This window comes from Niallia sp. Sow4_A1 (genome assembly GCF_052116745.1).
GTDB lineage: Bacteria > Bacillota > Bacilli > Bacillales > Cytobacillaceae > Niallia > Niallia hominis.
On the sequence record NZ_JBQKKM010000008.1, the window covers coordinates 1 to 57,671 of the forward strand.

Sequence of the window (57,671 nt, forward strand, 5' to 3'; positions counted from 1 at the left end):
TAACTTTAAAAGCAAGCTTTTAAAGTCCGCTCGACTTGCATGTATTAGGCACGCCGCCAGCGTTCGTCCTGAGCCAGGATCAAACTCTCCAATAAAGAGTTGATTAGCTCATTGCTAAACTCTAGCTTTTTATTACTTGTTGTCATTCTATAACATTCGTTATAAAACGATTATTGTTGACGTTTGTTTGTTCAGTTTTCAAAGAGCAATAAAAAAATTTGGAGCGGGTGATGGGAATCGAACCCACGACATCAGCTTGGAAGGCTGAGGTTTTACCATTAAACTACACCCGCATTATAAGGTTGATATTTATTTTCAAGCTTGATATCAATGGTCGGGAAGACAGGATTCGAACCTGCGACCCCTTGGTCCCAAACCAAGTGCTCTACCAAGCTGAGCTACTTCCCGAATATGGCGCGCCCGAAAGGAGTCGAACCCATAACCTTCTGATCCGTAGTCAGACGCTCTATCCAATTGAGCTACGGGCGCATATTTCCGAAAGCGACTTTATAATCATACAACATATTTTATCGGCTGTCAACACTTTTTTTGATGCGGCCGAGAGGACTTGAACCTCCACGGGGTTGCCCCCACTAGGCCCTCAACCTAGCGCGTCTGCCATTCCGCCACGACCGCACTACAAGAGATAATTTATTGTACATTCATAAATCTTTTTCGTTTATTAGATGGTGCGGGTGAAGGGAGTCGAACCCCCACGCCTTGCGGCGCTAGATCCTAAGTCTAGTGCGTCTGCCAATTCCGCCACACCCGCTTATTCTAATATATATAATGGTGAGCCATGGAGGATTCGAACCTCCGACCCTCTGATTAAAAGTCAGATGCTCTACCGACTGAGCTAATGGCTCGTGGCTGGGCTAGCTGGATTCGAACCAACGAGTGACGGAGTCAAAGTCCGTTGCCTTACCGCTTGGCTATAGCCCAATAATAAAAATTTAAATGGCGGTCCGGACGGGACTCGAACCCGCGACCTCCTGCGTGACAGGCAGGCATTCTAACCAACTGAACTACCGGACCAAACTTTCAAAATTACAAATAACAAATGACCCGTACGGGATTCGAACCCGTGTTACCGCCGTGAAAGGGCGGTGTCTTAACCGCTTGACCAACGGGCCATAACTTTAAATTGCTTTCTGGCGGAGAAGGAGGGATTTGAACCCTCGCGCCGCTTACGCGACCTACACCCTTAGCAGGGGCGCCTCTTCAGCCTCTTGAGTACTTCCCCAAAATGGCTCCGCAGGTAGGACTCGAACCTACGACCGTTCGGTTAACAGCCGAATGCTCTACCACTGAGCTACTGCGGAATAATATCCATCGACTTGTCCAACTATCTAACGAGACAGTTGCCAGCAGTTGCATTAACAAGTTGCTCTCTTGTCGACTCTTTACATTATAAGGACATATAAATAATAAGTCAAGCACCTTTCAAAACTTTTTTCGAAAATAAAATTCCTCATTGAAAATCACTTATCAACACTAATTATTTCTTCTAATTTTAATCTTCCTCTACATTTTCCACAAACATACTTTCTTATGTCCATTCTTTTTTTCCTAGTATATTTTTGTTGACATGAAACACAAGAATAAATAAGAACTCTCTTCGATTACCCTTTCTTCCTTTCAGCTGGTAGAGAAGAACAAAACCTAGGACCACCTACTCTTTTAAGAAGCGTCTTAAAATCAGCATCCTTATGTTGATATCCTCTGTTTAATAAATGAAGATGATAATGACATAATTCATGCTTAATAATACCTATTAACTCCTCTAATCCCAATACCTCATAATACGTTTTATTAATTTCAATATTATGAGTGTTTAATAAATACCTTCCCCCAGTAGTTCTTAATCTAAGATTAAAAGATGCTTCATGTTCAAACTTTCTTTCAAAATACTTCCAAGAAATATCCTCAACTAATCTTTGTAATTCTTCATTTGTCATTGATCCGTTTATCCCTCCTCAACAAGACAAACTATTATAGCATACAATAAACTTATACCTTACTAAATCTTATCGAATGATATAACACCGTCCAAATCAAAACATTTTCTTATCCATTATATTATAGAGAGAAGTGCGCTATTGATGGATATTTCAAGAAAGTGGAAGGAACGATTTTTCGTTCTTAACCGAGTTTAATGATTACAACAAGGAGTGAATATAATGCCTAATTGGTTACAAAACCAAATTAAAAAAGCCTTCTTTGAAAAAAACAGCTATCAAGTAAAGCTATTAAATCAATGCTGGTATTACTATTGCCGTAAAAATACTCCAAGTTAGCTATCCTTTAGTGCTCGATTATGTGTAAAAATCCTTTACTCCTAAAAATTAGGATCACCTGTATTTCCACGCTTAAAAAACAGGCGATCCTTCTTTATTATTTCTCGTCTTTTGGACTTAACATAGTAAGCGCAACTCTTCCTTTATTTTGATCTACACTGTCTACCCAAACAGTAACTACATCCCCTACACTTACTATATCAAGTGGATGCTTAACAAACTTATTGCTCAACTTAGAAATATGAACTAAACCATCTTGTTTAACTCCAATATCTACAAATGCACCAAAATCGACTACATTTCGAACCGTACCTTGTAATTCCATTCCCGTTTGTAAATCTTCTAGTTTTAATACATCTTTTCGCAATAATGGTGCAGGAAGGTCTTCCCGTGGATCTCGAGATGGACGAACCAATGCATCAATAATATCTTTTAATGTAAGTTCTCCAATATTAAGTTCTTGTGCAATATCCTTCATTTCAACTTTTGTTAGTACTTCCTTTAATTCAGGAGTGCCGATATCTTGTGACTTAAATCCTAATTTAGATAGAAGTTTCATTACTTCACCGTAATGTTCAGGGTGGATGCCAGTTCGATCTAAAGGCTCTTCCCCATCTAATACGCGCAAAAAGCCGATAGCTTGCTCATATGTTTTAGCCCCTAAACGTGGTATCTTCTTTAATTGTTTGCGATTGCTGAATTTACCTTCTTCTTCTCGTTTTTTTACGATATTATTAGCAACAGCCTTGGAAAGGCCAGCAACATATTGCAGTAAAGAAGACGATGCAGTATTTACATTAACTCCAACTTGGTTAACTGCTGTTTCTACAACAAAATGTAATGATTCCGCTAATTTTTTTTGTGATACATCATGTTGATATTGACCAACACCTACAGATTTTGGATCGATTTTCACTAATTCTGCTAATGGATCTTGTAATCTCCTCGCAATAGACACTGCGCTTCTTTCTTCCACTTGAAAATCCGGGAATTCTTCTCTTGCAATTTCGGAAGCTGAATAAACACTAGCTCCAGCTTCATTTACGATTAAATAATAAATCTCTTTATTCTGCTTATTTAGCATCTCAGCAACAAATTGTTCTGTTTCTCTCGAAGCAGTACCATTCCCCACTGCAACCATTTCAATATGATAGCGATCAAGAATGCTTTGAAACTTTGCAGCTGCATCTGCTCTTTTGGACACTGGTGGATGGGGATAAATTACTCCTATTTCTAATACTTTCCCCGTTTCATCGACTACAGCTAATTTACAGCCTGTCCGATAAGCTGGGTCCACTCCGAGAACCATTTTCCCTTTAAGGGGTGGCTGTAATAATAGATTTCTAAGATTTTCCGAGAAAATATGTATTGCCTGCTCCTCAGCCTTTTCTGTTAACTCATTTCTTATTTCCCTCTCAATAGACGGCTGAATAAGACGTTTATAACCATCTTCTATTGCTTCTTTCATAATTACTGTTGCAGGAGAATACTCATTTTTTATCCACTTTTTCTCTAAGTATTCTATTATTACATCTGTTGGTGCACTGATAGCTACTTTTAAGATATCTTCTTTTTCTCCTCGATTTACAGCTAGTGTACGATGAGGAACAATTTTATTTACTGGCTCTTCATATTCATAATACATTTCATAAATATTTTTTTCGTCCTTCTCTAACTTTTTAGAGCTAGTTTGAACTTTCCCAGTAAGCATCGTCTTGTTTCTAATCCACTTTCTACTCTCTGCATCATCTGATATGCGCTCTGCTAAAATATCTTTCGCACCATTGATCACATCTTCAATTGTTAATACTTCTTTTTCTTCGGATATATATTTACAGGCTTCCTCATCCAACGATTTTTCCTTTGTCAGACTTAATAACCAGTCCGCAAAAGGTTCTAATCCTTTTTCTTTCGCAATAGTAGCTTTCGTACGGCGTTTTTGTTTATATGGACGATATAAATCTTCTACTTCCTGGAGCTTGATTGCCTTCATAATATTATTTTGCAATTCTTCTGTCAGCTTGCCTTGCTCTTCGATTAAACGTATAACTTCTTCTTTTCTTTGAGCTAGGTTTTGAATATATGTATAGCGATCGATAATATCCTTAATCTGCACTTCATCTAGTGCTCCTGTTTGTTCTTTTCTGTATCGAGCAATAAAAGGAACTGTATTCCCATCTTCTATTAGCGCAATAACACTTTTCACCTGTTTAATCGATACATTCTGTTCTTTTGCAATAATAGCTAAATAATCCTGCCCTTTTTCCTGTTCCAAAACTTTCTCCACACAACTCACGATCCTTTCTAATCCATCGAGCAATCACTAAAAAAATATTATATCCATTCTCTTTCCACACTAAAAGTTAGTCCTTCAATTTTTACCTAATTCTATTTTATCAAAAGGTCCTATGAAAGCCTATTATCAATAGAAAGGAATTTGCCTTCTTCCTTTGGCAATTCTTAATAGCTATCAAGCAAGTATCTATTTCATAAATAAAGAGAGCTACTTTCATAAAGCTTGTTGATAAAAACGACAAAAAAAAATAAATAAAGAGAGCTACTTTCAAAAGCTTGTTGATATAACCGACAGAAAAAAATATAATAAAACAGCAAAAAAAGCTTACTTTAAAGCAAGCTTCCCAATATAAAAGTAGAATCATCATCTGAATTATTATATTTTCCAACAATACTATCTGCTATGGAGCTAATAGGCAAATATCCTTTTAGCAAATTTTTTATTCCTTGAATATTAAATCCATCGGAAAAAACAAGGAATTTCGCATGATTTTCAAAGGTAAAACGTTGCGTATGATAATGTTGAGGTCTTCCTGATAAGTAACCCGTTACTGGGAGTGGATAAGTCAATTTGCCTGAAGGAGAATAAAGAAAGAATCGAATATTACCTACACAGCTATAAACAACTGTCTTGGTAGCATAGTTAATTTTGAAAACACAGACTGCCGCTCCTCTTTTCTTTATAAGAACATTGTTAGATAGTTCCATTAATTCCTCAACAGATTTCGCATGATTTTCTTTAATCATCTCGGTAACTGCAACGGATGCTTCATTTGCGTATTCGCCACTTCCAAGACCATCTGCTAATACACAAACAAAGTATTCATCCGTTGATGTATAAAAAAAACTATCTCCACAAAGGGTTTTCCCTTTCTTGCTAGTCTGATAGGCAAGTACATGGACATTATTATCTTTCAATTCATTCATAAGATAAACTCCGAATTATTGGACTCTGCCTGTATTGCTTCTTGGAGCTTTTTTATCGCTCTTCTTTGAAGCCTAGAAACATGCATTTGAGATATCCCGAGCTTTTCTCCAGCTTCCTTCTGACTAAGATTATCCAAATATGTATATTGAATAATACTTTTTTCTCGCTCCGTTAATACATGCAACACTTTTTCTAGCACTAGTTTTTGATTTACTTTTTCAAATCCTTGATCTACATCCCCCACAATATCTAAGAGAGTAACGGTTCCCCCTTCTGAATCTGCCTCAATCGAATGGTCAACAGATAAAGCCTGATAGCTTCTGCCCATCTCCATCGCTTCTAGCACTTCTTCCTCGGATACCTCTAGATAATCAGCAATTTCATTTACCTTTGGAGAACGCTGTAAATCGGTAGTAAGCTGTTCTACCGTTTTCTTTATTTTAGGTCCAAGCTCTTTAATACGCCTTGGTACATGAACACTCCACGTTTTATCTCTTAAAAACCGTTTAATTTCGCCAATTATAGTTGGTACAGCAAAGGCCTCAAAACTCTTGCCGAAGCTTTCATCATAACGTTGAATGGCTCCTATTAATCCAATAATCCCTACTTGTGCGATATCTTCGTGAAACATTTTCCCTTTAGAATATTTCCTTGCCAGCATTTCTACTAAATCACGATAATTTAAGACAAGTGCTTCCTGGGCTTTCTCATTTTGCGTCAGTTGAAATTCTTTAATTAATTCATTTACTTCTTCCTTTGATAAATGGCGATTAGGTTGAGATTGTTTCTGCATCCCTCTCCACCTGCTCTCCTTCGAGGTATTTAGTCATGAAAACAGTTACCCCGTTATTATGGTGAATCTTTACTTCATCCATTAATGTTTCGATTAAGTATAGGCCAAGTCCCCCTTCACGAAGAAATTCTACTGACTCATCCTGTTCATACGGACCTAAATCTTTGGTCGTAGAATGAAAGTCAAAACTCTTTCCATTATCGGCGACAATAACCTCTAGTCGATCATTATATAATCGAAACCCAATCAAAACATCTCCTGCGTCCTTATTCTTATACGCATGTTGCACAGCATTTGTACATGCTTCACTAGTAGCTATCTTTAAATCTTCAATTTCGTCATAGCTAAAGCCCATTCTGCTTGCAATCCCAGATAGTGTTAAGCGAATAATGCCAACATACTCTGGTTTAGAAGGGATTTTCATTTCGATGTACTCAAAATGACTCATTTGATTCCACCTTCTATCTTACTATTTATGTCTATAATATCTGCCAATCCAGTTATTTCAAATAGCCTGATTAAACGACTAGATAGACCAATCAACTTGAATTCACCATTGTTTGCTCGGACATTCTTAAATATCCCCACAAACACGCCTAAACCAGTACTGTCCATATAGTTAACATCTGATAAATCTATTACCATTTTTATTCCTTCTTTTTCAGAAAAGGAATAAATACGCTCTCTTAATTTCGGAGCTGTATACGCATCTATTTCACCAGAAACTTTAACTTCTACATCCAATTCTTTTTCCTTTACATCTATTATGATATTCATCCCGACCCACCTTTACATGATTACGATATTGTCTTTTACCCCATCGTTTACGGAGTTAAACTTTTCTTTTTAAAATAATTAAAGTAAAATCATCACGCAAATGAAATTCTTGAATTTTTTCTAATTCCATATAAACATTTTTGACAATATCTTGTGCATCTAAATGCATATGCTTTCTTATGTATCCTAGAAGAATTTCTTTATCAATAAAGCCTTCTTTCGTTCTGCTTTCTGTTACTCCATCTGACATTAAAACAATCATATCACCTGGATAAATTTCCTTTTCAAATTGTTGATATTTTGTCTTTTTATCTACACCTAGTAATAAGCCCTTTGTTTTAAGCTCACTAAACTGTTTTGTTTTCGCTTGATAATAAAGACCTGGTTCATGACCAGCCGATGCATAGTGAAATACATGCGACAATGTATCATATGCTCCGTAAAACATCGTAATGAACATACTAGGATCTACATTCTGCTCTACTACCCTATTTAAATTTTCTAATACATTGCTTGGTTTATTCCTATTTTCTGGGAGACTGTCCATTGCATACTTAATCATCGACATGCACATAGCAGCAGGAATTCCTTTTCCAATTACATCCGCGATGGCAATATTAATGATTTGATCATCATCATGAACGAAGTGATAATAATCTCCATTCATCATTTTTGCCGGAACACTGATTGCGCCAATATCCAACCCTTCTGCTTTTGGAATATCTGTACTTAATAATGTTTGTTGGACATTTGCAGCGATTTCCATCTCACTTCTTAATTCTTGCTGAACATGGCGAAGACTTTGATGTTCTCTATAAGCAAATCCATAGCCTATCATAACCTCTAAAAGAATATCAAAAGATTTCGTTACATATTCAGGCATATCCGGATATAAATCCACTAAAATAGATTTATGTAAACTGATTATATCTTCTGGTGATATTTTTTGTTCAATCGATTTCCTACTAAACTTTTGCCCTTGATAAAGCGCTTGTTCAGATTCATCTTTAATATAGTTCACAAGAAGATCTCGATACTTAGATTCCATCATTTCTCGGAAATCCATTATCTCTCTCCCCCTTATCTTAGCCACTTCACTGCCTGAATTTCTGTCCCCTCGCCTATAGAGGTTTTGATATCAAACGCATCCATCAACCGTTTTACTCCTGGTAATCCAGCACCTAACCCACCCGAGGTAGAAAAACCATCTTGCATTACTTGTCTTATATCTTTTATTCCAGGACCACTGTCTTTAGCAATTAGCTTCAAGCCCGCTTTCCCATTATCAAAAAGCTTCTCTATACAAATTTGCCCTTGTCCAGCATATAAATAGATATTTCTTGCAAGTTCACTAATCGCAGTAGTAATACGAGCTTGATCTACAATACCGAAGCCAAGCTCTCTTGCAATATTTCTACCTAATTGCCGAGCTGCAACGATGTCCCATTCATTTACGATTTTTACACAGGATTGGTCTCCCATAGGTCAATCCTCCAATTCCTGTTGTAATTTCTCCAAACCTTTTTCTAGATCTAAGGCAGTTAAAACATCGTTCAAACTGATACCTAGCTCTACTAAGGTGATGGCAACAGCAGGCTGAATCCCTGTCAGTACCACCTTAGCCCCCATTAGCTTCGACATACCGATAACATCACCTAATACTTTGGCAATAAATGAGTCTATAAAATCAATGGATGTTAAGTCAATCACTACTCCACTTGCACTCGTTTCATGGATTTTATTTAATAAATCCTCTTGAAACTGAAGGGCTGTTTGGTCATCTAATTCCCACTGAATGGATACTAGCAAATAGTCATACAGTTTTAATATTGGTATTCTCACTCTATTCACCCAAAACCAACCAACTTTCATTTAATATATTTTTACGTACTTCCTTTTCTTTTTTAGTTCAACTAAATGGACGAAAACCAATCCAAAACAAGCATTTCTTTTATACAATTTTGCCAAACAAAATAAAACTATCTTTCATCGAAAGATAAATATCCTGTATGCTCATTTCCATTGATTTGATTGCTCGATGTTTTTAAAACAGCTTTCCTCCATTTTATCACATAAAGAGATACTTTCTATTTTCAAAAACTTATATATTGAAAAAACAAGCGGTATTTTTGAGGGCACTGAAAAGTCTAGTTCTCCAAATAAAATGAGGTTTTATTTATTTGAAAGCGAATAATAAGTTGGTTTGGAGAGGCGTCCGCTCGACTCCTACGGGAGATGCGAGAAAGTCCGAGACCCTGCAGGAGCGTAGCGACGAAGCGGCTCGGCGCTCGCCCCGTGGAAAGCGAGCGGTAAGCCTCGGAAAACAAAAACCTACACTAAGTTAGAAAGGTTTGGTAACTACCGATTCACCAGGTAATTCACTTTTTCAGTGGCCTCGTATTTTTGGGCATTATTTTTCGCTTGATAATTAACTAATCCTATATGTATATAGGTTTTGACTTTTCTATATTCCCTATCTGATTATATTTAAAACCTTTAATTAAGAAATATTTTATCCTTTTAGAGAATTACGCTTCCTTTCCAATAAAAAAATAACCTCCTACAATACGAAGGGGGTTACATTCTTATACATAACAGAACAAAAAACGCTATAAAAAAAAGCGCTCCAAACGAGCGCATTCTATCATTAAAATTCAATGAGACCTAAACTAATCTGTAGAGCTTCATCGACTTTTTCCATCATTTCCTCATCGAGATGAGTAATTTTGTCCGTTAGCCTCTGTTTATCTATCGTACGAATTTGTTCTAAAAGAATTACTGAATCTCTTTCAAAACCATATCGCTTCGCATCAATTTCCACATGAGTCGGCAATTTAGCCTTTTGAATTTGAGCTGTAATTGCTGCAATAATGACTGTGGGACTGAACCGATTCCCGATGTCGTTTTGAATGACAAGTACAGGACGGACGCCGCCTTGCTCTGAACCAACAACTGGGGATAGGTCTGCAAAATAAACGTCACCACGTTTGACAATCAAAGGATTACCCTCCGCTTACAAGACGTTCTACTGTATGCTCTGCCTCGTATTCTGCGAGAAAGCTTTCTGATGCAATGGATAAATTTAATTTAGCCATCTCCATATATCCTCGTCTCATCGATTCGCGGATATGTCTCTTTTTACGTTCGCGAAGATACATTTTCGTTGCTTGATAAATAAATTCACTACGATTTACATTTTCCTGCTTAACGAAGCCGTCCAATTCAGTTAACAAATGCTTTGGTAATTTTATCATGATCTCTGTCGTTGCGCTGGATTCAGACACAAAGATACACCTCCACCATCACTACACACCATTTTTAGCTCTGCTTTTTTTAATCATACCACTAATAACTGTTTCTGCAAAGTCCATTCAGCAATTCTACTGTATTATCCACCAAAAATTATCCCTTTTATGCATCAAAGAATGGAAAAAGCGAAAAATATTCTCAAAACAAAGAGGGGATTTACCATATTTTTCATCTATTATTATTTCTAGCTGGTATATGTGACCATAATTAATGTATTCATTTCTTTGATCATCCATTACTTTTATTTTCAGCCCAATGTTGAATTATTCTTTTACAATTCTCGCCAAAAATAAATCCTGCTATACTTTTCAGTTATAATCCGTTACTCCATCTCACTAATTAAGGGATTTACCGTTTCTTCAAAAACACCATTTTTTTTATATATACGGGGGACTCTTGCGGAAATCATACATGTGACCTCATAATTGATTGTGTCTAATTTAGTAGCAATTTCATTAACAGAGATTTCTTCATCCTTTTGCTTCCCAATTAACGTTATTTGCGTACCTGGTTCTAAATAGTACGGAAGCCTTACCATACATTGATCCATACAAATTCTCCCGACAATCGGCACTCTCTTTCCTTCTACGAGAACCTCTTGACCTTGCAATTTCCGCAACCACCCGTCTGCATAGCCAATCGGCAAAGTACCAATCCATTCCTCTTTTTCTGCCTCATATGTGGCACCATAGCTTACCCTATCGCCCTTGTTTAATTTTTTCACTTGGACCAATTTTGTGCGCAAGGAAAAAGCTTCTTTTAAGGAATAAGGCAAATCAGACTCAATCTCAAGAGATGGCGTCAATCCATACATGGAAATCCCCATACGAATAGCATTGTATTGTAAATCAGGATACAAAAGACTCGCGGCACTATTACTACAATGAACGATTGCTGGCAGCTTTGAAAATGCAGCAAGTAGTTCCTTAAAACGCTGGATTTGTTTCTCAAAGTAAATAGAATTTTTTTCATCTGCTGTTGCGAAATGAGTGAAAACTCCTTCCACCACAATATTCGGATGATTTGCCAGCAACTCTTCCACCTGCTGAATCTCTTGTTCCTTTCTCAGCCCAATTCTACCCATGCCTGTATCTAATTTTAAATGAATCGCCACGTGCGCATCTTTATTTAAAAATTGGATAGCATCTTCCAACCAATCGATATGATAAACCGTTAAAGTCACCTTATATTTTATAGCTATCGCTACATCGCGCGGTCTGCTTGCTCCAAGAACAAGTATGGGTGCAGTAATACCATTTTTTCTTAAATGAATCGCTTCATCTAAAAAGGCAACAGCTAAACAGTCTGCACCTGACAGCAATGCTTCTTTGGAAATTTGCAGAGCCCCATGACCATATCCATTTGCTTTCACTACTGCTATTATTTTATTATCAGCATGTACTCTTTTTCTTAATTCCCTAACATTATATGCAATCGCATCAAGATCAATTTCCACCCATGTATCTCGATAAAAGGTATCTTCTTGAATCAAAATCCTCACACGTCCTTCATGAAATAACAAACTTGTATCCTAAATTATTCTACTGTTTTTATCGCTTGTCAATTCCAATCCTTATATGTTTGTATGTATTGTTTCATTTATACATCAAAAAAACAGCTTCTATTATAGAAGCTGCTCAAAATTGTTTATTTAATCGCTTCTCCTTGAACGGAGCGCGCAACGGTAACTAATTCATCTCGAGTTAGGTCACTTGATGCAATTGTATAATCAACGCCTTCAAACGTCCATGATACTTTTGAATCCGTAACTTCCCCAATAGTAAAGCCTAAATCCACTGGATCTCCCTTACTAACAATTGGTCCTGCTGTAGCTGGTGCTACCTCTGCTTTTTCCTGAATAATGGTATAGGACACTACCCCATCGTAGGTTAAAATAACACGATTTCCGTTTTCCGTAGCCATTTTCTTTTCTTCTACCAAGCTAACTCCTTCTAACGGCTCTTCAGGATATTTCACAGCAAATTCTTTATCTTCTATTTCTCCCATTACCGGGATTACCATCTTAGCTGCTGTCATACTTTTTTGTAAATCAAAATCCTTTTTATCAAAGGAAACGTCAAACTTTACATTCGAGAACTTAACCGTAACAAGCGCTACTCCCTCTACATCCTTAACCTTCACACTCACAGGAGAAAGATCTTTTTTACTAAAAGCAATTTCCTGTGTTGGAAGCATTTTGTTATTCTGATAGCGTGTTTTCGTTTCAAATACATAATACTTATCTGTAGCAGAAAATTTCACATCTTTATCTTCTTCAATATCTTTTACTAAAGACTCATAGAGATATGCCTGACTACTATTTTCTGGCCACTCGCTTTGAAACTTAAAGCTTTTGTTTAAAGCCGGAGTTAAAACATACACACCTTCTTCATTTTTTAAGATCATTTGACTCTGATTCTTTGCCGAATTCTTTAGATTTACTCGATAAAAATCTGGGTCCTTATGCCAGACTTCCACTTCGTATGTTTGCGGCTCTGTCCCCATTTTGAGAGTCATTTCGGCGTCTGCTTTATACCCCTTTGTCTCGACCTTTTCTTTTAAATCAGTCAGAACATCTTCTTTCGATTTTGTTCCACAGGCAGTTAACAAAAGCATGACCGTTAGCCCTACAAATAGCAACCAAATCTTCTTGTTCATTTTTTCAACTCCCCTATTTTCATTTCACGTAGAAAGAGAGAAAAATAAGCAAACAGCATTTCTATTAAAAAATTCCATACCCTTATCCTTGTGAATTTTCTATTAGAAACCGAAAACCCATACTTGTCTCTCCTATTTCTCTATGAATATATGAGACAACCTTCGGGAATATGCTACTTGGAATAATATCTCTTTTCATTGTCATTTCGTTTATGGAAATGACAATCTAGTGGGAATCAATAAACTTTTCATAAAAAAAAGGAAAAAGGCGAAACACCTCTTTTCCTTATTCTTCAATAATTACTTGTGCGAAGGCATATTGTTTACTATGGGTAATAGATAAATGAACACCTTGAGAAAATGGCTTTAAAATGCATGGCTTTCCATGGGGATCATAGCTAATCTCCACATCTAAAAAACTTAGGCTTCCTCCTATCCCTGTTCCTAATGCTTTTGAAAAAGCTTCTTTCGCTGCGAATCTCCCTGCTAGAAACTCACTTCTACGATGACCTGACAGCAGCTCATATCTTTCCATTTCCATATCGGTAAGTATCCGCTTTGCAAAATTCGGCTTTCTTTGCATCAAAGTTTCTATTCTTTCTATTTCCGTAATATCTATTCCTGTCCCTTTTATCATAAGACAACTCCTTCTATTCCATTATTTATACGCATAATATATTGTATCTTTTCCTATTGTTTGGCTATTATTGTAGAAAGAAGCTTTATTAGGAGGTATCAAATACGGTTGTTTACCAGAAGAGAAAACTTTAGAGAGTATATTTCGTATTATCCAGTCGTATCTGCAATCCTGCTCATTCACCTAGTCCTATTTTTGTTAACAAATTTGCCCATCTTCCCAAACAAACATCTGTTAGATTTAATGATAGGTGTCAATCTATATATTGTAGAAGGGGAATGGTGGCGATTAATTACTCCTATATTTATTCACGGAGGATTTGCTCATCTTTTATTTAACAGTTTTAGTATTTTTTTATTTGGTCCTGCATTAGAAAGAATCCTTGGCAAATTTAAATTTCTCTTTATTTACTTAATTACCGGTATTGCAGCAAATATTATAACACTCCTGATTGAACCTCTTACTTATGTACATTTAGGTTCTAGTGGGGCAATTTTCGGCTTATTTGGCTATTATATTAGTCTAGTCGTTTTTCGAAAAGATATCATTTCTCAAAGTAATGCACAAATTATTACTACCATCGCTGTTCTTAGTTTAATCATGACATTTTTACAGCCAAACATAAATATTGTTGCCCATATTTTTGGCTTTCTAACTGGTCTAATCATTGGAAGCTTGTCTGAATCAAAGGGAAAGAAGATTATTTCCAGCTATAAAGAGGAATGGTACTATTTAAAACAGCAGCTTCGGCACACAAAAAAACCTGAAGGAAAATCCATTATTATTTGGATCATTATCTTCGGCCTTGCCATTATTGGCTTGCTTAGTCAATAAACGATAACATCACTAGCTTATTACAAAAGAAGGCTGCCTTTATAGCAACCTTCTTTTCTTATCTATAGGAATACCACTCATAAACCTTCTTCACATCACCTTTTGAAAGGTCTGTAACCACACCCGTTGCCCCCCCGGCACCAGAAAGAACTACTCCTTCAATCGAGGCAAGCTCTCCCTTTCTTTGCCACCATCCCTCTGTATAATAGAGAGCTTGAATACGATTACGCTTCATAATAAATGTCGTCTTGTGGAATTGACGGAAGGATAAGGTTAGTTGTTTACCTAAGATAGCATAGCCTGCTGAGCGATAATTCCAATATCCCCACATTGGTAAAATCAATAATAGCAATAACGATAGCATTCCCCATCCATGAAAAAAATAAATGAGTGTGCTAATAATAGGTAGTGCAATCCAGCTGTTTTTAACAATATATCGCCAAACAGACCGTTTTGGTGGTGGTATTAGCTGCTCACTCCATTCATATTCAGGAACCACTTCCTTTAGTAATTGCGGTAAATCCTTTTTCTTTAACAAGGGAACTGCCAATACATTTGCAGCTTCTATATCATTAAAAGATCCTCCTGCACTAATTAAGGATACGCCTACTAAATGAAATGGTTGGCGAAGCATAGCCTCCGTTACTTTAACTGCCTGAATGCGTTTTAACGGAATCGTAATTTGCTTTTTCTCAATTAACCCCCGTGTAATAATCAAATCATCATTCGTCTTTGATAAAGTAAAATTCGCATATTTGAGCAATGTAATAAACAAAGATAAAATCCATAATAATACACATAAAATAAATACAACGATAGAAATTAAGGCCAATCCACTTGTAATGAACTGATGAACTTGCTCATAAATTCTTTTGATTGGAATTAATTCTTCAAACTGGGAAACGAAGGCGAAAATCGCGGAAATAATCACTCCCACTCCACCAGATGTGGTGGCCAAAATAGCTAACTGTTTATTCGTGATACGATAGATTTCTTGTTGAACAGGTTCTATCTCTTCTATCTCTTCTTCCAATACTATTTCTTCGTTTTTCTTTTTTATGATATATCTTTTTAGCTCTTCGGCAAGCTTTTTTGATATAGCTGTAAGCTCACCTTCTGCTTCTACGCCCCCTGCTGTTTCTATCTTAACTTTCACCAGACGGAACGGACGATGAAAAATCCCTTCAGTAAAATCAATACTTTGAATTCGTTCAAAGGGTATATACCTCTTTTTCTTAACAAATACCCCATACTCGATACGCAATTCATTTCCTACAACGTAATAAGTAAAATAATTCCAGTGCAAAAAACCACTAATTAAAATCACAACAAGGAGCAGGATTGCTCCTAAAATCGTATATAATCCCCAGTCTGAAGGCTTTCCTCCAAGTACAATAATTCCTATAAAAGGGAAAATCAATTCTTTTAGACGCTTTAAAATTATATAAAGAACCGAAATAGGATGAAGTCTTCTTTTTTCAAACATCCTCTTCCGCCACCTTCGTTTTGCTAGAAATATAATGTCTTATTTCCTCTGCCTCCTCTACTTCAAGCACAGGAATTTCATGGATAGTAGCAGCAGTAGAAATAGAAACTGTCGCAAGCTCATACTTCCTTAACAATGGTCCCTGCTTCATGTCTACATGTTGAACTCTAATCATCGGAATTAGAGTTCGCTTAATTACAATGACACCTTGCTGAATTTCAATTTCATCTCCTCTGACTTCGTATCTCCACCTCTTCCATTTTAAAGGTGGTAGAATACCAATGGTCAGCACTGTATGAACAAGAAGATAAATAATTATCCCTATACTTATCAGAATATGCCAGTCAAAAAGAATAGCCAGTGTGATTACACCACCGCCAATAGCCATCATGATAAGAGAGGATATTACTCCTGTTATTCGCCAAACAATTATTCCCTTTTTCGATAATCTATTTTGAGGTATCGCTATCAATTACTTTCCCCCTTTTTCTACATTTTGTCTGTTTATACTAACTATATACGAAAATAGGAGAAAGTAGTTTCAGATTTTTTCTATCAAATATAAGAAAAGCCTCAATGAAGTAATTTTTTCATTGAGGCTTTTCATGCTAAGCTTAACGGTAAGACTTAGATTTATTGTATCCACCACTTGATTGTCCTTGGCGTTTGTTACTGCTATAACCTTGTCGTTGACGGGAATTATAATTTTTACGAGCACCACGATCATTATTTTTATCATATGGTCTACGATCACGTTTAACCGGTAGTGGTTTCTCTTCTGTTAACTTAACAGGTGTTGTATCCGGTTCTTTTGTCAGCATTTTTAGAACTGCTGCAACGATTGTAGAAGCATCTTTTTGCTCTAATAATTCGTCTGCTACATTTCGGTATGAATCTAAATTGTTTTCATCCATAATTTGCGAAATTTTTTCAATCACAGCTTTTTGCTGACCTTCAATTGCTTGATCCACTGTTGGCGGAATCATTTTTTCCATTTTTCTCTTTGTTGTTTTTTCCACAACTTGAAGATAAGATCTTTCTCTATACGTAATGAATGTAATAGCGACACCTTCTTTGCCAGCACGGCCAGTTCGGCCAATACGGTGAACATAGCTTTCTGGATCTTGAGGAATATCGAAATTATATACATGCGTTACACCAGAAATATCCAGTCCGCGTGCTGCTACATCTGTTGCGACAAGTACATCAATGGTTCCTTCTTTAAATTTACGAAGTACAGACATACGTTTTGCCTGACTTAAATCTCCATGAATACCTTCTGCTGTATAACCACGCAGATTTAATGCCTCAGAAAGTTCATCAACACGACGTTTTGTGCGACCAAAAATAATTGCCAACTCAGGCGATTGAATATCCAATAGTCTTGTTAGAATATCAAATTTCGTTTTCTCCTGTGTTTCAATATAATACTGTTCGATTAATGGTACTGTCATTTCCTTCGCTTTCACTTTTACTACTTCTGGATCTTTCATGAAGCGCTCAGCCATTTTTCTAATTGGTGCTGGCATAGTAGCTGAGAATAATAATGTTTGTCTTTCTGTTGGGATTTTTGAAAGAATTGATTCAATATCATCAATGAATCCCATATTCAGCATTTCATCTGCTTCATCCAATATAACCGTTTTGACACTATCCAAACGAAGTGTTTTACGATTAATATGATCTAATATACGTCCAGGTGTACCGACAATAATATGGGGATTTTTCTTTAAAGCACGGATTTGGCGATTTATATCCTGTCCGCCAAAAATAGATAAAACTCTTGTACGTTTTCCGTAGCCGATTTTATATAATTCTTCTGATACTTGAATAGCAAGCTCTCTTGTCGGTGCAATAATAATCCCTTGGATTACTTCCTTTGCAACATCAATCTTATCCACCAATGGCACTCCAAAAGCTGCTGTTTTCCCAGTTCCTGTTTGCGCTTGACCAATTAAGTCTTTATTTTGAAGACTTAATGGAATAGTTTCTGCCTGAATAGGTGTAGCTTCTTCAAAGCCCATTCTTTTTAATGCCTTCATTGTAGCAGGACTAATACCTAAATCTTGAAACTTTACCAATATATCCAATCTCCTTCTAGTCATTAAAAATATCCATAAACAGATGGATGTACTCCATCATGTCAACCATTCGTATGTACCTCACTTTCTAAATGAAAACATATTAAAATGGCATATCGTATTCATCACATTATGCCTTTCCCCATACAATTAAAAAGAAACGATAGTCGTTATTATATAAATGATGAAAGTTATTGTTGGTTTCAATAGCCTTACAACCTTTATCAGGAGAATGATGAGGTATATGCTACTATTTAAGTCTTATTAGTTATGAGATACTATTTAACCAAGTTCTAAATAGGAGGAAATTTCAAATGACTTCTATTTATTATTTTATTAATAGCTCTGTTACCAATTTGTGATAATGTCTATTCTCTCATAGAGAATCTTCAAAATTCACGTTCGAAAACAACATGATCTTTTCACGGAGCTTTAAACAAATTAGCTAATCTGAGAAAAGTTAGCCAAATACAAAGAAATAACACATACTTACCTTTAAAAAGAAAACAACTCATTCATAACAAAGCATTTCTTATCAAGGGAACCTTTCGTCAGTGGTGTTTACCCTTCTCTCCCACCGATTGTCAGTTGAACCATTCGGACCTTTAAGGACAGTTGATTTCCAAGCTATCCCTCAAATTCCCATAAGCAGGAAGTGACAGTCATAATGAAGTTTATAAGTGGGACTTTAGATCATTTCTCTCTATTTGACTAATTTATCGTTTAAAATAGAATGTTTATACTTTACTAACATTATGCCCCAAATGTTATGTTTCTTCACGTTACTTTTTAAAATAATCTTATCACTAAGAAATACGCTTTGCAATAAATTGGGTATTCGAAAATCTACGTTTTATACATGTTTTCCCCATTTTCGCATTGTAAACGTTTTACACAAAAGAGAGTTTGCAGCGTTCGTTTATCATTTCCTATAGAAATAGTATCTTTTTCCTATTGTTCTCTCTAACAATGCTTAATTGGAGAGTATAGAAGGGCAAAGCTTGCCTATCCTACTCTTTCCATTCAAGCAAACTTCTATACATCAGAATTTTTATGTTGTCACTTCTAATTTATGAGGGCTCCTTGAGGAATGTTATTATTTCTTGAAATAATAATTCTTTTCTCTCACAATGACAAATTAAATGCTTGGAATCTTCTACATAGATGATTTTCTTGTTTTCAGCGCGAATGGTATTGTATAAATAGTTTGCACTTTTCAATGGCACAATGCCATCTTTCTCTCCTTGGGCAATCAAAGTTGGTACGTGGATGTTAGACAACAATGGTCTCACATATTGGACAAGCTTTCGGAACTGGATAGTAGCAGCTAATGGGGTACTTTTTATTTTGTTTATATAGCGAGTAAATAACTCATTTTCTCTCATTCGCCCTCGAAAAAAATCCGCACAGATTATTCTTATGTCCTTTTGAAGCTGGACAAAATTCACATAATAAGCTGCTGCACTCAATAGGATTAATTTCTTAATAGGATATTTTGTTGCTAAATAGCTTGCTATTAATCCTCCCATCGAAAATCCGACAACATATACGGTATCATGTCTTTTTAATAAATCTCTTAACGTATCTTCTGCATGCAAAAGCCATTCATTATACATAATGCCCTTTAATCTCAATTCATTTCCATGGCCAGGTAGTGTGGGGATGATACATTCCCAATTGGAATGTTGTTGAATATATGTAGCCAGTGGTTCCACTTCCATCGGGGAACCTGTAAATCCATGTATAAACATACAAGCTGTCATATTATAGCCACTCCTTTTAGAGTTATTTTACACTATAAAGGTAATTTTTCCAACACTTGAACTTTCCCTTTATAATGACGCCTGTTGTTGTCAAAAGACAAATTAGCTAAATTAAAAAAGCCAAACCTACAAGAAAACGATTTTCCGCTTATCTATCGGCTGGCCTCTTTCAACTATTGAATAGCCTTAACGATTTCCTCCAGCTTCATTCCTCTAGAGGCTTTAACTAAAACTACTGTTTCTTTATTTACATAATGGGTTAATGTTTGTATTAACGGTACTTTGTCCTGGAAGGTAAATATACGATCTTCTGGGAGAGCCGTTTTCGCACCTCTTGCAATAAAACTTCCCAGATTTCCATATGTCAAAACATAATCAATTCCCTCTAGTTTTTCGCCTATTTCATAGTGAAATGTCTCTTCATTATCCCCAAGCTCTAACATATCACCGAGAACAGCGATTTTCTGTTTATAGCCTGGCAGCTTTTTTAGAACATCAATTGCAGCAAGCATCGAAGTTGGACTGGCATTGTAAGCATCATTAATAATTTTAACACCTGATTTTCCTTCCACTAATTCCATACGCATATTAGTAAGCTTTAATGATTGTAGTCCTTTATTCATTACTTCAAAAGGAATGTTAAAATACTCTGCCACAAGCATTGCCGCTAATGCATTTAAAATATTGTGATTTCCGAGAACCGGTAGTTCAAATGGATCAGAAATCTTATTAATATGAAAAACACTGCCATTGTTTTGTGTCTGGATATGAAGAGGATATAAATCATTAGAAGGATTCATCCCGAAGGTTTTCTTATCAAGAGTACTATTTTTCATACGACTTGAAAGAAGTGGCTCGTCACCAAAATAAATGAATCTGCCGTTGTCTTTTAATCCATTTAATATTTCTAACTTCGCCTCTGCGATTCCTTCTCTTGAGCCTAAATCCTGCATATGGGATTCGCCGATATTGGTAATAACAGCAATGTCGGGTTCAGCTAGTCTGCTCAAAAAGTCAATTTCTCCCCTTCCACTCATTCCCATTTCTAAGACAGCAATATCCGTATCCTCTTCTAAACCAAGAACAGTTAAAGGAAGACCAAGATGATTATTATAATTCCCTTCTGTTTTTTGCACCTTATATTTTAAAGAAAGGAGACTAGTTGTCATATCCTTTGTAGAAGTTTTCCCATTGCTTCCTGTAATTCCTACTACTTTAACACTCAACTGCTGAAGATAGCTTTTAGCAAGAGCTTGAATAGCTGTTAAAGAATCCTCAACAAAGATAAGCGGCAGATTCTTTGGTGGATTCGGAACATCCTTTTGCCAAAAAGCTGCAGCTGCTCCTCGTTTTATCGCATCTTCGACGTATTGGTGCCCATCCGTTCTTTCTCCTTTAAATGGAATAAATAATTGCCCTACTTCAATTTTTCTAGAATCAATGGTTACCCCATTAATTTGAACATCCGCAAATTGCGTGAAAGAATCCACATTGCCGGCCATTTTTGCTATTTCTGCATATGTACGTTTAATCACGAAAAAACCTCCTTTTTCCAATAGTTTATTAAAAAAATATTTATTATTTTCCGCTGAAACCTGATATTTGATGGAACAAAAGAAGAGGTATTATTCTCACCTCTCCTTTTGACCGTTGTTATACAAATATACATGTTCTAAAGTCTATTTACTATGGAGCAATCTGAATCGGTTAACAAGCATCCAATTAACAAATGCCTTCCCATTTCTTCTCTATTAAATCGTATATTTGATATTTTGTTTTTCTGTATGTCTTTCCACTGCAAGATCTACTAATTTATTGATTAAAGCATCATATTCTAAACCTGTGTGCTTCCATAATAATGGGAACATGCTGAACGGTGTAAATCCAGGCATTGTATTTACTTCATTAATATAAACTTCCCCCTCTTTTGTAAGGAAGAAATCTGCACGTACAAGGCCAGAACAATCAAGTGCTTTAAATGCTTTAATCGCATCTGTTTTAATAGCAGCATATTCAGATTCTGTAACTTCTGCTGGAATAATTAAAGCTGTATCTCCATCCTCATACTTTGCTTTATAATCGTAAAAATCTTTTTTCGGAACAATTTCTCCTGCTACAGAAACTTCTGGGTGATCATTTCCTAGTACCCCTACTTCAATTTCTCTAGCTATTAAGCCTTCTTCGACAATAATTTTGCGGTCAAATTGGAATGCTTCGATAAAGGCAGTTTCTAATTCTTCTCTAGTCGTACATTTACTAATTCCTACACTTGATCCAAGATTAGCAGGCTTGACAAAACAAGGAAAACCTAATTCCTTTTCCACACGATCATACGCTGCCGCTTTATTACTTTGCCAGTCACTGCGGATAAAAGAATTATATTTTACTTGGTTTAGTCCAGCTACTTCAAATATATTCTTCATAATTACTTTATCCATTCCCGCTGATGATGCTAAAACACCATTTCCAACATAAGGAAGATTCAGAAGTTCCAGCAATCCTTGTACGGTTCCATCTTCGCCGTTTGGTCCATGAAGTAATGGAAAAATAACATCTAAGGAAGCCTCATCATTTGCTTGGAAGAGAGTAGTAGAAAGCGCATTTGATCCGATTTGCTCCTGTGAGTTAAACGCAAGCTCTTTTACATTTTCAACAGGTCCCATTAATTGTGGTCCGCGCACCCATTCACCACTCTCCGATATGTAAATTGGATGAATATCATATTTATCTGTATCTAATGCTTTAATTACTGCCATTGCTGTTTGCATACTAACTTTATGTTCAGCAGATTTTCCGCCATATAATAATCCAAGTTTCTTTTTCATTATGAGTTACCTCCATTTAATCAATGCACTTGTTTATTCTACCACTAGAACCAGACCTTTAAAAAGAAAACATGTAAGTCAAATAACAATTTAATCAGACCCTAATAATCCTTTTCCATTTTAACTCTTATTACCATATGAAAAAAGGGCTAAATTGGAGCTTATTTATTTAAAATTTCTCCCTAAGAAAGAAAAATTATCCTTGCTCCTTTATCTTATCTCAAAGAAACAAGTACTTCATGAAAATAGCCACCTGCCAACCTTTTTATTTCTGATTCCATTTCTTTTTCATACTCGACAATAAAGCATGTAGCTGGACCAGAAGATTTTAAAAGATCAACAGAGCATGTCACTTCTTCTTCTTGAAAAAGCTTCCCCTTTAACTGTCCTAATTCATAAAGAATTCCCTTAGAGCCAACTGGCTGTAATCGACATTTTACTTCCTTTGCAAAATGAGAAAACAAAAATAAGGGAACAACTTTATCTTCCTGTAACATTACTTCTTCCCCAACAAGGGGACTTCCAATAACCGCAATTCTTCCATTTACAATGGATGTCTCCTTGAAATCAGCTTGTCTTTTTCCAAGAATCGTAAGCCCAACAGCTGATTGACAGAAGGAAAAATTGCTCTCTGTACTGCCTGTTATTCCAAGCTCACCATCTAACCCAAGCTCCTGCACTCCTTTATGTATACCTGTTACAAGGGGAATCCAAGCATCATTTCCACAAAAATTCTGCAAAATTACCGAAAACGGGATTCCTCCTGCTGCCAAACATTCCATAACTGCTACGCGAAAAGAAAAATAAGAAACTATATCATAGGGAACGGAAACTTGATCCTCTTCTTTCTGCCCAATCCCTCCACTATTATCTGCACTAATAACCATTACTTCTTCTTGATTCCAGGGAACAATTTGTACATCTCTCATTGCTTCGCCTCTCCCCACCCTTTAAGGAAAGATTCTAGCCTCGGCATTAACAGCTGAGCAATAATGCCGTTTAATACAGCACCGATCAACAATACTGGAACCATAGAAATATAAAAACCTTTTCCCATTAGGAATAAGAAAGGAAGGGGCAGTAGAACTCCATTTCCTAACACAAACCATAAATAGGAGATAATTCTAATTCCATTCTGATAGATTTTAGTAAAAATAAAAACAAGCAAACACATTTCTATCGCAATAAATAAATGAAAAATTCCGAGTGGGAGTCCTCCAATCAAAGCAGACACCAGATGACCGAAAGCAGCTACTATTCCTCCAGCAATCCCACCTAAAAATACACCCGCAATAAGACTCGGAAAACTATCGAGTGCAACACTTCCAATGAAGCTTGGAATTTTTATAAAAGCACCAATAACCGAAATTGCAATAAAAATAGCAAGGATATTAATCTTCTTTACGTTCATTTCTCTCTCCCTTTTTAGTTGTTCGAAATACCTTTGCACTACGTACATACTCGACATCTGCCACATCGCTTCTATAATTAATCACCCTTGCAAGCGCAAAAAAGTAATCAGAAAGTCTATTTAAATATTTTAATGGCAATTCCGGTATATCTTCATTCGTTTTCACCAATGTCACCACTAAGCGTTCCGCTCTTCTTGTCACTGTTCGTGCTAGATGCACAGTCGCTGCTGCTTCTGTCCCTCCCGGCAAAATAAATCGCTCCAAATCCGGCGTCTCTTCCATAAAAGCATCAATTCGTTCCTCTAAATAGGCAATAGCCTCTTCTGTTAACTTCCATTCTCTTCTTTTTGAGATACTCGCTAAATCTCCCCCACAATCAAATAATTCATGCTGAATTTTCTCTAAGTCTTCTTTAATATCAGCAAATTGTTCTCCCGCTAATTGCGCAACTGCCAATCCAACAAAAGAATTTAATTCATCTACTGTACCGTATGCTTCTACACGAATGTCATCCTTTGATACTCTTCCCCCAATTATACTAGTTTCCCCTTTATCACCTGTTTTTGTATAAATTCGCATATTCTATCCCTCTTTCTGTTTATTTGTTTAGTGTTTTTGCGATTAGTGCTTTTTACGTTAAATGTAATTTTTTTCTTGTAGTTGCTTTGTTGCTTTAGAACTTGTCTTGCTTTTTGAAAACCACTTTTCTCTTGCCCGCTTCGGATTTCAGCGTTCATCCCGCTTTTAAAAACCACTTTCACTAATCCCATAGCCTCCCTACCAGTCACCCACAAACCAAATTCACCAACTACTTTAATCGCTCATTCAACCCATACCAAATAACATCCACTCTATCTGCCTCTGCTGCAATTCGTTGAAAAATCAGTCCTGTAGCATCTCGCCAAAAGCGATCTTCCTTTTCAATCGGTACGATGCCTTTCGTAATATCGCTACCAATAATAAACACACAGCGCTTTTTCTCTTCTCTTTCCCATTGAAGTAAAGTCTCTACTTGTTTTTCTAGATAATGGATCGTTTGCTCCAACGTTTCTTCTTTCAGACGATTTTTAATCATCCACTCCAACCCTTCTAACATATAAAAGGAATCCTTCTCATCCGTTGTAATCTTTATTTCCTTTTCATCAAACAAACGGAGGACCTTTCCTACTGTAAATCCTTGCTCCTTCGTAAAGGAGACTGCCCAGCTTTTTTTCCCGTGAAAGCTACCTCCTGTAATAAAGTGCATCTTTCCTTCCTCCTAAACCTTTCTTTATTGGACCATATTAGTTCGATGCCCTCTCCTGGCGAAATGCTGTAATCCCAAAACTCCTTTTCTGTTACACCATATTTACTAAGTAAATAACGAATAACCCCACCATGTGTGACAACTGCCATTCGATCGCTTTTCTTACTCTGCTCAATTAAAAGATCCCAGCCTGTATCTACTCGCATAACAAACTCTTTAAAGGATTCTCCATTTGTTGCTGAAACTGTAAACGGAGCATTTAGCCATTTGCAATAGTCAGGGAGCTCTTTTAGTTGGTCATATGTTTTTCCTTCCCACTCTCCAAAATTTATTTCTCGAAAATTAGGAGTACTGTGTATGCTCTGTTCAGGAAACCAATAAGTTGCTGTCTCTTTCGCTCGCAATAAATCGCTTGTACTTATCCATTCATATTTAGACACTGGGCTTCCTTTTTCATAAAGGTCCGCTTTCCCGTTTTCACTTAAAGGAGCATCCAGCCAGCCAATGTATGCTTTTCGTTCATTTTCGGCAGTTAACCCATGACGAAATAATGCAATAACCATAGTGTCGCCCATAATGCCAGTTCCGTCCCTTCTACACTTGCCCCTAATAAATCACCTGTTAATCCCCCAAAAGCTCGCTTCATAAATCGACTTAATAAAATATAGCTGCAGATGCTAATAAAGAGAAACAGAAAGAACAGTGGCAGCCATTGTGTATTCAATAAGATGATAAATAGAAGAACAAGTGCAAAATAGCGACTATAAAAAAATGCTCGCTGCCCTTCAACAGACCTTTTAAAGTATGCGCCAAGCCCGTCATTCTTTGCCTCTTGAACAAATAGCAAGATCCATCCCATTACAGCTTTAGAAAATAACGGCAGGAGCATGACAAAAAGATAGGTAAAGTCTTGCATACGTGTCACGATTTCATAGATAAAAAGAAACTTCGCACTCAATAACAGAATGACGGATAAAAGACCAAAGGCGCCAACATGTGGATCCTTCATAATCTCTAATCTTTTCTTCCTATCCTGATAAGAAAAATAAGCATCACTTGCATCCATCCAGCCATCTAAATGAAGCCCTCCAGTTAACAAAATCGTACTGGCCCAGACAAAAAAAGCTACTGCAAGTGCTGTAAACGGCGTATATTCTTTTAGCAAAAAGAAGAAGCTCATATAAATAAAGCCTTGAAAAAGTCCTAGCAAAGGGAATGTCTTTATACTTTTCTGAAGAAATTCCCCTTCCATTGGAAGTTCCTTTCTCACTGGTATCGCCGTAAAGAACTGTATATTTAAGAGAAAACCAATAAACCATTTCTTCATTATCAATCACCAGCCTGAAGGATATTCCATAGTTTTTCCCAATTCAAATGTTTTTTCATTTCATGAGCAAGTGCATCAAAGCGTTTATCCTTCTGTTCTTGTATAAACAGCCTTTTCCTTTTCATCATTCCTTTTTGCACTCGAATTTGATTTAACCACGTATGGCGAAATGCATCATTATAAAATAGATGATGCATATAAGTACCTATCAATCTTCCATCTTCTCGATAATAGCCTTCTTCCCTGCTGTTATGAAGCAATAAAAACGGGCATCTATCGTCTATAGAAGCATATTCTGTTTTTCCTAAATGAATCTCATAACCCTCTATTCTTTCTGATGCTAACTTCGTAGAAGGATGATAACTGCCTTCCACTCGAATCGTCTCTTTTTTCTTTTCAAAGGTCGTGCTTGCGGGGATAAGTCCTAGTCCCTCTATTTCTTCGCCTCTGCTTCCAGTATCAGCACCCTGTGGATCCTTCAAAGTAGTACAAAGCATTTGATAGCCTCCACATAATCCGATTACTCTGCCACCTTGCTTATAATAGCTTTTAAGCTGGGATGCTAATCCTTTCCTCTTCATTTCTTTCCAATCATCTATTGTACTTTTCGTACCTGGTATAATAACCGCATCTGGATTCCCTAAATCTTCGCCTTTATTAATCAGGCGGATACTAACGTCTTCTTCTAGAAAAAATGGTTCTATATCTGTGAAATTGGACATATAACGATTGTTTACTACTGCCAAATCAATCACAGCTTTAGTAGTTGTAAATCTTTTCTCTCGGATAGATAATGAGTCCTCTCCTTCAATCATATGGTTATGAATAAAAGGAAGGACTCCAAGGACAGGAATGCCTGTCTTTTCCTTCAGCCATTGAACCCCATCTTCAAAGAGAGTTGGATCGCCGCGAAACTTATTTATTATAATTCCCTTTACCCTGCTCCTTTCCTCTTCTGAAAATAGGGCAAGGGTTCCAATGATACTCGCAAACACGCCGCCGCGATCAATATCCGCAACGAGAATGACAGGAACATCAGCCATTTCTGCTACCTTCATGTTTACAAGCTCTCTGTCTTTCAAATTTATTTCAACTGGACTTCCCGCACCTTCCATAATAGTCATCTCATAATGGCTTTGCAGGTAATCCAGGCTTTTTTGTATAACACAAATTCCTTCCTCATAAAACTGTTCACGATACCCTCTTCCAGATAGAGTCGTACTAGCTTCCCCAAGCAGGACAACCTCTGACTGTAAATCAGATCTTGGCTTTAAGAGTATCGGGTTCATCCAAACAGTTGCCACCGTCCTTGCTGCTTCTGCCTGAATTCCTTGTGCTCTGCCAATCTCTTTTCCATCTACCGTGACATAAGAATTATTAGACATATTCTGTGACTTAAATGGAGCCACCTTTATCCCCTCATTTGCCACCATTCTGCATATAGCAGTAGCAATCAGACTTTTCCCAACATCAGATGAAGTTCCTTGTATCATTACCCCCTTCATTATTTTCCTCCCTTCTTGCTTTTCGCGATTCCGAATTCTACCAAATAAGCTTCCTTTGCATGCTGCACGAGGAAATAGTGGAGTTGATTTAAAAGCCTGCAGTAGTTCTGTACAAATGGATCTGATGACATCTCATATGTCACTTCATTACTCACAAGAATAAGATATCTGCAGCTTCGGCTTAACTCTATTAGCTCCCTTTTCAGCTTTAGCTCTAGCATTTCTTGCCGTTGATCTTTATAAAAAAGTTCATTATTGACTAATACAGTTAAGCAATCGAGTAGTATAACATCCTTTTTTGAAAAAACTCCAGCCAATTCACCAATATTTACTGCTTGTTCATGGCTATTCCATTTTACCTTTTGTTTTTTTCTTCGTTGCTGATGCCTTGCAATTCTTTCTTGCATCTCTGTGTCTGAATGAACAGCTGTGGCTATATAATGTAAATCTGCTTTTTCATTCTCTGCATATTCTATTGCCAATCTCTCAGCAAAAGAAGATTTTCCGCTTCTCACGCCTCCAGTTACAAAGATGATGGATGACTTTGTTTCCATTTAGCTAACACTCCTTGCAATTGCTGATTCTCTAACTTACTTTTAATCGCAAACCGTAGCCATCTTCCATCTAAACCCGGATAATTATATGTATGTCTTGCTATGATGCCATTGTTTAATAAGAAAATCAGGAGCTCTTTTTGGTCTGTAAAACTAGTATCTCTTAACAGGTAATAATTAGCAGCAGAAGTGGAATAAGCGAATTGCTGTTTATTAAAAAAGGAAAATAACCTTTTCTTTTCCTCTTCCATATAACTTTGCGTTTTATTTAAAAACATCTCTTGTCCCATTAATAATTCACCAACCCTTAAAGCAATTCCATTAATACTCCATTGAGATTGAAACTGTTGTAATTTTGCAATCACTTCCTCTGATGCGAATGCATAACCAAGGCGAATCCCTGGAATACTGTACATCTTTGTCAAGGAACGGATAATAATAAGATTGGAGAATTTTTTTAAGAGAGGAAGCATATCCTCATATCCAATTACAAAATCATAGAAAGCTTCATCTAGGATGACATAGCAATCATTTTTTTTACAAATAACTAACAATTCTTCTACTACTTGTTTCGGATAAAATATCCCTGTTGGATTATTAGGATTACATAAAAATAGAGCATCTACATGGCGGATATCCTTTTCCAAATTAGATGGATTTAGTTCCCATCCTGTTTCCGCTGTTAAATAATGATGATAGATGTCACAATGATTAATTTTGCATACTTCTTCATATTCAGAAAAAGCTGGCTGGAGCAATAATACCTTTTTCCTCGCCAAAATTCTTCCCAACAAAGAAATAATTTCCGCAGCTCCATTACCAATTAAAAGCTGCTTTGGACAAAGCCCATACTGATCTGAAATTTTCTCTTTTAGACTGCTTGCATAAGGATCTGGATAAAGATGGACTGTCTGAAATAAGTCATCCCAGTTGTCCGATAAAATAGTCGGAGGTCCTAATGGGTTGATATTAGCACTAAAATCAATCGTATTTACCGGCATTTCTACATTTGTCTTTTCATAAATATACTGAGGATTAGCTCCATGCATTGGCCAATTCAAATCCAATTCCTCCTATACATAAAAAGAGATAAAAGCAAACAACAGCTTTATCAGCAATTTTAGTCGACTCGATAATATGTCTAGTTCCTAAAGGCTGCAGTGCTCTTCCCATACGTGCACGATCTGACTTCTTTCCTTTGTAAAAGTTAATCCCACCAAGCTGTATACCAAGGATAATCGCAGTCACTGCTTCACCCCAGCCGCTGTTTGGAGAGGGATGCTTCATTGCATCATGAAATAACAACTTCCAGGCTTCCTTTTTACGATAGAAAGGACTACGACTAACTAACAGCACGAGAATGGCTGTTATTCGACTAGGCAAATAGTTGACGATATCATCACATTTCGCAGCACAATACCCAAAATCTCCATATTTATCATTCTTATAACCAACCATACTATCACATGTATTAATCGCTCTATATACAAGACTCAAGGGAGCTCCGCCAATAAATGCCCAAAACAGTGGAGCAGTAATACCATCACTAGTATTTTCTGCAACTGTCTCTACCGTCGCACGGACAATTTCTTCTCCCTCTAATTGCTCTGTATCTCTGCCTACAATATAAGACAGCTTTTTTCTTGCCATCTCTAAATCATTAGCCTGCAATGGATCATAAACCTCTATCGCAGCATCCTTTAGACTCTTTTGGGCAATCGTTGTGGCGATAAGAAGAGCTTCCACGATTACCCCGACCCACCAATGAAGCTGATAGCTAATATAAACGAGGACGTAGCTAATCAAAAAGGTAAATATTAATACCGTGCTGAGCATCCATAACCCTTTTATTCTCCGACTCTTTCCGTTATTTAATCTTTGATCTAGAAAGGAAATCAATCTCCCCATCCCTTTTACCGGATGTGGCCAGCTTGGAGGATCACCAATAAGCTTATCTAAAACAATCGCAAGTGTAATGCTAATCAAATGGCCGATCATTTAGGTGCTATCCTCCTATTCCTTTTATCTAACGACTTTGCTAAACACTGATAGACTCCTTGTGCTACACATTTTCCAAGCGCTGTTATCGTACCTCCAAATTCGAGGTAGGCTCCTTCTTGGGTAGCAGCCACCAATATACTATCTGTTGACGTACCTGTTGCAATGGTTCCTGTTTCCAAATCTTTTATCTTCCGATCTCGCAAGACCGCTGCTTTTGCTTCTGTGGCCGTAATGACACTTTGCACGAAGGCTTGCTCTGATAATGTCCCGTTAACAAAAATCCAAATATTAATGGTTCCAGGATTTAAGAAGGAAGAATGCTCGTTAGTCTTTGCGGCATCAACAGCATTTCCTACTCCGCCTGTTACGACAATCATCACAGAAAAATCCCGCTGCTCGATAAGCTCATATGCTACATCCTCTGTGTAAACAGCTGTCATCATCCCTACAGTTTCTGATGGAATAAAGCCATTTCGATGCAAATAACCCTCCATTTCTTCCCGATAATCTTCGCATTGATATCTCTTATCCACATGTCTGTTCACAAAGCATTTATACCATCCCATCCCTGCACCTATTACACCTGATGAAAGAGTGTATAGTGGAAAGGGAACCTTTACCTCTACACGATCTGAATAAATGGTAATAGCTTCCGTATCTATTTTCCTATTATTTCTCTCTTTATTTCTTGGTACTAGAGCTATTTGCGGAGCTGGTCTACTTGGATGAAAAGTACTTTTCACATCTGTTTGATAGATTCTTTTCACCCTCTCTTCTTGCAATACATTAGAAGGGGCGGCATCTACTTCTACCATTCCATCATGTAATAAAAGCAGCCGATCACAATATAATCCTGCCAAGTTCAAATCATGGAAAATACAAACAATCGTTAAATCTCTTTCCATGCTCCATTCTCTTAAGTTATCCAATAACTCCTTCTGATAAGATAAATCCAAATGGTTTGTAGGTTCATCTAATAGGAGAATTTCTGGTTCTTGTGCGAGTGCCTGTGCCAAATAAACACGCTGCTTTTCGCCTCCAGATAATTCATGAATGGATTTCTCTTGAAATGAAAAGACTCCCGTTTGTTTCATCACGCTTGTAACTACTGCTTCATCTTGAGAACTCCAGGACTGAAACAGCCCGGATTGATGAGCATATCTCCCGAGTGATACGATTTCTCGAACGGTATAGGAAAAAGATTCATTCACATGCTGAGACAGGACTGCGACTACCTTTACTAATTCTTTCGTTTTATACTGCTCGATTGGTTTGCCTTTTATCTCAACCTGTCCCTCCTGTGGAGTTAAAATGCCGCTAATAATTTTCATTAACGTCGTTTTCCCACTACCATTCGGTCCAAGGATACCAACCATTTCTCCTTTATTCACCGTAAAAGAAATATCCTGTAAAATTTGTTTTGTTTCATATTGAAAAAAGAGATTCTGTACATTAAGCATTAGTTTAAACTCCTCTTCCTTCTTCTCAGTAATAATCCCGCAAACACCGGGGCACCTACTAAAGCTGTAATAACCCCTATCGGAAGTTCTGTTGGAGAAATAATTGTTCTAGCTAATAAGTCAGCCAGAATCATAAAGCCACTGCCTGCAAAAAGGGATACCCCCATTAAATGACGGTGATCTGACCCTACAATGATTCGAACAAAATGTGGAATAACAAGACCAACAAATCCGATTGTCCCAGATACTGCAACCGCTGCACCTGTTAACATAGAGCCAGCCAGCAAAATAATCATTTTTCTTCTTTGTACATGAATACCTAAATGCTGTGCTCTTTCTTCGCCAAACGCTAAAGCATTTAATTCCTTTCCTTGCGAAAGAAGAAGACCAGAACCAACTACAAAGAAAGGAAGAATAATTTTTATATATTCCCACCCTCTCATGGAGACACTTCCAAGTAACCAGCCAATAATTTGGCGAAGTTCATTGCCTGTTAATGCGATCATAAGCGAAATAAATGCACTTAAAAAAGAACCAATAATAATTCCTGTTAAAATAATCGTTTCCACTCGCATCGCAGGATCCATTTTTTTCGCAAAAAAGACAACAAATAAAATCGTAAAGAAGGAGAATAGTACACTCATAAATGGCAAAGTCAGTGCGCCAAGAAATGGGATACTTAATTGGAAGAACAATGTAATAACAGCTCCAACAGAAGCACCAGATGAAACCCCAAGTGTATAAGGATCTGCCAATGGATTTCTCAATAACCCTTGGAAAGCAGCTCCCGAAATGGATAGGCTCGCACCGACAAGTCCCGCCAACAGCACTCTAGGGAGTCGAATATTTTGGACTATATTGATATGCATTGGCTCGACATTAGTTAATAAGCTTTCTGGCCCAACATAGCTTGCTAATATTTTTACCACAGACAAAATAGGAACAGATATAGTTCCAACAGATATTCCCATTACAATCGCAAAAAGGAGAAAAAAAGCGGCATAAACATAAGCCGCTTTTCTTTTATTTAAAAACATCTGGGTACACCGCTTCGGCAACGGCCTCTACTCCTTCAACTAAACGAGGACCAGAACGAGTTACCATGTCAGAATCAACATCTACTATTTGCTTTTCTTTTACTGCTTTTATCTCTTCCCAACCTTTTCTCGAGCTAATTTGATCGATTGGGCTTGTTTCTGAGTAAGCACCATAAGTAGTAATGATAGCATCTGGATTTGCTGCAATCACTGCCTCTTGGTCTACTTGAATCCAGCCTTCTTCCGAAATAATATTTTTCGCATTAATGGTATCTAACATCTCTTGCATAAATGTATTTGTACCAGTCGTAAATATACTTGGTTCTCCGCTTACTTCTATATAAACAGATTTTTGGTCACTATCAGAAATCGCTGCTGCTTTATCCTTGATAGCAGCTAACTTCTCTTTCATATCAGCAACAAGCTTATCTGCTTCCGTTTCTGCTCCAGTAGCCTGTCCAATCATTTCCATCCCTTTATAGACGTCCTCAAAAGAAGTTGCATCATTCACAACAACAACATCAATTCCGGCATCGCGGATTTGCTGCAAGCCTTCTGTCGAATTATGGGCACTAGATGCATGTGCTAAAACTACATCTGGATTCAGTGAGATTATTTTCTCCACATTAAATTCCATGCCGCCTACTTTTTCTTTTTCCGCTGCTTCTTTTGGATAGTTGTCATAATCACTAACTCCAACTAACTCATCTCCTAGCCCAAGCGCAAATACAATTTCCGTATTACTAGGCATTAAAGAAACTATTTTTTCTGGCTTTTCCTCAATTACTACTTCTTGATCGATTGCATCTTTAATCGTTACAGGAAAAGCAGCCTCTTGTGCAGTTGACTGCTCCTTGTTATCATTATTATTTTCTGTCTTTCCTTCACCACATCCAGCAAGCGACCCAACTACGAGCAGTATTGCTAAAAATAAAGAATAAAACTTTTTCATCATTCTTCACCTTCCTGAAATAAATATGTGAAAAATAAAAAACATCCCTATTATCGTCCATAGAGATGTTGGGATGACTTTAAAAATAATTTCAAAGCGCGCTCCACACCTCCCTATCCTCGTAGGTTTATTTAGGTGTATAGAAAATGGCAGGTCTCCTGACTCATGATTGTCGCAACAATAGAACCTTCCCATACAGGTAAGTACAGTGGCACTTCTCCATGTGCAATCATTTACAGTGGCGGGACCGTGTTGGATTTTCACCAACTTCCCTTTTAAGAGTCTTTCTGAAAAAAGAGAAAGTCTTTCGACATTCCTCATCAATCTTTTACAAAAAGTCTCACCATCATCTATCTATTTCATTTTTCGTCCTTTTTGATTATACATCAAAGGTAGCAAAAATAAATGTCCTTTTATTTAATTTTTAAAAATGGATCCACTGGAATAGCATTGCCCCATCCGATTCCTTGCTCTGTTAAAACACAAGTGTAGCTTAGTAATTGCACCCCTGCTTTTGCAGCTTCCTCTAAGTTTTTCGCAAAGACTGGGTCAATTTCTGCTGCACCTGTCACTATTTCAACATCTCCTCTTTGCACAACAAATAAAATAGCTGTTTTAAATGTTCCTTCCTTAGCAATAGCCGTTAATTCTTGCACATGCTTAGAGCCTCTTTTCGTGATAGCATCAGGAAACATCCCTATTCCATCTTTGGCTAATGTAACGCTTTTCACTTCAAGAAGGAGCTGATTTTTTTCCCCATCCTCTAATAAAAAATCCCATCTAGAGCTTCCATATGTGTATTCCGATTTCACCCATCGATAGACAGAAAGCTCCTCAATGATTGCTTTTTTCAATATAGATTCAACAAGCTTATTAGGATATGTTGTATTGATAGACACTAGAATACCATTTGATTCGACATAAACTGCCGTCCATTTCGTTTTTCGATTAGGATTCATACTTGGGAGAACATAAATAGTTACCCCTTCTATTAAAAGCTCCATTAGTCTTCCAGGATCGGCCAAATGCACCCTTTCGAGTTGATTTGTCTCTTCATTCAAGCAATGCAATATAAACCGGTTAGGCCGCTCCACAAAAGTCATTTTCTTTAATTCCGCTGGAAAGCCTACAACTATTCTTTCACTCATATTATCCACCAATTAAGCCTTCGTTAAATGCCATTCTCTTAATTTCTTGTCAAAAATAAGCAAGGCATCCGTTTTTTGTTTGCTATTCTTCTCATATTCCTCGTACATATCATCCATATTATCAAAATCGCCTAAAATCCATATTGGAATTTCCATTTTCAATCGCGTCTGAGAGGCTTTTTCAATGGATAACACCATTCCTTCATTCATATAATGTTTTAGCTCCATGACGATTTCATTAGGAGGGGAAGGATATATCCGCTTCTTTTTGAGTCCAAGCAACCCCTTCTCTAATTTAAGGTCTGTCACTTTCTTTGCAATGACATCCCCAAATAATTGATAAAAAGAATCCATGTTCTTATAATAGATTTTATTAAACCAGCCATCATCATGGGCCAAATAAGCATATTGATTATTCAATTGCTGAAAAAATGGTTTTCTTAGCGGCTCCAGCTTATGTCCCAAATAAAGAAGCTCGGCAATTGTTTGACCTTCTAAGATATCTAAAATCTCTGTCTCATCAAAATCGACCCATACAAAATCCCCGTATCCGTAAACATCTTCCTTTGATAACTTTGCTAATTTAGTGTTTGGAACATATTCGAACTGTGTATGAATATTAAATTCTCCATCTTCAAACTGATGCTTTAACAACAAAACAGAGGAAAGAGTCTCAGCCAAAATTCTATAAAACTCTCTAAACTCTATACCGTAAGAAAGAACAAAGCGCTCTTTCTCATTTAAATGGATATAAACCACATCTCGAATATCATTACTGCCTTTTTTCATCAAGTAAACCTCCAAACATTATTAGCTTGTAAACGGATAGCTTTAGCTTACTTTCTAATTGCTGAAATTGCTTTTATTCCATTTTATTTATCTGATTACAAGAAAATTTTTCCCTTTTTCCTCTATTTAAGTCCGTATGGAACAGACCCCTTATCCTTACTTTCCATCATACATCTAGTTGTGCTTATTGTAACCATTTTAGTTTAACAAAATTTAGGCAAAATAGCTTACAAAATTTTCAATTTAGAAAAAAGGAACAACATTTTCCTACTATCAGTCATTCTTCCCTTTTATCCTATAGAGACCACAAAAAAACACCGTGCTTTAGAAAAATGGTTATGACCACTCCCTGAAGCACGGTATATTGCTAGCACTAACTTATATTTGTTTTGCTCAACAGCCTTTTAATACTTTTATCTGCTTCATTTAGTACAATAGGTTTGTCCACCGTTTTGATTATTTTATTTTCCATCACTATTTTACCGTCCACTATGGTCGTTTCAACATCAGCTCTTGTTGCGGAATAGACTATTCTCGAAATCGGGTCCACATCATAGGAAGGAAAGGTATGAAAATTATGCAGATTTAAAATAGCCAGATCTGCTCTCTTGCCAATTTCAAGACTGCCAATTTCTTTTTCCATGCCAACTGCTTTTGCTCCACCTATAGTCGCCATTCTAAAGACTGTTTTTGCATCCATGGCAGTTGGACCATGAATAGGCTTTTGAATAAGTGCGGCCAATCTCATTTCATTAAACATATCTAAATTATTATTACATGGAGCACCGTCTGCTCCTAAGCTAACCGAAGCATGATTACAAAGGAGATGGTGTGTATCTGCTATCCCTGAGGCGAGCTTTAGATTAGAACCCGGACAATGGCTCACATGCACTCCTTTATCTTTAATAATTCGTTTCTCTTCTTCATCTAGCCAAATACAATGCGCCAAAATCAGACGCTCATTTGCTAATCCAAGATGATCTAGATACACAACATTTCTCATCCCCGTCTCTTCTTGCACAATCTGAATCTCTCCCTTGTTTTCTGAAGCATGGGTGTGTACCTTGACCCTATATTTATCCGAAAGCGTCTTTACCTCTTTCAATAACTCCTCTGTACATGAGACCACAAAGCGGGGCGAAAACGCATAGTGAATTCTTCCATCATCAAAGCCATTCCACTTCTCCAACAAGTCGACACTTTGCTGAATAGACTCTGCTGTTTTTTCCTGTAATGCCAAAGGAACCTCATCCCCTTTATCCATCATCACTTTCCCAGAAACAGCTCGGATTCCACTCTCAGCTATGGCACGGAAAGCATATTCCGTATGATGGACGGTTTCCATATCCACAATCGTAGTTGTTCCACTTTCCAGCAGCTCTCCTATGCCAAGCATCGCTGAATAATAAATAGACTCTTCGTCATGTGCGGCTTCAAGTGGCCAAATTCTTTTTCTAAGCCAATCCATCAGTTCTAAATCATCCCCTTTGCCGCGAAACAATGTTTGGCATAAATGAATATGTGTTTGAATAAAACCAGGGATTACCGTTCTGTTTGTCGCATCGATAATTTTGTCTACATGATTTATTTGAAGATCTCTTCCGATAGCTTTTATGATATTCTCTTCTATATAAATATCTCCCAAAATAATATCTTCTGCTTGATTCATCGTAACTATTTGTGCATTTCTGATTAAAATATTTCCCATTCCAATCCCCCTGTGCTTGTTTATATTTCGGAATAAACACAAAAAAACTACGAAAAATATGCTAGTTAAGCATATTTTTCGTAGCAAGAAATTTACGGTTTCTAGTAGAGACCCTTAACCCAATTATTAAGGATATACGAAAAAAAGTCGCAATAGCGGCAGCTGCCTGCGGTCATTCATGTTATATCCCTATTTTAATTTAGAATCTAATCTTTTCAAGTTTATTGTCAGAATATTTAACAAGGTTTTTTTATGTGTTTTATCAAAAATTTTCTCAAGATCTCCTTTTTTGCAAAGAATTATCCATTTCATTCTTTCGTTAATTTACATATAATAAGACAGGGTATATGTCGAATAACTGCCTTAAACCTCGGAAGGGAGAGTGAGAAGTATGATACACCAAATGACAGAAAATCAAATCACACTTCACATCATTCAGACGCTAAAAGACAATAATAAATCTGAATTTGAATCCATCGTTGATGAGCTACAACCATATGATATAGCTCAAATTTATGAGAGCCTCCCCGAAAAGCATAGGGCTCGTTTTTTGCTTTTTCTGAAAGTCGACTTATTAGCCCATCTCTTAGAAGAATTAGATAAAGAAGAACAACTTGAGGTTCTAAACACATTAGGAATGGACAAGACCGGGAAAGTGCTAGATTTAATGGATAATGATGATCTAGCTTCCCTTTTAAATGAACTAGCACCAGATAGAATTAAAGAGCTTCTTTCTGAAATGAAAAAAGAAGAGTCTATAATTGTACAAAACTTAATGAACTATCCTGACGAAACTGCTGGACGTCTCATGACAAACCGTTTTGTTTGGATTCGCGATTATTACACTACTCGTGAAGCTGTTGATAAGCTAAAATCGTTTGCAGATTTCGCAGAAACATTAAGCTATCTATACGTGATTGATCAAAATAGAAAATTGGTTGGTGTTGTTTCCTATCGTGACCTTTTGATTGCTGAACCACAGGATAAAATTCGTGACATTATGTATGAACGGGTCATTAGTGTTACAGTGGACCAAGACCAAGAAGAAGTGGCACAAACCATACAAAAATACGATTTCTTAGCCATTCCAGTTGTGAATGATGATAATATTTTGATGGGAATTGTAACCGTCGATGATATGATTGACGTCGTTTTCCAAGAAGCAAATGAAGATATCGAAAAACTATCTGCCTCAGGGAAATCGATTGATTTTGATACAAAAGCATCTGTAGCAGCCTATCGTAGACTCCCCTGGTTAATCTTACTTTTATTTATTGGCGTCGTATCTGGAAGCATTATAAGCAATTATGAAGATGTTCTGACTAAAGTAGTGGCTCTATCCTTTTTCATGCCTATGATTTCAGGGATGACTGGTAATACAGGAACACAATCATTAGCAGTTGTTGTACGTGGACTTATTTCTAATACGATAAATAAAACAGTTGTAACAAAGTTGATATTTAGAGAATTATTAGTTGGCTTGATAATCGGGATTACTTGTGGCGTTATTATTATGATTATTGCCTATGTTTGGCAAAGCGATCTGATGCTTGGCTTAGTTGTTGGCCTTTCATTAATTTGTACACTTATAATCGGAACATTATCAGGTACCATTATTCCTATTATTCTTTATAAATTAAATATTGACCCTGCCGTTGCATCAGGTCCGTTAATTACGACGCTTAATGATATCTTTTCGTTATTTATTTACTTCGGAATTGCCCAAATTTTTCTAGCTCATTTAATGTGAAAGAAAGGCTGTCTAACTTGGACAGTCTTTTTTTTGCGTTTGGTAATTTATTTTACACTTTGGGCATATATTTGGTTTGGATTATAAATTGTTTTTTTTAGATCATACTGATTCTGCCTCTGACCATATACTTGTAATAATTACCTCAGCTTTAGATACAAACCAATATTTTCACTGGATTATGAAAAATAAGGAAACAAATTCACCTTCTCTTCCGTCTATATAAATATAAGAAATTTGAACTAGGGGTTTGCTAGAATGAGAACGAAAAAAGGATTTTCCGAACGTTTCGATTGGACATTATGTCTTTTGCTTATGTTATTTTGTTTAGTTAGCTGTATTGCTATATACAGCGCAAACGCTTCCTACTTACAATCACAAATTATGTGGTATGCAATTGGTTCTATTGTCATTGCTATTATTATGTATTTTGATAATGAACAGATTCAACAAATAACGTGGATTCTTTATGGGATAGGAGCATTATTACTAATTGGTCTTTTATTTGCCCCAGTAACCGATTTTACTCCTAAAAGGGGTGGAGCCCAAAGCTGGTATGTCATTCCTCACATTGGTAGTATTCAACCATCTGAATATATGAAGATTTTTTATATTTTAGCAATCGCAAAAGTTATAACGAATCATCATAAGAAAACTATTTATAAGTCGCTCTTAACTGACTTTATTTTAATGTGTAAGCTTGGAATTGTGGCTGGAATACCGATTGGTTTAGTCATTGTACAGGACTTTGGTACAACCCTCGTGCTAATGGCAATCTTAATTGGCATGATGCTAGTATCAGGAATTTCATGGAAAATTCTTATTCCGTTATATGGATCAGCTGCCGCCTTTGGTTCTATCGTTTTCTACTTAGCTATCTTTGGGCGAGAACTGTTAGAAAAATATTTGGGAGTCGATCCCTATCAATTCGATCGTATTAGCTCTTGGCTTGATCCCCATAATGCGGGGGATGCAGGATTGCAGTTAGTTAAATCCCTAATGGCAATAGGTTCTGGCCTAATTAGCGGAAAAGGATTAGGAAATGAGGAAGTATATATCCCCGAAAGACATACAGATTTTATTTTCACCATTATCGGAGAAGAATACGGTTTTATTGGTGGCAGTATTGTTATCATTCTTTATTTTTTCTTAATTTATCACCTTGTGAGAACAGCATTAAAAACAGCTGATCCTTACAGTATTTATATTACTGTTGGAGTGATTAGCATGATAACCTTCCATGTATTCGAAAACATCGGGATGACGATACAGTTGTTACCAATAACAGGCATCCCCCTTCCATTTATTAGTTATGGAGGTAGCTCATTAATGACGAATATGATGGCAATGGGACTCATTTTTAGCATTCGTTATCATTATAAGTCCTATATGTTTTCTAGCAATTCTCTATCTTTTTAAATTGAGAATCATGTTTTGCCGTTAAGAGGCTGGGACATAAGTATTTAAACCAACAACAAACACGAACTATAATGCAAAATAATTATATTATAGTTCGTGTTTGTTTTTTGGAAAATGTTTAAAAACGAAGTGAAATGGAGCGGAGGTCGCTCGACTCCTGCGGGAAATAGAGAAGCTTTAGACCCCGCAGCGCAGCGAGGAGGCTCAGCTTCCTCCCCGGCGCATCGTGCGTCTGTAGCGCAATGGAACGACTTAGTTTTTACACTTAACTATATTTTTAAAAAATAAAGTAGCTTTATTTAAGAGCTGGATTAAAGATTGTTCGTCTTTAAAGATTAGTTATTTAGTTTTGTCCCATCCTCTTTTAAATATGTCCATTTCATGAATTCTTTCTTCCTTTTGTTTCCTTTCCGGTCTAATTGGGGTATAAATTTTTATAGGACAACAAAAAATAAAAAGTAAAAATCTACCCCCTCCTTCACCTATTGAGATGACAAGCGTTTTTCATTTGTTTTAAAAATAAATTGTAATAATTATAAATAAATATTGATTTTAAATTAATATTTGTTATAATTAATATATAATCAATCGAAGGGAGTTTGTTAAAATGGGATTACAAACAAAAGTTGAATTACAAAAAGAACTAAACGTACAAATTGCTAACTGGAGCGTATTATACACAAAACTTCATCAACATCACTGGTATGTAAAAGGGCCTTTTTTCTTCACACTTCATGAAAAATTTGAGGAATTGTACGACGAGGCTGCTGAAGCAGTAGACGAAATCGCAGAACGCCTTCTTGCAATTGGTGGAAAACCTGTTTCAACATTACAAGAATTTATCGAAACTTCAACATTAAAAGAAAGTACAGAGAAACTAACTGCCAACGAAATGGTAAAATCTTTAGTAGAAGATTACAGCCAAATTAACACACAATTAAAAGCATTAGCAGAACATGCAGATGAATTAGAAGATGTAATTACAAATGATTTAGCAGTCGATCTAATTGGCAAAATTGAGAAACATTTATGGATGTTAACAGCGTATCTTTCTGAATAAACATAGTTAAACCACTTTTTCTTTCTAACGAAAAAGTGGTTTTTATTTGGAAGGAAACCCCTCTTCCCCAATACTATTTTCCCTATCAAAAAAGAAAAATTATTTTATTTCTTTTCTATAAAAAAGTATAATGATGGCAAAGTATGTATTTTTTCATCCCTAGGAGGGTAAGTATGAAAAAACAATTTGTAGTGATAGGACTAGGCAGCTTTGGTGGCAGTTTAGTAGAAGAGTTTCATAAAATGGGAGCAGAAGTATTAGCAATCGATCAGTCGTTGGAAAAAGTGGAAAAATATCGAGCATTCGCTACACTCTGCGTACAAATGACGAATATTACCGAAGCATCACTAACACAAATCGGTATTCGAAACTTTGATCATGCCTTTGTTTCATTTGGAGATGATGTAGAATCTAGCACCCTTACTACTATGCTTTTAAAAGAAATGGGCATTAGCCAAGTTTGGGTAAAAGCAGCAGATGTATATCATAAACGTGTTTTAGAGAAGATTGGTGCTGACCGTGTGATTCATCCGGAACAGGATATGGCAAAAAGAATTGCCCATCACGTTATTTCCGACAGTATGATTGATTATATTCAGCTTTCGAAAGAACACGGAATTGTCGAAATGGTGGCTTCAGCTAAAATACATAATAAATCCATTTTAGACTTAGACGTACGTGCAAAATATGGCTGTACAATTATTGGCATCCAGCGAGCAGGAGAAACAATCGTCTCTCCATCGGCAAATGAAGTAATCCTTAAAGGAGATATTCTAATCATGGTAGGTAGTAATGATTGCCTTTATGATTTTGAAGAAAAAGCCCTAAAATAAACCTATTAACAAAAAATATTGCACCCTAAATGAGAAGGCTATCATTAAGCTCTTCTCTTTTTTTATATATATTCTTGATTAGAAGCTCTATTATATACAACGTTTAATCCTTCACTCGCTGGGTATTAGTAGTATAAATTAAAAACAAGGAGTGAAGGATATGAACTATAATTGGAATTGGAATTCCTTTTGGGACAAGCTACCAGATTTTATTTTAGCTGTGGTTGTTTTAATCATAGGGTGGATTGTTGCTAAAATTATTGAAAAAGCCCTATATAAAGGACTACAGAAAACAAAATTGGATGATAAAATTTTCCCAGAAGGAAAACCACGAAAATATTCATCTGAAAAAATTATTAGTAAAATCGTGTTTTACTTATTATTGGTTTTCGTCTTTTCCCTATTCTTTAATATTTTAAATTTAACGGCTATTACTTCTCCATTAGTGAATATGCTGTCCTCTATACTTGGAGCTATTCCTAATATTCTAAAAGCCGGATTGATTCTTGTGGTAGCATGGATCATCGCAACTGGGTTAAAATTCCTTATTAAAAAAACAGGATCTACCTTAAAGGTCCATGAGAAACTGCAAAAATGGAATCTTACAGAAAAGAATAACCCGCAAAATATAATGGATAAAGTCGCAAATATTGTTTTCTACTTAGTCCTATTGTTATTCTTACCTGCAGTATTAGATGCACTAAATTTATATGGTGTTTCCGAACCATTTGCCAATATGCTTCAAAACATACTTGCCTTTTTACCAAAGCTACTAGCAGCTGCACTAATCGTCTTAGTCGGTTGGTTTGTTGCAAAGATTGTTCGTACCATTCTAACAAACTTCTTACAAACAATTGGTACAGATTCTTTAGCTAATCGATTAGGCATAAGCAAGCTTTTAGAGAATGTAAGCCTATCTTCTGTTATTGGCAACATTGTATTTATTTTCATTCTCATCCCAACTGTTATATCAGCGCTTGAGAAGTTAGATATTCAAGGAATCTCCCAGCCAGCTATTAACATGTTAAATGATATATTAACAATGATTCCGAATATCGCTATTGCCATTATCCTCATCTTAGTAGGCATTTGGATAGGAAAATGGGTAAAGCAAATGGTTGTTACCTTATTGGTAAAGCTTAGTCTAGATACTTATGTACGAAAAATGGGAATTAACCCTAATACTAGTATTTCAAATATTATTGGTTCTATCGTACAAATCCTGATTGTTTTCTTATTAGCAGTACAGGCATTAAATATAGTAGGACTAGAATTTTTAGTAACCTTATCAACTGCTGTTATTGCTTATTTACCAATGGTTCTCGCTGCAATAGTAATCATTGGCGTAGGCTTATGGTTAGGCTATCTTGTCCAGAAATTGTTAAGCAGTGTTTTACAAGGCGCTCACTTCAAGCTTTTACCGGTAATTGCAAAATATGCGATCATTACCATTTCCGTTTTTATGGCACTTGACCAATTAGGGGTAGCATCTTCTATTGTGAATTCTGCCTTTATCCTAATCCTAGGCGGACTTGCTTTAGCATTTGGATTAGCATTTGGTCTCGGAGGCAAAGACTTTGCCAAAAAAAGATTGGATAAACTAGATACAAAAATCGATCAAACATCTATCCAAAAACCAAATGATGATAATTCTCTAAATAATTAATACATTGCAAAGAAGGAGGCAGACTAGAAAAACGGTCTGTCTCCTTTTTCTATAAAGCAACATGTATTTTGTCATTTTTTTCAAAAACAGCTATTGTTATGAAACCCGTTTCATAGTTTAATCTAATTAAGAGAGTACAAATCAGCGTTATATATCGATTTCGATATAGCGTGATGATTTTGCTCTTTTTCTTATGGTAAATCAGTATCAAGCAGTTCATAGCCTTCTACTAGTGTAGAAAGCGGTACAATATCAGCATCCTTTTGATAGACTGGAATGTATTCTTTTAAAACACTTACTACAGAAGGACCAGAGATTCCTACATGGCCAATAGCAATAAACTCCTGCTCCTTATCTAGCCTTTTGGCTAACCTACTAGCTTGTTTAGCAATATGCTGATTTGTGTAAATATGATCAAAAAAGAGATCATTTTCTAAATAAGGTACATGGAGTTCCTCTGCTAACTCTTTTATAACACTTTTATTTGTTGTCTTACTGTCTAAATAGTAAAGATTATGCTTATGACACTCCTCTAGGATAATTCTCATTACCCTTTCATCTTCCGTTGCCTTTGACCCCATATGATGATTCATTCCCACTGCATAAGGAATGCTTTCTATAGCACCCTTAACTCGCTTTCTAATTTCCTCATTTGATAAATCTGTTGTAATAGCACCAGGTCCAAGCCAGCTTTTTTTTCCTTTTTTCGGTTCTAATGGCAGATGAACAATTACTTCATGTCCCTTTTTATGTGCACGAATAGCATCTTCTTTACTTGTGGAAAGAAAAGGCATAATAGCAACCGTAATGGGAACAGGTAAGTTGAGCATCTCATCTGTTCCTTTCATATTATTACCAAAATCATCAATAACGATTGCAAGTTCCTTTCTCACTTGATTCTTAGAGGAATCCACCTCTTGTGCGGAAATCCCTAACGGAAAGGAAAGAAAACACAAGAACCATATTATTTTTTTCATTTTATAACCCACCTTGTTTTCCGTTAGTATTTTCCGTATAGTCAGGTTGCATACAAAAATGTAGAGAAATTGTTTAATAAGCTGTTTTCACATAAAGGGGATACAGATTAACATCCCTTTAGAAGTAAAAAACAGTTCACTATAGTTTAGCGAACTGTTTTCTTTCCGTTATTTACTTTCGATGCATTTTAAACTCTAGGAATAAATCATTATACTCCGCTAATGAACGATGACCTAGGTTCTCATACACTTCTAATTTTGAAGTCATTTTTTCATCAGGATAGAAGCGCTCATCCCCAGTAATGTCTTCTGGCAAAAATTCCATCGCTGCCTTGTTTGGGGTTGAATAGCCAACATATTCTGTATTTTGCGCAGCGTTTTGGGCATCCAGCATAAAATTAATAAACTGATGAGCTCCATCCACATTCTTTGCCGTTTTGGGAATAACCATATTATCGAACCAAAGATTAGAGCCTTCTTCTGGAACAACATATTCTACCTCTTCATTTTCCCACATAATCTCAGCTGCCATTCCAGACCATAAGACACCGATAGATGCTTCTTCATTTTCAATGAGCATTCGAATTTCGTCTCCAACAATCGCTTTTACATTCGGCGTTAACATATCTAATTTTTCCTTTGCTTCCTTCAAATGCTCATGATCTTTATCATTTAAAGAGTAATGCAAGCTATTTAAGCTCATCCCCATAATTTCACGGGCACCATCTATAAGCATAATTTCATTTTTTAAATCTTTATCCCATAAATCATTCCAAGAAGTAATTTCTTTTCCACCAAGCATCGTTGGATTATAGACAATTCCAACTGTTCCCCAAAAGTACGGAATCGAAAATTTATTGTCTGGATCAAAGGATAGATTCATAAATCGACTATCTATGTTTTTCAAATTAGGAACTTTAGCATGGTCAATCGGAATTAATAAATCCTCTTCCTTCATTTTATCAATCATATATTCAGAGGGAATCGCAATATCATAGCTTGTTCCTCCCTGCTGAATTTTTGTCATCATCGCTTCATTGGAATCAAAGGTTTCATAGATAACCTTAATTCCTGTTTCTTCTTCAAATTTAGTAATTAAATCTGCATCGATATAATCTCCCCAGTTATATACTGTCAATGTATTACCACTTGTATACCCTCTGCTTGAATTTAATTGATTAACAATAAATAAAAGAATGAAAGACAGTGCAAAGATAGTAATTAATCCGCGAATTAGAGACTTCATTTTCTCACCCCCGCTTGCGAAGCTTTATTGACACGTTGCGTAATGAAATAATAGCCAATCACAAGAAGCAGCGTGAATAAGAATAACAAGGTTGATAATGCATTTATATTTAAAGAAATACCTCTTCTTGCTAAAGAGTAGATTTCCACAGACAGCGTCGTAAATCCATTACCAGTTACAAAGAATGTTACAGCAAAATCGTCTAAGGAGTATGTCAACGCCATAAAGAATCCAGCAAATATCCCCGGTGAGATATAAGGAATGATAACTTTTGTAAGAACATCCTTCCAGCTTGCTCCAAGATCTAATGCTGCATCAACTAAAGTTGGGCTCATTTCTTCTAGCTTTGGTAATACCATAATGACAACAATCGGAATCGAGAAGGCAATATGTGATAATAGTACGGAAAAGAAACCTAGTTTAATTCCAATGATAGTAAAGAAAATTAAGAAAGACGCACCAATAATAACGTCTGGACTTACTATTAGAACATTATTTAAGGATAAAATAGAATTTCGAAGACCCTTTTTCCTCATCATGGAAATACTAATCGCTCCAAGTACCCCTATAATGGTTGAAATTGCTGCAGATAAAAGGGCAATTATTATCGTATTTAAAACGATCACTAGTAATCTTGTATCCTGAAATAGTTCTTTATACCAATCAAATGTAAAGGAATCGAAATCATGCATGGTTCCTCCACTATTAAAGGAATAGAAGATTAAATAAAAGATTGGAGCATATAAAATGACAAAAACAATACATAAATAGAGAACAGATAATTTTGATAGCTTTTTCATTTTTATACCCCTCTCTTTCTGTTCCCTGTAAGAACCATGATAATAATCATGCTAATAATCAAAAATACAGCAATTGTTGAACCCATTCCCCAATCTTGTGTAATAAGGAAATGCTGTTCTATTGCAGTTCCTAATGTAATCACACGATTACCTGCAATTAGGCGTGTAATCATAAATAGTGATAAAGCCGGAATAAATACAGCTTGGCACCCTGATTTCACTCCATTTATTGTAAGTGGGAATATTACCTTTTTAAACGTCGTCCAAGAAGATGCTCCTAAATCCTGGGAAGCATCAACTAGGCTAGGATTTAACTTCTCTAATGCATTAAAAATAGGAAGAATCATAAAAGGTATAAATATATATACACTTACAAATAGGAAACTAAAGTCTGTAAATAATAGCTGTTGCTCGCCTATTCCCAGAAAGTCCAGCATTTGATTTGCTGCACCATGTGTTCCAAATATCCCTAAAAAAGCATAAGCTTTTAATAAAAGATTAATCCAGGAAGGTAATATAATTAATAACAGCCATAATTGCTTATGCTTTGTTTTCGTCAATAAATAAGCGGTAGGATATGCAATTAGCAAGGAAAAGAATGTGATTAAAAATGCATACCAAAAGGAACTTAATGTCATCTTTAAATAAACAGGTGTAAAGAACTTCTGATAATTTTCAAACGTAAATGCCCCTTCAATATCAAAGAATGAATAATAGACAACCAGTGCAACTGGGGCAATGACAAAGAGTGCAATCCAAAGATAATATGGGAAAGTATACCATTTTGTATTACTTTTCATTGACTACACCCTCATACGCTTCTAGTCGCTTATCAAATTCTTCCTCTGTTTCTCCTAGTCGCATAACATGAATGGCTTCTGGCTCAAAGTAAAGACCAATTTCGGTTCCAACAGTAGCTTTCTTTGTGGAATGGACAAGCCACTCATTTCCGTCTTCATCATAGCCACAAATCTCATAATGGACTCCTCTAAATAATTGAGAGTCTACTTTTACCTTTAGCTTTCCTGCCTCAACAGATGAAATTTCTAAATCCTCGGGGCGAATTACTACTTCCACTGCTTCATTTTCATTAAATCCACCATCCACACAATCAAACGTTTTGCTTCCAAAATGGACAATAAAATCTTTTTTCATCAATCCAGGAACAATATTGGATTCACCGATAAAATCTGCAACAAAGCGATTAATTGGTTCATCATAAATATCTATTGGTGTTCCACTTTGCTCGATTCGTCCTTTGTTTAAAACGAAGATTTCATCCGACATCGCCAATGCTTCTTCTTGGTCATGTGTAACAAAGATGAAGGTAATACCTAATCTTCTTTGTAATTCTCTAAGTTCATACTGCATTTCCGTGCGAAGCTTCAAATCCAATGCGGATAATGGTTCATCTAGAAGAATAATCTCTGGTTCATTTACAATGGCCCTAGCTATAGCAACACGTTGTCTCTGCCCACCAGACATTTCACTGATTTCTCTATTCTCATAGCCTTCTAAATTGACGAAACGAAGCGCTTCTTTCACCTTGTTTTCAATTACTTGCTTCTTCCATTTTTTTATGCGCAGACCAAAGGCCACATTTTCAAATACATTTAAATGGGGGAAAAGCGCATAATCCTGAAAAACTGTATTTACTTGTCTCTTATTGGCTGGAATTTTATTAATCTGCTTCCCATTAAAGTAAATATTTCCATCTGTAGGTTCCATAAATCCGGCAATTAATCGTAAAACAGTCGTTTTCCCGCAGCCAGATGGTCCAAGCAAGGTATAAAATTTACCTCTTTCAATTTCAAAGCTTACATTCTTTAGAACAGTTGTATCTTGATCATAATTTTTTGTTACATTTTCAAATCGAATAATATGCTGCTCAGACATAATATCCTCCTCTTTATCTATTATTTTGTAAGATTGCTGTTGACAGCCCTTTATCGTCTTTAAAGCTCCCTCTGTTTACAAAGCAGCTAAATCTAAAGTAAACAGTATTTTATTAGCAAAAAAATCCTTCCTTATAAGTAAGATTCGGTAACTACGAGAATCAATTCTGTTACACCATCTGCTAAATTCACTAGTTGGTGTTCTTCTGTAGCATGATAATAAATAGATTCCCCTTTTTTTGCCTTATACTCTTGCTTTCCTAATTTAAGCAATACTTCGCCTTCCACTACATAGGCAAATGTTTCCGATAGAGATGGTTCAAATTGTTTAAATTCTCCATGCTGATAAAAGAATAACCGGATTGGTTCCATTTCCTTTTCATTCGATTCTGGTACTAGCCATTGAATGCGATAGCCTTTTTCCTCATCAAAAAAATCGGTGATATCGTCCTCTGTATATATAACTTTTTGCTTTCGTTCATCATCATCAAAGAATTCTTTTGGTGTACATCCTAATACCTCTAAAATAGTAAAAAACGTTTCAATAGAAGGAGAACTTAAATCTCTCTCTAGCTGGGATATATACCCTTTACTTAAATCCGTTCGTTCCCCTAATTCTTCTTGTGTAAGTCCTTTTTTCAACCGTAAATTTTTTATTTTTTTGCCAATTTCCATCATTCAACCTACTTTTTGTTTAGAAATAGTAAACACAAAGACATAAAAGTTTGGTATTTATAAACTTAAAGTTTACTTTTACCCAATTATTATACAATACTTTGTATAACATGCAATCATTTTTTGTTGTATTTCATCATTTTTTATTTACAAAAAAATACATACTTAGCAACTTTCTAGTTAGATTAATTTCCCAAAAAACAAAAAAGAATTCCCCTTAATTAGGTTACCACTCTAAGAACGTTGTCGATGAGATTATCCATAAATTATGAATAATAACGCCTCCAATTATCCCATGGTACCCTTTTAAGAAAAATTCCCTCTTACTCGTTTTTCCTACAGCTGTTTTTAATCGATTGGTATGTATTTTCCACTATCTACTTTTTCTATTTTTTTGAAATGAATTAGCTTTTTTAAAGATGCATTGCAATACGCAGAAGCATCATAAGAATCTCTTCCAACTCTTATTCCAATCTCAGTAGGTCCAATCCCTACTTTTTCCCCTTTTTCCTTATACAAATCACACAGTGCCTTATAAATATTATCATCTTTTTCCGTAATTCGTAGTTTGGAATATTGTTTCAATCTTTATTCCTCCTATTACTCCCATTTTACTGCAGGTACTTAACAGATTTCTTTCCCTTAAATAATTACTTCCTATTTCTATGAAAATTTTTGTGTAAATTTTCAATTAATAAATTATTACTGATTAAGTCTGCTAATTTAAGCATACTAATCCTTCAGGAAAATAACATGTATTTATCTATTTTTTTTTGAAAAATAGATAAAACGTTTCAAAACTCTGTATGTTAATAGGTCAAAGGATTCATTTCAATATATTGAACACTTAGTCACCTTTCCTATTTTTTTGGAGAAAATATCCTTTTGCCCAAACATTGTATATTATTGGTTTTTTCTATTCTTTTCCCAAATTTTGAAAAATTGTAACCTGTTTATATGTTCAATATATAGAACGTATAAATAAAAAAGAAAAACCACCTGACATTATAAGTGATTTTTCCGCTTGATTTTTAGTCTTCTCGTTTCATTTTATGGTGCTTTTTAAACATGAAATGTTGCCCATATGATGGAAATAGCTTTAACTTTTTCACTTCCTCAGGATGCTTAATCATCATTTCCTTTAATAATTCTTTTGGCTCCTTATTTTTCGTATCTAGCCCTAGCTCTTTCGCTTTACTAATAATTTGTGAATCTCTTATCTCATCAGCAATTTGCTTTAAATCCTTTCCTTCTGTTTTGATCTTCAGCTTTTCTGCTTCCACCATAATCATTTTTTCGTGAACCTCTTTACCCAATTTCTGCATATTCTTTCCTTTTGTATCGATTCCTAACTCTTTAGCCTTTTTCGAAATTTTCGCCTCAAATACTTCTTTCATCAATGTTTTGCCATCTTTTCCTTCTGTGTTAATTCCAAGCGATTTTGCTTCTTCCTTTAAGTGAGCAGTATGTACTTCCATCGCTATCTTTTGTATATCTTTTCCTTCTGTTTTGATTCCTAATTTTTCTGCCTCTTTCTTTATTAATACCTCATGAATTTCTTTTTTTATTGCAATAGGATCTTTTCCTTCTGTTTTAATGCCAAGACTTTTTGCCATTTCTTTTAAAAACTGTGTATCTTCTTGAGATATTTCCTTTTTGTCTGGTGTTGCCAGGGATGGAGCTGCACTAGTCAATGAACCAAAGCCTGTTAATGCTACTACAAAAGCTAGCATTATTAGCATCATTTTTTTCATTTTATTCTTCCTTTCCATTTTAGATAATTATTTTATATCTTTTATATCCTTTCCTGTTCATTGTTTTATATGTAAGCTTTCTACTAAAATTATCACCGTTTTGTTGCTAGAACCTTTCCATCAAAAAACTCAAATTTACCTACTTATATGCTTTACGAATAGACATACTAACTACCTTCTGCTATTTTACTTATATACAATATTTGTGGAGATGAGTTATTACATGAGTAAATTTACAAAAGATTACATCATAAAAATGGAGGATATCGTAAGAGAAGGCGACCCCATCCTTCGGGAAAAAACAAAAGAAGTTACGATTCCTCCTACGAAAGAGGATCGAGAAGAGCTTGAATGCATGTTGCAATACTTGAAAAATAGTCAGGATCCTGTCCTATCAGAAAAATATCAATTACGGGCTGGTGTTGGCCTCTCAGCTAATCAAATTGGATTAAATAAACGAATGTTTGCCGCATATATAAAACAAGAACATGGCGAACCGTTGGAATTTATGCTCATTAATCCAAAAATAATTAGTCATTCTACTGCCATGACCTTTATACCGGAAAGCGAAGGCTGCCTTTCCATTGATCGACCAATCGTAGGCTATGTTCCGCGCTACCGAAGAATAACCGTTCGAGCTTATACTATTAATGGGGAAGAAGTAAAAATTAAATTGAAGGATTATGAAGCAATCGTTTTTCAGCATGAAATAGATCATTTAAATGGGATATTATTTTTTGATCATATCAATGGTAAGAACCCATTTGAGCTGCCTGCGAATGTTGATATTAGTCCACTTTATTAAAAAAAGCTCATAAAAAAGCCAAACAACTATACGAAAATTTTCGTGTAATTGTTTGGCTCTAATTTTTGGCTAGGACACTTATGTCACAACCTCTTTATTTACTCAGCATCAGCTTCTAATTTATTTTCAATCTTATATTTTGCAGTTGCCTCCGATAACCAAGTGCTAGCTTGCTCTTGTACTTTTTGATCTAATAATGTTTCTTTAATTTGATCTTTTGACTCTTCTAATGTTGCTTCTTTTGCTTCTTGTTTGCCAGTAACTTTAATAATATGATATCCATAATCTGTTTTCACTGGATCACTAATTTCATCTACATCCATAGCGAAAGCAGCTTTATCAAATTCTTCAACCATTTGTCCTGAAGAGAAATAACCTAATTCTCCACCACTCTCTTTTGTTTGTGTATCGGTTGAATATTCTTTCGCTAATTCAGCAAAGTCTCCACCTTCATCTAGCTTCTTCTTCACTTCTTTAGCTGTTTCTTCATCTTCTACTAAAATATGGCTTGCTTCTACTTGCTCTGGTGTGTCTAAACTTTCTTTATTGTCTTCAAAGTATGTTTTAATCTCATCATCTGTGATTTCGATAGAAGGCTCAAGAATTTTTGTTACTTTTAAATTTTGCTCAATTTGCTCTTTAAACACATCTTCTGTTAATCCATTTTGAGCTAATAATGTATTAAAGGTATCTTGTCCACCGTATTGTTCAACCATCTTATCCAATTCTGCTTGGATTTCTTTATCAGTTACTTTCACTTTTTCCTTATCAGCTTCCAGATCTACAACTTTATTAGAAATCATCATACTTAATACACTTGCGCCATATTGCTTATTTAGCTCTTCATTTAATTGTTCTTGCGTAATTTTTTCCTTATCTACTGTTGCAACCGTTTCACTTCGCTGTGTTAAATAAACCGCTCCTATTATTAACGCTACTAGTACTACCGCTAAAATAGGAATAAGAACCTTTTTATTTTTCATATTAAGCTAAAATCCTCTCTGCACAAAATTTTGGATATAACGAGCATATCCCCATTATAACTCTTACATTATATTATCATATAATTATGACGAAATTATTAACAGATTTAAAAAAATTCCATCCTACCTTTAAAATAAGATGGAATTTTTTCGACAATTTTTTTATGTTTCACATGAAACGTGTCGATTAACTTGTTGTATTATTACTTGTTAATGTTAATTCCACTTTTTGCGATTTACCATCTCTATAGAATTCTAACTCGACTTTGTCTCCTACTTTCACTTCTGTGTAAAGATATTTACGCAAATCGGTTGAATTCGTGATTTTTTTCCCATCAATAGAGACAATCACATCTTGTACTTTTAAGCCCGCCTCTGCAGCAGCAGAATTCGAATCAATATTTGTAATCATTACTCCTTCTGAAACCTCGTTTGGTAGGTCTTGTAAATACATTCTAGGAACTTCCTCTAAGCTCGCTAATCCTACCCCAAGATATGGTCGCTCTACTTTTCCTTTTTCAATAATATCATTTACTATTGGTATAAGATCATTACTTGGGATTGCGAATCCTAATCCTTCTACACCAGAATCAGCAATTTTTAAACTGTTAATCCCTATTACCTCTCCTGAAGAATTAATAAGAGCTCCTCCGCTATTACCAGGATTTATCGCTGCATCTGTTTGGATTACATTGAATTCCCAATCGCCTGCAGATGTATTAACCGTTATGCTTCGTTCTACCGCACTAACAATTCCTTGTGTTACCGTTCTAGATAGCTCTAAGCCAAGGGGATTACCAATTGCCCATACTTGATCTCCAGGTCTTAGTGTAGAAGAATCTCCAAAATTAATGACATCTGTTGCATATTTGGCATCAATTCTTACGACAGCTAAATCGGTTAAAGCATCTGCGCCAATCAATTTTGCATCCGTTTTCTCTCCACTATATAGAGAGATTTCTAATGAATTTGCCCCTTCAATAACATGGTTATTTGTTACAATATATGCATACTGATCATCCTTTTTGAAAATTATGCCAGAACCTGACCCAGACTCCACATCACTGGATTCTTCTGAAAATGGATTTGACTGTTGCTGTTGAAGGTTTTCAATTCCAACGATTGCTTTAGAAGAAGCTTCTACCATATCAGCAATAGCTACTGTCCCATCACTAGTTGTTGTATTGGCTGTTGTATTGGCTGTAATGGCTCCTGTTTGCTTGCTTTCCACTTTAGTAGAAAGCTCAGACACTTGCTTTTCCAGCTTATCATAAGAATCATTGTACAAATCAGTATATGGAATTGTAAAAAAAGTTAAGGCGGAACCTACTATACCTGCTGCCAACAAAGAGAAGAAACCTTTTGCTTTTGAATTACCTTTTTTACTATTGAATTGGGCTCTTTCTGTTCTACCTTCTTCAGTTGAACTTGCGATTGCTTGTTCCGTAGCTTTCACTTCCTCCATCTCTTCTTTATCAAGACGGATATGTTCATCTATATCAGAAGATAAAATAGGCTGTTCTGATTCTTGTCGCATATCTGTTTCCTCTTTAAGTTTTGGCTCCTCCTCATTTGCTTGTTCTTGCTTCTTTTCAGAAGAATCATCTGTATTTAAGTTCAGTTGATTATCTTCTGGCAGTTCTTTCTCCCATTCATTTCTTTTTTCATAATCACTCATCTTTTGTTCTCCTCCTATTTCTAATTTCGAACAATTATTTCCATTAATTTATTTTCTTTTCATTTCAATTAACGTCTTTATACATACATAGTAACCAATATATATGAATAAATTATGAACAAAATTTGAAAAGACATAGAAGAATTTCGGAACAATTCCATTCCTCCTAAATATCCTTTGAGTACTAATCTCTAGCTTTTCTGCTAAGTGGATATTAGAACTTAAGTGACTCGCAACAATGAGCCCCATTCAGCCTATGCTATACAAATGAATTTAGCACCGTCACTTTTCCTGTGGAAGTGGAAAGAAAATGGTAAAGGTTGTTCCTTTCCCTTTTTCACTCGTTACTTGAATATCCCCTTCATGGAACTGCACTAATTGTTTAACAATCGATAAACCAAGTCCAAATTCTCCATATGGATTATTCGTCCTTGAGAGATCTGCTTTATAAAATCTCTTCCAAATATTTTCTATTTCATGCGCATCTATTCCAATGCCAGTATCCTTAACCTCAATGATTGTTCTGTCGGATTCCATTCGGCCACTCAGCCAAATGCTTCCATTTTCAGTAAACTGAATGCTATTCTTCGTAATGTTCATTAAGATTTGGATTAAACGATCATAATCTGCATAAATTACCGCATCGTGATCGACTTCTACATAGATTTTTACATCCTTTTCCTCTGCTAGAAAGGATAGCTGCTCATAAATAATCTCCAAAACTTCTTCAAGGGAAATGAATTCCTTCATTAAAACAATCTGATTGGAGCGAATTTTATCATAATCAAGATTTTCATTTACTAGCCGGATAAGTCTTTTTGCTTCTTGGCTAATTAGTTTGAGTCCTTTATCCCGCTCATTTTCTGGTATCATATTATTATTTAAGCCCTCAATCACGCCGCTTATCGTTGTTAAAGGAGTCTTTAATTCGTGTGAAACATCAGACATAAATTGTCGGCGCCGATTTTCTAACGCATCTATTGCTTCTTTTGATTCTCTTAGTCTATCTACCATCTGATTAAAATCTTGACCTAGTTCCCCTATCTCATCAAAAGTAGAGGATGATACTTTTACACTATAATCCCCTTCTGCAACATGACTTGTAGCTTCCTGGAGCTTTTTTATCCGCTTAACATGCACCCTTGAAAAAATGAAACTCATTAATAAAGCAATTGCAAAAACTAAGAAGAGAATATAAATCAAATAGCGATTAATTTCTTGAATCATTTCTTTCGATTCTACAAGAGGAGATGTTAAAATAATTCCACCCACAACAACATCATTAACAGAGTATGGAATCGCAACAAGTGCTACCTCTTGATCTCCTCTTCTTGTACTAGGCTTAATAACCGTGCTACTTCCGTCTTTTATTTCATCCCACTCTGCCGTAGTAATATTGATATCCAAATCTTTTCCGAAAGACCAAATCCGGTTTCGTTGTGTATTAAATATGCCTATCGTTATTCCTGTCCCCTTCAGCTCTTCGGAATAACGTAATAAAGTTGAATACGTGGAAGCAGACCATAGATCCGCTCCTTGAACATCTTGAACAATATTATATCCATAGCCCTGTAATTCATCTGCTTTCATCGAAAATACTAATTTCTCTATATAATGGGAAAAAACCAAGCTTAATACTAATAGTGCCACCAGAATGACACTTAAATGACTTATTAGCTGCTGATAGATGTATTTAATTCTCATGTACTACCACCGTTTCATCGAATTTATATCCTACACCCCATACTGTATGTAAAAAGGGCTGACTATCTCTTCCTATTTTTCTTCTGAGTCTTTTAATATGGACATCAACCGTACGATCATCTCCATAAAACTGAAATCCCCATACTTGCTGTAATATCTGTTCTCTGGAAAACACTTGTTTAGGGTGCTGAACAAAGAATGAAAGTAAATCAAATTCTTTTGGTGTTAATCCCAATATTGGTCGATCATCAATCAATACTTCTCTCGTTTCTTTATTTACTTTAATAATTGCATTTCCGCTTCCATCTTCTTCATTAGACTTTCTTCTCCAAATTGCCTTTATTCTTGCAATTAAGGCTAGTGGACTAAAGGGCTTTGTAACATAATCATCTGCTCCCATTTCTAGCCCAAGTACTTGATCTGATTCCCCATCCTTTGCTGTTAACATAATAATAGGTGTCTCTTTATCTGTTTCTCTTATTTTGCGACAAACTGTTATACCATCTAAATCTGGAAGCATCCAGTCTAAAATAATCATATCATATTTATTTTGCTTCAAATGTTTATATCCTTCCAAGCCGTTAGAAAGAAAGGTTACCTGAAA

Annotated in this window: 55 protein-coding genes, 11 tRNA genes, 1 rRNA gene, 1 pseudogene and 2 riboswitches (1 of these 70 running past the window's edge); of the genes and pseudogenes, 8 read left to right on the forward strand and 60 right to left on the reverse strand. The window is 35.9% G+C overall.

Annotated features, from left to right (window positions below; translation table 11 throughout):
- From ACTQ5K_RS06210 to ACTQ5K_RS06270, 13 genes and pseudogenes are all read right to left on the reverse strand, one after another.
- A 16S ribosomal RNA gene (locus ACTQ5K_RS06210) occupies positions 1 to 95 on the reverse strand; the annotation flags it as partial.
- A 124-nt stretch (positions 96 to 219) separates the two neighbouring features.
- Positions 220 to 293: transfer RNA gene (locus tag ACTQ5K_RS06215), tRNA-Gly, on the reverse strand.
- Positions 294 to 331: 38 nt separating this feature from the next.
- A tRNA-Pro gene (locus ACTQ5K_RS06220) sits at positions 332 to 408 on the reverse strand.
- Positions 409 to 412: 4 nt separating this feature from the next.
- Positions 413 to 489: transfer RNA gene (locus tag ACTQ5K_RS06225), tRNA-Arg, on the reverse strand.
- Between the two features lie 64 nt (positions 490 to 553).
- A tRNA-Leu gene (locus ACTQ5K_RS06230) sits at positions 554 to 636 on the reverse strand.
- A 51-nt stretch (positions 637 to 687) separates the two neighbouring features.
- Positions 688 to 772: transfer RNA gene (locus tag ACTQ5K_RS06235), tRNA-Leu, on the reverse strand.
- Between the two features lie 18 nt (positions 773 to 790).
- A tRNA-Lys gene (locus ACTQ5K_RS06240) sits at positions 791 to 866 on the reverse strand.
- 1 nt (position 867) lies between these two features.
- Positions 868 to 942: transfer RNA gene (locus ACTQ5K_RS06245), tRNA-Gln, on the reverse strand.
- A 16-nt stretch (positions 943 to 958) separates the two neighbouring features.
- Positions 959 to 1,035: transfer RNA gene (locus ACTQ5K_RS06250), tRNA-Asp, on the reverse strand.
- Between the two features lie 26 nt (positions 1,036 to 1,061).
- Positions 1,062 to 1,133 (reverse strand) — tRNA-Glu (locus tag ACTQ5K_RS06255).
- Between the two features lie 19 nt (positions 1,134 to 1,152).
- Positions 1,153 to 1,243, reverse strand: a tRNA-Ser gene (locus ACTQ5K_RS06260).
- A 4-nt stretch (positions 1,244 to 1,247) separates the two neighbouring features.
- Positions 1,248 to 1,322: transfer RNA gene (locus tag ACTQ5K_RS06265), tRNA-Asn, on the reverse strand.
- A 159-nt stretch (positions 1,323 to 1,481) separates the two neighbouring features.
- A pseudogene (locus tag ACTQ5K_RS06270) lies at positions 1,482 to 1,958 on the reverse strand (SprT family protein).
- A 222-nt stretch (positions 1,959 to 2,180) separates the two neighbouring features.
- On the opposite strand from ACTQ5K_RS06270, the gene cmpA reads away from it, so the two are divergent.
- The gene (gene cmpA, locus ACTQ5K_RS06275) at positions 2,181 to 2,297 is read left to right on the forward strand and encodes a cortex morphogenetic protein CmpA (RefSeq protein ID WP_109767903.1); all 117 of its coding nucleotides are present in this window, start codon (positions 2,181 to 2,183) and stop codon (positions 2,295 to 2,297) included.
- A 97-nt stretch (positions 2,298 to 2,394) separates the two neighbouring features.
- Here cmpA and ACTQ5K_RS06280 read toward each other — a convergent pair whose 3' ends face one another.
- The 13 genes from ACTQ5K_RS06280 to acpS form a co-directional block, all read right to left on the reverse strand.
- Complete coding sequence (locus ACTQ5K_RS06280; protein WP_031540175.1) at positions 2,395 to 4,584, reverse strand: Tex family protein; 2,190 nt, start codon at positions 4,582 to 4,584, stop codon at positions 2,395 to 2,397.
- 338 nt (positions 4,585 to 4,922) lie between these two features.
- Positions 4,923 to 5,519, reverse strand: coding sequence for a PP2C family serine/threonine-protein phosphatase (locus ACTQ5K_RS06285; RefSeq protein WP_031540174.1), 597 nt, complete (start codon positions 5,517 to 5,519; stop codon positions 4,923 to 4,925).
- The gene (gene sigB, locus ACTQ5K_RS06290) at positions 5,516 to 6,313 is read right to left on the reverse strand and encodes an RNA polymerase sigma factor SigB (protein ID WP_031540173.1); all 798 of its coding nucleotides are present in this window, start codon (positions 6,311 to 6,313) and stop codon (positions 5,516 to 5,518) included. Before sigB ends, ACTQ5K_RS06285 begins: the two co-directional genes overlap by 4 nt.
- Complete coding sequence (gene rsbW / locus ACTQ5K_RS06295; RefSeq protein WP_031540172.1) at positions 6,291 to 6,761, reverse strand: anti-sigma B factor RsbW; 471 nt, start codon at positions 6,759 to 6,761, stop codon at positions 6,291 to 6,293. Before rsbW ends, sigB begins: the two co-directional genes overlap by 23 nt.
- Positions 6,758 to 7,090, reverse strand: coding sequence for an anti-sigma factor antagonist (locus tag ACTQ5K_RS06300; RefSeq protein ID WP_031540171.1), 333 nt, complete (start codon positions 7,088 to 7,090; stop codon positions 6,758 to 6,760). The genes rsbW and ACTQ5K_RS06300 overlap by 4 nt, the downstream gene beginning before the upstream one ends.
- A gap of 55 nt (positions 7,091 to 7,145) precedes the next feature.
- Positions 7,146 to 8,156, reverse strand: coding sequence for a PP2C family protein-serine/threonine phosphatase (locus ACTQ5K_RS06305; RefSeq protein WP_031540170.1), 1,011 nt, complete (start codon positions 8,154 to 8,156; stop codon positions 7,146 to 7,148).
- A gap of 14 nt (positions 8,157 to 8,170) precedes the next feature.
- Positions 8,171 to 8,572: an anti-sigma regulatory factor gene (locus tag ACTQ5K_RS06310; RefSeq protein WP_031540169.1), complete on the reverse strand. Its 402-nt coding sequence runs from the start codon at positions 8,570 to 8,572 to the stop codon at positions 8,171 to 8,173.
- Between the two features lie 3 nt (positions 8,573 to 8,575).
- Positions 8,576 to 8,932, reverse strand: coding sequence for an STAS domain-containing protein (locus ACTQ5K_RS06315; RefSeq protein ID WP_031540168.1), 357 nt, complete (start codon positions 8,930 to 8,932; stop codon positions 8,576 to 8,578).
- A gap of 805 nt (positions 8,933 to 9,737) precedes the next feature.
- Positions 9,738 to 10,088, reverse strand: coding sequence for a type II toxin-antitoxin system endoribonuclease NdoA (ndoA, locus tag ACTQ5K_RS06320; RefSeq protein ID WP_016201246.1), 351 nt, complete (start codon positions 10,086 to 10,088; stop codon positions 9,738 to 9,740).
- A 4-nt stretch (positions 10,089 to 10,092) separates the two neighbouring features.
- Positions 10,093 to 10,374 (reverse strand): CopG family ribbon-helix-helix protein, encoded by a 282-nt coding sequence (locus ACTQ5K_RS06325; protein WP_016201247.1) that lies wholly within the window; start codon positions 10,372 to 10,374, stop codon positions 10,093 to 10,095.
- 347 nt (positions 10,375 to 10,721) lie between these two features.
- Positions 10,722 to 11,891, reverse strand: coding sequence for an alanine racemase (gene alr / locus ACTQ5K_RS06330; protein WP_031536299.1), 1,170 nt, complete (start codon positions 11,889 to 11,891; stop codon positions 10,722 to 10,724).
- A 155-nt stretch (positions 11,892 to 12,046) separates the two neighbouring features.
- Positions 12,047 to 13,057 (reverse strand): LolA family protein, encoded by a 1,011-nt coding sequence (locus tag ACTQ5K_RS06335; protein WP_031536298.1) that lies wholly within the window; start codon positions 13,055 to 13,057, stop codon positions 12,047 to 12,049.
- Between the two features lie 286 nt (positions 13,058 to 13,343).
- Positions 13,344 to 13,694, reverse strand: coding sequence for a holo-ACP synthase (gene acpS, locus ACTQ5K_RS06340; protein WP_031536297.1), 351 nt, complete (start codon positions 13,692 to 13,694; stop codon positions 13,344 to 13,346).
- 108 nt (positions 13,695 to 13,802) lie between these two features.
- Between acpS and ACTQ5K_RS06345 the strand changes: the two genes are divergently transcribed.
- Positions 13,803 to 14,528: a rhomboid family intramembrane serine protease gene (locus ACTQ5K_RS06345; RefSeq protein WP_031536296.1), complete on the forward strand. Its 726-nt coding sequence runs from the start codon at positions 13,803 to 13,805 to the stop codon at positions 14,526 to 14,528.
- A gap of 58 nt (positions 14,529 to 14,586) precedes the next feature.
- Here the strand turns inward: ACTQ5K_RS06345 and ACTQ5K_RS06350 are convergent, their stop codons facing one another.
- The 22 genes from ACTQ5K_RS06350 to ACTQ5K_RS06455 all read right to left on the reverse strand — a co-directional run bounded on the left by ACTQ5K_RS06350 (position 14,587) and on the right by ACTQ5K_RS06455 (position 37,822).
- Positions 14,587 to 16,014, reverse strand: a complete 1,428-nt coding sequence (locus ACTQ5K_RS06350; protein ID WP_031536295.1) for a PH domain-containing protein — start codon at positions 16,012 to 16,014, stop codon at positions 14,587 to 14,589.
- Entirely contained in the window at positions 16,007 to 16,486 is a 480-nt protein-coding gene (locus tag ACTQ5K_RS06355) for a PH domain-containing protein (RefSeq protein ID WP_031536294.1), read from the reverse strand. The genes ACTQ5K_RS06350 and ACTQ5K_RS06355 overlap by 8 nt, the downstream gene beginning before the upstream one ends.
- A gap of 142 nt (positions 16,487 to 16,628) precedes the next feature.
- Positions 16,629 to 18,119 (reverse strand): DEAD/DEAH box helicase, encoded by a 1,491-nt coding sequence (locus ACTQ5K_RS06360; RefSeq protein ID WP_081836568.1) that lies wholly within the window; start codon positions 18,117 to 18,119, stop codon positions 16,629 to 16,631.
- Between the two features lie 1,046 nt (positions 18,120 to 19,165).
- Positions 19,166 to 19,858, reverse strand: a complete 693-nt coding sequence (locus ACTQ5K_RS06365) for an alpha/beta hydrolase (RefSeq protein WP_031536292.1) — start codon at positions 19,856 to 19,858, stop codon at positions 19,166 to 19,168.
- A 173-nt stretch (positions 19,859 to 20,031) separates the two neighbouring features.
- Entirely contained in the window at positions 20,032 to 21,393 is a 1,362-nt protein-coding gene (locus ACTQ5K_RS06370) for a UDP-N-acetylmuramoyl-tripeptide--D-alanyl-D-alanine ligase (protein WP_031536291.1), read from the reverse strand.
- Between the two features lie 216 nt (positions 21,394 to 21,609).
- The gene (locus tag ACTQ5K_RS06375) at positions 21,610 to 22,683 is read right to left on the reverse strand and encodes a D-alanine--D-alanine ligase (protein ID WP_031536290.1); all 1,074 of its coding nucleotides are present in this window, start codon (positions 22,681 to 22,683) and stop codon (positions 21,610 to 21,612) included.
- Between the two features lie 215 nt (positions 22,684 to 22,898).
- The gene (locus tag ACTQ5K_RS06380) at positions 22,899 to 23,612 is read right to left on the reverse strand and encodes a hypothetical protein (RefSeq protein WP_031536289.1); all 714 of its coding nucleotides are present in this window, start codon (positions 23,610 to 23,612) and stop codon (positions 22,899 to 22,901) included.
- On the reverse strand, positions 23,609 to 24,094 hold the full coding sequence (locus tag ACTQ5K_RS06385; RefSeq protein WP_031536288.1) for an ECF transporter S component: 486 nt from the start codon (positions 24,092 to 24,094) through the stop codon (positions 23,609 to 23,611). Before ACTQ5K_RS06385 ends, ACTQ5K_RS06380 begins: the two co-directional genes overlap by 4 nt.
- Positions 24,075 to 24,674, reverse strand: a complete 600-nt coding sequence (locus ACTQ5K_RS06390) for a cob(I)yrinic acid a,c-diamide adenosyltransferase (protein WP_031536287.1) — start codon at positions 24,672 to 24,674, stop codon at positions 24,075 to 24,077. Before ACTQ5K_RS06390 ends, ACTQ5K_RS06385 begins: the two co-directional genes overlap by 20 nt.
- Before the next feature lie 229 nt (positions 24,675 to 24,903).
- On the reverse strand, positions 24,904 to 25,341 hold the full coding sequence (locus tag ACTQ5K_RS06395) for a bifunctional adenosylcobinamide kinase/adenosylcobinamide-phosphate guanylyltransferase (protein ID WP_284561691.1): 438 nt from the start codon (positions 25,339 to 25,341) through the stop codon (positions 24,904 to 24,906).
- Positions 25,260 to 25,904: a histidine phosphatase family protein gene (locus ACTQ5K_RS06400; protein ID WP_048717456.1), complete on the reverse strand. Its 645-nt coding sequence runs from the start codon at positions 25,902 to 25,904 to the stop codon at positions 25,260 to 25,262. Before ACTQ5K_RS06400 ends, ACTQ5K_RS06395 begins: the two co-directional genes overlap by 82 nt.
- Complete coding sequence (gene cobS, locus ACTQ5K_RS06405; RefSeq protein ID WP_031536284.1) at positions 25,874 to 26,668, reverse strand: adenosylcobinamide-GDP ribazoletransferase; 795 nt, start codon at positions 26,666 to 26,668, stop codon at positions 25,874 to 25,876. The genes ACTQ5K_RS06400 and cobS overlap by 31 nt, the downstream gene beginning before the upstream one ends.
- Positions 26,669 to 26,670: 2 nt before the next feature.
- Positions 26,671 to 28,173 (reverse strand): cobyric acid synthase, encoded by a 1,503-nt coding sequence (locus ACTQ5K_RS06410; protein ID WP_031536283.1) that lies wholly within the window; start codon positions 28,171 to 28,173, stop codon positions 26,671 to 26,673.
- Entirely contained in the window at positions 28,173 to 28,727 is a 555-nt protein-coding gene (locus ACTQ5K_RS06415; RefSeq protein WP_235252108.1) for a bifunctional adenosylcobinamide kinase/adenosylcobinamide-phosphate guanylyltransferase, read from the reverse strand. The genes ACTQ5K_RS06410 and ACTQ5K_RS06415 overlap by 1 nt, the downstream gene beginning before the upstream one ends.
- A complete protein-coding gene (locus ACTQ5K_RS06420) occupies positions 28,697 to 29,788 on the reverse strand; it encodes a pyridoxal phosphate-dependent aminotransferase (RefSeq protein ID WP_441993790.1) in 1,092 nt (363 codons plus the stop codon). Before ACTQ5K_RS06420 ends, ACTQ5K_RS06415 begins: the two co-directional genes overlap by 31 nt.
- On the reverse strand, positions 29,763 to 30,725 hold the full coding sequence (gene cbiB / locus ACTQ5K_RS06425) for an adenosylcobinamide-phosphate synthase CbiB (protein ID WP_031536280.1): 963 nt from the start codon (positions 30,723 to 30,725) through the stop codon (positions 29,763 to 29,765). The genes ACTQ5K_RS06420 and cbiB overlap by 26 nt, the downstream gene beginning before the upstream one ends.
- The gene (locus ACTQ5K_RS06430; RefSeq protein ID WP_031536279.1) at positions 30,722 to 32,188 is read right to left on the reverse strand and encodes a heme ABC transporter ATP-binding protein; all 1,467 of its coding nucleotides are present in this window, start codon (positions 32,186 to 32,188) and stop codon (positions 30,722 to 30,724) included. The genes cbiB and ACTQ5K_RS06430 overlap by 4 nt, the downstream gene beginning before the upstream one ends.
- Positions 32,188 to 33,225 (reverse strand): FecCD family ABC transporter permease, encoded by a 1,038-nt coding sequence (locus tag ACTQ5K_RS06435; RefSeq protein ID WP_031536278.1) that lies wholly within the window; start codon positions 33,223 to 33,225, stop codon positions 32,188 to 32,190. Before ACTQ5K_RS06435 ends, ACTQ5K_RS06430 begins: the two co-directional genes overlap by 1 nt.
- Positions 33,212 to 34,177 carry an ABC transporter substrate-binding protein gene (locus tag ACTQ5K_RS06440; protein ID WP_031536277.1) on the reverse strand — a complete coding sequence of 322 codons (966 nt, stop codon included), beginning with the start codon at positions 34,175 to 34,177 and terminating at the stop codon, positions 33,212 to 33,214. The genes ACTQ5K_RS06435 and ACTQ5K_RS06440 overlap by 14 nt, the downstream gene beginning before the upstream one ends.
- Before the next feature lie 131 nt (positions 34,178 to 34,308).
- A riboswitch (cobalamin riboswitch) is annotated at positions 34,309 to 34,507 on the reverse strand.
- A gap of 83 nt (positions 34,508 to 34,590) precedes the next feature.
- Positions 34,591 to 35,325: a DNA/RNA nuclease SfsA gene (sfsA, locus tag ACTQ5K_RS06445; protein WP_031536276.1), complete on the reverse strand. Its 735-nt coding sequence runs from the start codon at positions 35,323 to 35,325 to the stop codon at positions 34,591 to 34,593.
- Between the two features lie 12 nt (positions 35,326 to 35,337).
- On the reverse strand, positions 35,338 to 36,114 hold the full coding sequence (locus ACTQ5K_RS06450; protein ID WP_251627849.1) for a hypothetical protein: 777 nt from the start codon (positions 36,112 to 36,114) through the stop codon (positions 35,338 to 35,340).
- 373 nt (positions 36,115 to 36,487) lie between these two features.
- Positions 36,488 to 37,822: a 5'-deoxyadenosine deaminase gene (locus tag ACTQ5K_RS06455; protein ID WP_031536274.1), complete on the reverse strand. Its 1,335-nt coding sequence runs from the start codon at positions 37,820 to 37,822 to the stop codon at positions 36,488 to 36,490.
- Between the two features lie 61 nt (positions 37,823 to 37,883).
- Positions 37,884 to 37,982: riboswitch (purine riboswitch) on the reverse strand.
- 231 nt (positions 37,983 to 38,213) lie between these two features.
- On the opposite strand from ACTQ5K_RS06455, the gene mgtE reads away from it, so the two are divergent.
- The 5 genes from mgtE (at position 38,214) to ACTQ5K_RS06480 (ending at position 44,550) form a co-directional block, all read left to right on the forward strand.
- Positions 38,214 to 39,572, forward strand: a complete 1,359-nt coding sequence (gene mgtE, locus ACTQ5K_RS06460; protein WP_235252104.1) for a magnesium transporter — start codon at positions 38,214 to 38,216, stop codon at positions 39,570 to 39,572.
- Positions 39,573 to 39,830: 258 nt separating this feature from the next.
- The gene (locus tag ACTQ5K_RS06465; protein ID WP_235252103.1) at positions 39,831 to 40,991 is read left to right on the forward strand and encodes an FtsW/RodA/SpoVE family cell cycle protein; all 1,161 of its coding nucleotides are present in this window, start codon (positions 39,831 to 39,833) and stop codon (positions 40,989 to 40,991) included.
- Between the two features lie 607 nt (positions 40,992 to 41,598).
- The gene (locus ACTQ5K_RS06470; protein WP_031536271.1) at positions 41,599 to 42,051 is read left to right on the forward strand and encodes a Dps family protein; all 453 of its coding nucleotides are present in this window, start codon (positions 41,599 to 41,601) and stop codon (positions 42,049 to 42,051) included.
- A 173-nt stretch (positions 42,052 to 42,224) separates the two neighbouring features.
- A complete protein-coding gene (locus tag ACTQ5K_RS06475) occupies positions 42,225 to 42,884 on the forward strand; it encodes a potassium channel family protein (protein WP_031536270.1) in 660 nt (219 codons plus the stop codon).
- A gap of 160 nt (positions 42,885 to 43,044) precedes the next feature.
- Positions 43,045 to 44,550: a mechanosensitive ion channel gene (locus ACTQ5K_RS06480; protein WP_031536269.1), complete on the forward strand. Its 1,506-nt coding sequence runs from the start codon at positions 43,045 to 43,047 to the stop codon at positions 44,548 to 44,550.
- A 191-nt stretch (positions 44,551 to 44,741) separates the two neighbouring features.
- On the opposite strand, the gene ACTQ5K_RS06485 is transcribed toward ACTQ5K_RS06480, so the two are convergent.
- The 8 genes from ACTQ5K_RS06485 to ACTQ5K_RS06520 form a co-directional block, all read right to left on the reverse strand.
- Positions 44,742 to 45,527 carry a divergent polysaccharide deacetylase family protein gene (locus ACTQ5K_RS06485; RefSeq protein WP_031536268.1) on the reverse strand — a complete coding sequence of 262 codons (786 nt, stop codon included), beginning with the start codon at positions 45,525 to 45,527 and terminating at the stop codon, positions 44,742 to 44,744.
- A 172-nt stretch (positions 45,528 to 45,699) separates the two neighbouring features.
- Entirely contained in the window at positions 45,700 to 46,773 is a 1,074-nt protein-coding gene (locus ACTQ5K_RS06490; RefSeq protein WP_031536267.1) for an ABC transporter substrate-binding protein, read from the reverse strand.
- Positions 46,770 to 47,573, reverse strand: coding sequence for an ABC transporter permease (locus tag ACTQ5K_RS06495; RefSeq protein ID WP_031536266.1), 804 nt, complete (start codon positions 47,571 to 47,573; stop codon positions 46,770 to 46,772). The genes ACTQ5K_RS06490 and ACTQ5K_RS06495 overlap by 4 nt, the downstream gene beginning before the upstream one ends.
- A 2-nt stretch (positions 47,574 to 47,575) precedes the next feature.
- The gene (locus ACTQ5K_RS06500; protein WP_251627851.1) at positions 47,576 to 48,373 is read right to left on the reverse strand and encodes an ABC transporter permease; all 798 of its coding nucleotides are present in this window, start codon (positions 48,371 to 48,373) and stop codon (positions 47,576 to 47,578) included.
- Positions 48,363 to 49,469, reverse strand: a complete 1,107-nt coding sequence (locus tag ACTQ5K_RS06505) for an ABC transporter ATP-binding protein (RefSeq protein ID WP_251627853.1) — start codon at positions 49,467 to 49,469, stop codon at positions 48,363 to 48,365. The genes ACTQ5K_RS06500 and ACTQ5K_RS06505 overlap by 11 nt, the downstream gene beginning before the upstream one ends.
- A gap of 131 nt (positions 49,470 to 49,600) precedes the next feature.
- Positions 49,601 to 50,143, reverse strand: coding sequence for a helix-turn-helix domain-containing protein (locus ACTQ5K_RS06510; protein ID WP_031536263.1), 543 nt, complete (start codon positions 50,141 to 50,143; stop codon positions 49,601 to 49,603).
- A 348-nt stretch (positions 50,144 to 50,491) separates the two neighbouring features.
- Positions 50,492 to 50,728: a hypothetical protein gene (locus ACTQ5K_RS06515; RefSeq protein ID WP_031536262.1), complete on the reverse strand. Its 237-nt coding sequence runs from the start codon at positions 50,726 to 50,728 to the stop codon at positions 50,492 to 50,494.
- Between the two features lie 446 nt (positions 50,729 to 51,174).
- A complete protein-coding gene (locus tag ACTQ5K_RS06520; protein WP_031536261.1) occupies positions 51,175 to 51,897 on the reverse strand; it encodes a hypothetical protein in 723 nt (240 codons plus the stop codon).
- A 223-nt stretch (positions 51,898 to 52,120) separates the two neighbouring features.
- On the opposite strand from ACTQ5K_RS06520, the gene def reads away from it, so the two are divergent.
- On the forward strand, positions 52,121 to 52,702 hold the full coding sequence (def, locus tag ACTQ5K_RS06525; protein WP_031536260.1) for a peptide deformylase: 582 nt from the start codon (positions 52,121 to 52,123) through the stop codon (positions 52,700 to 52,702).
- 98 nt (positions 52,703 to 52,800) lie between these two features.
- Here def and ACTQ5K_RS06530 read toward each other — a convergent pair whose 3' ends face one another.
- The 4 genes from ACTQ5K_RS06530 to ACTQ5K_RS06545 form a co-directional block, all read right to left on the reverse strand.
- Entirely contained in the window at positions 52,801 to 53,685 is an 885-nt protein-coding gene (locus ACTQ5K_RS06530; protein WP_031536259.1) for a peptidylprolyl isomerase, read from the reverse strand.
- A gap of 187 nt (positions 53,686 to 53,872) precedes the next feature.
- On the reverse strand, positions 53,873 to 55,363 hold the full coding sequence (locus tag ACTQ5K_RS06535; protein WP_251627855.1) for a S1C family serine protease: 1,491 nt from the start codon (positions 55,361 to 55,363) through the stop codon (positions 53,873 to 53,875).
- 282 nt (positions 55,364 to 55,645) lie between these two features.
- On the reverse strand, positions 55,646 to 57,067 hold the full coding sequence (locus ACTQ5K_RS06540; protein ID WP_048716880.1) for a sensor histidine kinase: 1,422 nt from the start codon (positions 57,065 to 57,067) through the stop codon (positions 55,646 to 55,648).
- Positions 57,057 to 57,671 carry the 3' portion of a response regulator transcription factor gene (locus ACTQ5K_RS06545; RefSeq protein WP_048716883.1) on the reverse strand. 72 nt of this gene lie beyond the right edge of the window, so only the last 615 of its 687 coding nucleotides appear in the window; its start codon lies off the right edge, out of view — the gene reads right to left on this strand; it ends in the stop codon at positions 57,057 to 57,059. The genes ACTQ5K_RS06540 and ACTQ5K_RS06545 overlap by 11 nt, the downstream gene beginning before the upstream one ends.

Excerpts from the sequence above, each read along its gene's own strand:
- cmpA (WP_109767903.1), top strand. The coding sequence starts at position 2,181 with ATGCCTAATTGGTTACAAAACCAAATTAAAAAAGCCTTCTTTGAAAAA.
- ACTQ5K_RS06285 (WP_031540174.1), bottom strand. The coding sequence starts at position 5,519 with ATGAATGAATTGAAAGATAATAATGTCCATGTACTTGCCTATCAGACT.
- sigB (WP_031540173.1), bottom strand. The coding sequence starts at position 6,313 with ATGCAGAAACAATCTCAACCTAATCGCCATTTATCAAAGGAAGAAGTA.
- rsbW (WP_031540172.1), bottom strand. The coding sequence starts at position 6,761 with ATGAGTCATTTTGAGTACATCGAAATGAAAATCCCTTCTAAACCAGAG.
- ACTQ5K_RS06300 (WP_031540171.1), bottom strand. The coding sequence starts at position 7,090 with ATGAATATCATAATAGATGTAAAGGAAAAAGAATTGGATGTAGAAGTT.
- ACTQ5K_RS06305 (WP_031540170.1), bottom strand. The coding sequence starts at position 8,156 with ATGGATTTCCGAGAAATGATGGAATCTAAGTATCGAGATCTTCTTGTG.
- ACTQ5K_RS06310 (WP_031540169.1), bottom strand. The coding sequence starts at position 8,572 with ATGGGAGACCAATCCTGTGTAAAAATCGTAAATGAATGGGACATCGTT.
- ACTQ5K_RS06335 (WP_031536298.1), bottom strand. The coding sequence starts at position 13,057 with ATGAACAAGAAGATTTGGTTGCTATTTGTAGGGCTAACGGTCATGCTT.
- acpS (WP_031536297.1), bottom strand. The coding sequence starts at position 13,694 with ATGATAAAAGGGACAGGAATAGATATTACGGAAATAGAAAGAATAGAA.
- ACTQ5K_RS06350 (WP_031536295.1), bottom strand. The coding sequence starts at position 16,014 with ATGTTTGAAAAAAGAAGACTTCATCCTATTTCGGTTCTTTATATAATT.
- ACTQ5K_RS06360 (WP_081836568.1), bottom strand. The coding sequence starts at position 18,119 with ATGACTAGAAGGAGATTGGATATATTGGTAAAGTTTCAAGATTTAGGT.
- ACTQ5K_RS06365 (WP_031536292.1), bottom strand. The coding sequence starts at position 19,858 with ATGACAGCTTGTATGTTTATACATGGATTTACAGGTTCCCCGATGGAA.
- ACTQ5K_RS06375 (WP_031536290.1), bottom strand. The coding sequence starts at position 22,683 with ATGAAAAAGAAACTTGGATTATTATATGGCGGAAAATCTGCTGAACAT.
- ACTQ5K_RS06380 (WP_031536289.1), bottom strand. The coding sequence starts at position 23,612 with ATGAGAGATGTACAAATTGTTCCCTGGAATCAAGAAGAAGTAATGGTT.
- ACTQ5K_RS06385 (WP_031536288.1), bottom strand. The coding sequence starts at position 24,094 with ATGAACGTAAAGAAGATTAATATCCTTGCTATTTTTATTGCAATTTCG.
- ACTQ5K_RS06390 (WP_031536287.1), bottom strand. The coding sequence starts at position 24,674 with ATGCGAATTTATACAAAAACAGGTGATAAAGGGGAAACTAGTATAATT.
- ACTQ5K_RS06395 (WP_284561691.1), bottom strand. The coding sequence starts at position 25,341 with ATGCACTTTATTACAGGAGGTAGCTTTCACGGGAAAAAAAGCTGGGCA.
- ACTQ5K_RS06400 (WP_048717456.1), bottom strand. The coding sequence starts at position 25,904 with ATGGTTATTGCATTATTTCGTCATGGGTTAACTGCCGAAAATGAACGA.
- cobS (WP_031536284.1), bottom strand. The coding sequence starts at position 26,668 with ATGAAGAAATGGTTTATTGGTTTTCTCTTAAATATACAGTTCTTTACG.
- ACTQ5K_RS06410 (WP_031536283.1), bottom strand. The coding sequence starts at position 28,173 with ATGAAGGGGGTAATGATACAAGGAACTTCATCTGATGTTGGGAAAAGT.
- ACTQ5K_RS06415 (WP_235252108.1), bottom strand. The coding sequence starts at position 28,727 with ATGGAAACAAAGTCATCCATCATCTTTGTAACTGGAGGCGTGAGAAGC.
- cbiB (WP_031536280.1), bottom strand. The coding sequence starts at position 30,725 with ATGATCGGCCATTTGATTAGCATTACACTTGCGATTGTTTTAGATAAG.
- ACTQ5K_RS06430 (WP_031536279.1), bottom strand. The coding sequence starts at position 32,188 with ATGCTTAATGTACAGAATCTCTTTTTTCAATATGAAACAAAACAAATT.
- ACTQ5K_RS06435 (WP_031536278.1), bottom strand. The coding sequence starts at position 33,225 with ATGTTTTTAAATAAAAGAAAAGCGGCTTATGTTTATGCCGCTTTTTTT.
- ACTQ5K_RS06440 (WP_031536277.1), bottom strand. The coding sequence starts at position 34,177 with ATGAAAAAGTTTTATTCTTTATTTTTAGCAATACTGCTCGTAGTTGGG.
- sfsA (WP_031536276.1), bottom strand. The coding sequence starts at position 35,325 with ATGAGTGAAAGAATAGTTGTAGGCTTTCCAGCGGAATTAAAGAAAATG.
- ACTQ5K_RS06450 (WP_251627849.1), bottom strand. The coding sequence starts at position 36,114 with ATGAAAAAAGGCAGTAATGATATTCGAGATGTGGTTTATATCCATTTA.
- ACTQ5K_RS06455 (WP_031536274.1), bottom strand. The coding sequence starts at position 37,822 with ATGGGAAATATTTTAATCAGAAATGCACAAATAGTTACGATGAATCAA.
- mgtE (WP_235252104.1), top strand. The coding sequence starts at position 38,214 with ATGATACACCAAATGACAGAAAATCAAATCACACTTCACATCATTCAG.
- ACTQ5K_RS06465 (WP_235252103.1), top strand. The coding sequence starts at position 39,831 with ATGAGAACGAAAAAAGGATTTTCCGAACGTTTCGATTGGACATTATGT.
- ACTQ5K_RS06470 (WP_031536271.1), top strand. The coding sequence starts at position 41,599 with ATGGGATTACAAACAAAAGTTGAATTACAAAAAGAACTAAACGTACAA.
- ACTQ5K_RS06475 (WP_031536270.1), top strand. The coding sequence starts at position 42,225 with ATGAAAAAACAATTTGTAGTGATAGGACTAGGCAGCTTTGGTGGCAGT.
- ACTQ5K_RS06480 (WP_031536269.1), top strand. The coding sequence starts at position 43,045 with ATGAACTATAATTGGAATTGGAATTCCTTTTGGGACAAGCTACCAGAT.
- ACTQ5K_RS06485 (WP_031536268.1), bottom strand. The coding sequence starts at position 45,527 with ATGAAAAAAATAATATGGTTCTTGTGTTTTCTTTCCTTTCCGTTAGGG.
- ACTQ5K_RS06490 (WP_031536267.1), bottom strand. The coding sequence starts at position 46,773 with ATGAAGTCTCTAATTCGCGGATTAATTACTATCTTTGCACTGTCTTTC.
- ACTQ5K_RS06495 (WP_031536266.1), bottom strand. The coding sequence starts at position 47,573 with ATGAAAAAGCTATCAAAATTATCTGTTCTCTATTTATGTATTGTTTTT.
- ACTQ5K_RS06500 (WP_251627851.1), bottom strand. The coding sequence starts at position 48,373 with ATGAAAAGTAATACAAAATGGTATACTTTCCCATATTATCTTTGGATT.
- ACTQ5K_RS06505 (WP_251627853.1), bottom strand. The coding sequence starts at position 49,469 with ATGTCTGAGCAGCATATTATTCGATTTGAAAATGTAACAAAAAATTAT.
- ACTQ5K_RS06510 (WP_031536263.1), bottom strand. The coding sequence starts at position 50,143 with ATGGAAATTGGCAAAAAAATAAAAAATTTACGGTTGAAAAAAGGACTT.
- ACTQ5K_RS06520 (WP_031536261.1), bottom strand. The coding sequence starts at position 51,897 with ATGAAAAAAATGATGCTAATAATGCTAGCTTTTGTAGTAGCATTAACA.
- def (WP_031536260.1), top strand. The coding sequence starts at position 52,121 with ATGAGTAAATTTACAAAAGATTACATCATAAAAATGGAGGATATCGTA.
- ACTQ5K_RS06530 (WP_031536259.1), bottom strand. The coding sequence starts at position 53,685 with ATGAAAAATAAAAAGGTTCTTATTCCTATTTTAGCGGTAGTACTAGTA.
- ACTQ5K_RS06535 (WP_251627855.1), bottom strand. The coding sequence starts at position 55,363 with ATGAGTGATTATGAAAAAAGAAATGAATGGGAGAAAGAACTGCCAGAA.
- ACTQ5K_RS06540 (WP_048716880.1), bottom strand. The coding sequence starts at position 57,067 with ATGAGAATTAAATACATCTATCAGCAGCTAATAAGTCATTTAAGTGTC.